This is a genomic window from Gemelliphila sp. 1F1 (assembly GCF_056897515.1).
On record NZ_JBXHBE010000004.1, the window covers coordinates 1 to 57,671 of the forward strand.

The 57,671-nt window shown below is 27.9% G+C and carries 54 protein-coding genes, 7 tRNA genes, 1 rRNA gene and 1 pseudogene (1 of these 63 running past the window's edge); 43 read left to right on the top strand and 20 right to left on the bottom strand.

Translation table 11 applies throughout. The features are described 5' to 3' along the window. The 9 genes from rrf (at nucleotide 1) to AC1XWJ_RS04740 (ending at nucleotide 2,316) form a co-directional block, all read left to right on the top strand. Nucleotides 1-114 (top strand): 5S ribosomal RNA (gene rrf / locus AC1XWJ_RS04700). A gap of 34 nt (nucleotides 115-148) precedes the next feature. Further along, nucleotides 149-225 (top strand) — tRNA-Asn (locus tag AC1XWJ_RS04705). Between the two features lie 6 nt (nucleotides 226-231). Then, nucleotides 232-303: transfer RNA gene (locus AC1XWJ_RS04710), tRNA-Glu, on the top strand. Nucleotides 304-312: 9 nt separating this feature from the next. After that, a tRNA-Val gene (locus AC1XWJ_RS04715) sits at nucleotides 313-388 on the top strand. A gap of 7 nt (nucleotides 389-395) precedes the next feature. Beyond that, nucleotides 396-479, top strand: a tRNA-Tyr gene (locus AC1XWJ_RS04720). Nucleotides 480-499: 20 nt separating this feature from the next. Beyond that, nucleotides 500-574 (top strand) — tRNA-Gln (locus tag AC1XWJ_RS04725). A 1-nt stretch (nucleotide 575) separates the two neighbouring features. After that, nucleotides 576-648 (top strand) — tRNA-Lys (locus AC1XWJ_RS04730). A 31-nt stretch (nucleotides 649-679) separates the two neighbouring features. After that, nucleotides 680-751: transfer RNA gene (locus AC1XWJ_RS04735), tRNA-Glu, on the top strand. A gap of 68 nt (nucleotides 752-819) precedes the next feature. Next, nucleotides 820-2,316, top strand: a complete 1,497-nt coding sequence (locus AC1XWJ_RS04740) for a glycosyltransferase family protein (RefSeq protein WP_483334738.1) — start codon at nucleotides 820-822, stop codon at nucleotides 2,314-2,316. Nucleotides 2,317-2,343: 27 nt separating this feature from the next. Here the strand turns inward: AC1XWJ_RS04740 and AC1XWJ_RS04745 are convergent, their stop codons facing one another. The 3 genes from AC1XWJ_RS04745 to recU all read right to left on the bottom strand — a co-directional run bounded on the left by AC1XWJ_RS04745 (nucleotide 2,344) and on the right by recU (nucleotide 7,580). Next, nucleotides 2,344-4,653: a transglycosylase domain-containing protein gene (locus tag AC1XWJ_RS04745; RefSeq protein ID WP_483334739.1), complete on the bottom strand. Its 2,310-nt coding sequence runs from the start codon at nucleotides 4,651-4,653 to the stop codon at nucleotides 2,344-2,346. 129 nt (nucleotides 4,654-4,782) lie between these two features. After that, nucleotides 4,783-6,996 carry a transglycosylase domain-containing protein gene (locus AC1XWJ_RS04750; protein ID WP_483334740.1) on the bottom strand — a complete coding sequence of 738 codons (2,214 nt, stop codon included), beginning with the start codon at nucleotides 6,994-6,996 and terminating at the stop codon, nucleotides 4,783-4,785. After that, entirely contained in the window at nucleotides 6,996-7,580 is a 585-nt protein-coding gene (gene recU, locus AC1XWJ_RS04755; RefSeq protein ID WP_483334741.1) for a Holliday junction resolvase RecU, read from the bottom strand. The genes AC1XWJ_RS04750 and recU overlap by 1 nt, the downstream gene beginning before the upstream one ends. Before the next feature lie 178 nt (nucleotides 7,581-7,758). On the opposite strand from recU, the gene prfB reads away from it, so the two are divergent. From prfB to yqeK, 11 genes are all read left to right on the top strand, one after another. Beyond that, the gene (prfB, locus tag AC1XWJ_RS04760) at nucleotides 7,759-8,886 is read left to right on the top strand and encodes a peptide chain release factor 2 (protein ID WP_483334742.1); all 1,128 of its coding nucleotides are present in this window, start codon (nucleotides 7,759-7,761) and stop codon (nucleotides 8,884-8,886) included. 215 nt (nucleotides 8,887-9,101) lie between these two features. After that, nucleotides 9,102-9,833, top strand: coding sequence for a VTC domain-containing protein (locus AC1XWJ_RS04765; RefSeq protein WP_483334743.1), 732 nt, complete (start codon nucleotides 9,102-9,104; stop codon nucleotides 9,831-9,833). Then, nucleotides 9,814-10,503 (top strand): DUF4956 domain-containing protein, encoded by a 690-nt coding sequence (locus AC1XWJ_RS04770; protein WP_483334744.1) that lies wholly within the window; start codon nucleotides 9,814-9,816, stop codon nucleotides 10,501-10,503. The genes AC1XWJ_RS04765 and AC1XWJ_RS04770 overlap by 20 nt, the downstream gene beginning before the upstream one ends. A gap of 15 nt (nucleotides 10,504-10,518) precedes the next feature. Continuing rightward, a complete protein-coding gene (locus AC1XWJ_RS04775; protein WP_483334745.1) occupies nucleotides 10,519-11,991 on the top strand; it encodes a carbohydrate-binding domain-containing protein in 1,473 nt (490 codons plus the stop codon). 179 nt (nucleotides 11,992-12,170) lie between these two features. Next, complete coding sequence (locus tag AC1XWJ_RS04780) at nucleotides 12,171-13,865, top strand: M3 family oligoendopeptidase (protein WP_483334746.1); 1,695 nt, start codon at nucleotides 12,171-12,173, stop codon at nucleotides 13,863-13,865. 142 nt (nucleotides 13,866-14,007) lie between these two features. Beyond that, nucleotides 14,008-14,787 carry a phosphatidylserine decarboxylase gene (locus AC1XWJ_RS04785; protein ID WP_483334747.1) on the top strand — a complete coding sequence of 260 codons (780 nt, stop codon included), beginning with the start codon at nucleotides 14,008-14,010 and terminating at the stop codon, nucleotides 14,785-14,787. A gap of 14 nt (nucleotides 14,788-14,801) precedes the next feature. After that, entirely contained in the window at nucleotides 14,802-15,350 is a 549-nt protein-coding gene (locus AC1XWJ_RS04790) for a YqeG family HAD IIIA-type phosphatase (RefSeq protein WP_483334748.1), read from the top strand. Nucleotides 15,351-15,359: 9 nt separating this feature from the next. Continuing rightward, the gene (gene yqeH / locus AC1XWJ_RS04795; RefSeq protein ID WP_483334749.1) at nucleotides 15,360-16,478 is read left to right on the top strand and encodes a ribosome biogenesis GTPase YqeH; all 1,119 of its coding nucleotides are present in this window, start codon (nucleotides 15,360-15,362) and stop codon (nucleotides 16,476-16,478) included. Nucleotides 16,479-16,487: 9 nt separating this feature from the next. Continuing rightward, complete coding sequence (gene yhbY / locus AC1XWJ_RS04800; RefSeq protein ID WP_483334750.1) at nucleotides 16,488-16,787, top strand: ribosome assembly RNA-binding protein YhbY; 300 nt, start codon at nucleotides 16,488-16,490, stop codon at nucleotides 16,785-16,787. Beyond that, nucleotides 16,787-17,383, top strand: a complete 597-nt coding sequence (gene nadD, locus AC1XWJ_RS04805; protein WP_483334751.1) for a nicotinate-nucleotide adenylyltransferase — start codon at nucleotides 16,787-16,789, stop codon at nucleotides 17,381-17,383. Before yhbY ends, nadD begins: the two co-directional genes overlap by 1 nt. Beyond that, nucleotides 17,373-18,242: a bis(5'-nucleosyl)-tetraphosphatase (symmetrical) YqeK gene (gene yqeK / locus AC1XWJ_RS04810; RefSeq protein WP_483334752.1), complete on the top strand. Its 870-nt coding sequence runs from the start codon at nucleotides 17,373-17,375 to the stop codon at nucleotides 18,240-18,242. Before nadD ends, yqeK begins: the two co-directional genes overlap by 11 nt. Nucleotides 18,243-18,285: 43 nt before the next feature. Here the strand turns inward: yqeK and AC1XWJ_RS04815 are convergent, their stop codons facing one another. Next, complete coding sequence (locus AC1XWJ_RS04815; protein WP_483334753.1) at nucleotides 18,286-19,533, bottom strand: peptidoglycan bridge formation glycyltransferase FemA/FemB family protein; 1,248 nt, start codon at nucleotides 19,531-19,533, stop codon at nucleotides 18,286-18,288. 180 nt (nucleotides 19,534-19,713) lie between these two features. Continuing rightward, nucleotides 19,714-20,235 carry a CDP-diacylglycerol--serine O-phosphatidyltransferase gene (gene pssA, locus AC1XWJ_RS04820; protein WP_483334754.1) on the bottom strand — a complete coding sequence of 174 codons (522 nt, stop codon included), beginning with the start codon at nucleotides 20,233-20,235 and terminating at the stop codon, nucleotides 19,714-19,716. Between the two features lie 139 nt (nucleotides 20,236-20,374). Here pssA and AC1XWJ_RS04825 point away from each other — a divergent pair, with 139 nt between their 5' ends. The 5 genes from AC1XWJ_RS04825 (at nucleotide 20,375) to AC1XWJ_RS04845 (ending at nucleotide 25,285) form a co-directional block, all read left to right on the top strand. Continuing rightward, nucleotides 20,375-21,244, top strand: coding sequence for a YitT family protein (locus AC1XWJ_RS04825; RefSeq protein WP_483334755.1), 870 nt, complete (start codon nucleotides 20,375-20,377; stop codon nucleotides 21,242-21,244). A gap of 41 nt (nucleotides 21,245-21,285) precedes the next feature. After that, nucleotides 21,286-22,413 (top strand): chloride channel protein, encoded by a 1,128-nt coding sequence (locus AC1XWJ_RS04830; protein ID WP_483334756.1) that lies wholly within the window; start codon nucleotides 21,286-21,288, stop codon nucleotides 22,411-22,413. 286 nt (nucleotides 22,414-22,699) lie between these two features. Further along, on the top strand, nucleotides 22,700-24,232 hold the full coding sequence (guaA, locus tag AC1XWJ_RS04835; RefSeq protein ID WP_483334757.1) for a glutamine-hydrolyzing GMP synthase: 1,533 nt from the start codon (nucleotides 22,700-22,702) through the stop codon (nucleotides 24,230-24,232). 148 nt (nucleotides 24,233-24,380) lie between these two features. Next, nucleotides 24,381-25,049: a Fic family protein gene (locus AC1XWJ_RS04840; protein ID WP_483334758.1), complete on the top strand. Its 669-nt coding sequence runs from the start codon at nucleotides 24,381-24,383 to the stop codon at nucleotides 25,047-25,049. A gap of 116 nt (nucleotides 25,050-25,165) precedes the next feature. Beyond that, nucleotides 25,166-25,285, top strand: a complete 120-nt coding sequence (locus tag AC1XWJ_RS04845) for a DUF1643 domain-containing protein (RefSeq protein WP_483334871.1) — start codon at nucleotides 25,166-25,168, stop codon at nucleotides 25,283-25,285. Between the two features lie 165 nt (nucleotides 25,286-25,450). Here the strand turns inward: AC1XWJ_RS04845 and AC1XWJ_RS04850 are convergent, their stop codons facing one another. Next, on the bottom strand, nucleotides 25,451-25,567 hold the full coding sequence (locus AC1XWJ_RS04850; RefSeq protein ID WP_483334759.1) for a putative holin-like toxin: 117 nt from the start codon (nucleotides 25,565-25,567) through the stop codon (nucleotides 25,451-25,453). A gap of 1,014 nt (nucleotides 25,568-26,581) precedes the next feature. On the opposite strand from AC1XWJ_RS04850, the gene AC1XWJ_RS04855 reads away from it, so the two are divergent. Together AC1XWJ_RS04855 and AC1XWJ_RS04860 are read left to right on the top strand one after the other, a co-directional pair. Then, entirely contained in the window at nucleotides 26,582-26,977 is a 396-nt protein-coding gene (locus AC1XWJ_RS04855) for a GNAT family N-acetyltransferase (protein ID WP_483334760.1), read from the top strand. 508 nt (nucleotides 26,978-27,485) lie between these two features. Continuing rightward, nucleotides 27,486-32,192, top strand: coding sequence for a ZmpA/ZmpB/ZmpC family metallo-endopeptidase (locus AC1XWJ_RS04860; RefSeq protein ID WP_483334761.1), 4,707 nt, complete (start codon nucleotides 27,486-27,488; stop codon nucleotides 32,190-32,192). 60 nt (nucleotides 32,193-32,252) lie between these two features. Here the strand turns inward: AC1XWJ_RS04860 and AC1XWJ_RS04865 are convergent, their stop codons facing one another. The 7 genes and pseudogenes from AC1XWJ_RS04865 to AC1XWJ_RS04895 form a co-directional block, all read right to left on the bottom strand. Beyond that, a complete protein-coding gene (locus AC1XWJ_RS04865; protein ID WP_483334872.1) occupies nucleotides 32,253-32,747 on the bottom strand; it encodes an SHIRT domain-containing protein in 495 nt (164 codons plus the stop codon). Between the two features lie 6 nt (nucleotides 32,748-32,753). Further along, nucleotides 32,754-33,209 (bottom strand): annotated as a pseudogene (locus AC1XWJ_RS04870) (SHIRT domain-containing protein); the annotation flags it as partial. 12 nt (nucleotides 33,210-33,221) lie between these two features. Beyond that, nucleotides 33,222-34,124 carry a TSUP family transporter gene (locus AC1XWJ_RS04875; RefSeq protein ID WP_483334762.1) on the bottom strand — a complete coding sequence of 301 codons (903 nt, stop codon included), beginning with the start codon at nucleotides 34,122-34,124 and terminating at the stop codon, nucleotides 33,222-33,224. Nucleotides 34,125-34,145: 21 nt separating this feature from the next. Beyond that, a complete protein-coding gene (locus AC1XWJ_RS04880; protein WP_483334763.1) occupies nucleotides 34,146-34,295 on the bottom strand; it encodes a hypothetical protein in 150 nt (49 codons plus the stop codon). A 450-nt stretch (nucleotides 34,296-34,745) separates the two neighbouring features. Beyond that, a complete protein-coding gene (locus AC1XWJ_RS04885) occupies nucleotides 34,746-35,468 on the bottom strand; it encodes an ATP-binding cassette domain-containing protein (RefSeq protein WP_483334764.1) in 723 nt (240 codons plus the stop codon). Continuing rightward, the gene (locus AC1XWJ_RS04890; RefSeq protein ID WP_483334765.1) at nucleotides 35,468-36,457 is read right to left on the bottom strand and encodes an ABC transporter substrate-binding protein; all 990 of its coding nucleotides are present in this window, start codon (nucleotides 36,455-36,457) and stop codon (nucleotides 35,468-35,470) included. The genes AC1XWJ_RS04885 and AC1XWJ_RS04890 overlap by 1 nt, the downstream gene beginning before the upstream one ends. After that, nucleotides 36,438-37,217, bottom strand: coding sequence for an ABC transporter permease (locus tag AC1XWJ_RS04895; protein WP_483334766.1), 780 nt, complete (start codon nucleotides 37,215-37,217; stop codon nucleotides 36,438-36,440). The genes AC1XWJ_RS04890 and AC1XWJ_RS04895 overlap by 20 nt, the downstream gene beginning before the upstream one ends. 375 nt (nucleotides 37,218-37,592) lie before the next feature. On the opposite strand from AC1XWJ_RS04895, the gene AC1XWJ_RS04900 reads away from it, so the two are divergent. Genes AC1XWJ_RS04900 through AC1XWJ_RS04910 form a run of 3 tightly spaced genes read left to right on the top strand, consistent with a single transcriptional unit; the run spans nucleotide 37,593 to nucleotide 38,977 of the window. After that, nucleotides 37,593-38,120 carry an NYN domain-containing protein gene (locus AC1XWJ_RS04900; RefSeq protein WP_483334767.1) on the top strand — a complete coding sequence of 176 codons (528 nt, stop codon included), beginning with the start codon at nucleotides 37,593-37,595 and terminating at the stop codon, nucleotides 38,118-38,120. Between the two features lie 13 nt (nucleotides 38,121-38,133). Next, entirely contained in the window at nucleotides 38,134-38,400 is a 267-nt protein-coding gene (locus tag AC1XWJ_RS04905) for a GNAT family N-acetyltransferase (protein WP_483334768.1), read from the top strand. Between the two features lies 1 nt (nucleotide 38,401). Next, nucleotides 38,402-38,977, top strand: coding sequence for a DJ-1 family glyoxalase III (locus AC1XWJ_RS04910; protein WP_483334769.1), 576 nt, complete (start codon nucleotides 38,402-38,404; stop codon nucleotides 38,975-38,977). Between the two features lie 263 nt (nucleotides 38,978-39,240). Here AC1XWJ_RS04910 and AC1XWJ_RS04915 read toward each other — a convergent pair whose 3' ends face one another. The 7 genes from AC1XWJ_RS04915 to AC1XWJ_RS04945 all read right to left on the bottom strand — a co-directional run bounded on the left by AC1XWJ_RS04915 (nucleotide 39,241) and on the right by AC1XWJ_RS04945 (nucleotide 45,127). Continuing rightward, nucleotides 39,241-40,086: an HD domain-containing protein gene (locus AC1XWJ_RS04915; RefSeq protein WP_483334770.1), complete on the bottom strand. Its 846-nt coding sequence runs from the start codon at nucleotides 40,084-40,086 to the stop codon at nucleotides 39,241-39,243. Between the two features lie 38 nt (nucleotides 40,087-40,124). Continuing rightward, nucleotides 40,125-40,466, bottom strand: coding sequence for an HD domain-containing protein (locus tag AC1XWJ_RS04920; protein ID WP_483334771.1), 342 nt, complete (start codon nucleotides 40,464-40,466; stop codon nucleotides 40,125-40,127). Nucleotides 40,467-40,636: 170 nt separating this feature from the next. Next, nucleotides 40,637-40,981, bottom strand: a complete 345-nt coding sequence (locus AC1XWJ_RS04925; protein WP_483334772.1) for a DUF6176 family protein — start codon at nucleotides 40,979-40,981, stop codon at nucleotides 40,637-40,639. Further along, on the bottom strand, nucleotides 40,981-42,237 hold the full coding sequence (locus tag AC1XWJ_RS04930; RefSeq protein WP_483334773.1) for a Glu/Leu/Phe/Val family dehydrogenase: 1,257 nt from the start codon (nucleotides 42,235-42,237) through the stop codon (nucleotides 40,981-40,983). The genes AC1XWJ_RS04925 and AC1XWJ_RS04930 overlap by 1 nt, the downstream gene beginning before the upstream one ends. 82 nt (nucleotides 42,238-42,319) lie before the next feature. Beyond that, a complete protein-coding gene (gene hpf, locus AC1XWJ_RS04935) occupies nucleotides 42,320-42,865 on the bottom strand; it encodes a ribosome hibernation-promoting factor, HPF/YfiA family (protein WP_483334774.1) in 546 nt (181 codons plus the stop codon). A gap of 130 nt (nucleotides 42,866-42,995) precedes the next feature. Further along, nucleotides 42,996-43,598, bottom strand: coding sequence for a ComF family protein (locus AC1XWJ_RS04940; RefSeq protein ID WP_483334775.1), 603 nt, complete (start codon nucleotides 43,596-43,598; stop codon nucleotides 42,996-42,998). Between the two features lie 5 nt (nucleotides 43,599-43,603). Then, complete coding sequence (locus tag AC1XWJ_RS04945) at nucleotides 43,604-45,127, bottom strand: DEAD/DEAH box helicase (RefSeq protein WP_483334776.1); 1,524 nt, start codon at nucleotides 45,125-45,127, stop codon at nucleotides 43,604-43,606. A 156-nt stretch (nucleotides 45,128-45,283) separates the two neighbouring features. Between AC1XWJ_RS04945 and AC1XWJ_RS04950 the strand changes: the two genes are divergently transcribed. The 13 genes from AC1XWJ_RS04950 to AC1XWJ_RS05010 all read left to right on the top strand — a co-directional run. Further along, nucleotides 45,284-46,558, top strand: coding sequence for an MFS transporter (locus AC1XWJ_RS04950; RefSeq protein ID WP_483334777.1), 1,275 nt, complete (start codon nucleotides 45,284-45,286; stop codon nucleotides 46,556-46,558). A gap of 158 nt (nucleotides 46,559-46,716) precedes the next feature. Continuing rightward, nucleotides 46,717-47,718 carry a YybS family protein gene (locus tag AC1XWJ_RS04955; protein ID WP_483334778.1) on the top strand — a complete coding sequence of 334 codons (1,002 nt, stop codon included), beginning with the start codon at nucleotides 46,717-46,719 and terminating at the stop codon, nucleotides 47,716-47,718. 1 nt (nucleotide 47,719) lies between these two features. Continuing rightward, on the top strand, nucleotides 47,720-49,669 hold the full coding sequence (locus tag AC1XWJ_RS04960) for a DHH family phosphoesterase (RefSeq protein ID WP_483334779.1): 1,950 nt from the start codon (nucleotides 47,720-47,722) through the stop codon (nucleotides 49,667-49,669). Between the two features lie 13 nt (nucleotides 49,670-49,682). Next, nucleotides 49,683-50,126 (top strand): 50S ribosomal protein L9, encoded by a 444-nt coding sequence (gene rplI / locus AC1XWJ_RS04965; protein ID WP_483334780.1) that lies wholly within the window; start codon nucleotides 49,683-49,685, stop codon nucleotides 50,124-50,126. 110 nt (nucleotides 50,127-50,236) lie between these two features. Further along, a complete protein-coding gene (gene dnaB, locus AC1XWJ_RS04970; protein ID WP_483334781.1) occupies nucleotides 50,237-51,586 on the top strand; it encodes a replicative DNA helicase in 1,350 nt (449 codons plus the stop codon). A gap of 2 nt (nucleotides 51,587-51,588) precedes the next feature. Beyond that, nucleotides 51,589-52,551 (top strand): signal peptide peptidase SppA, encoded by a 963-nt coding sequence (gene sppA, locus AC1XWJ_RS04975; protein ID WP_483334782.1) that lies wholly within the window; start codon nucleotides 51,589-51,591, stop codon nucleotides 52,549-52,551. 13 nt (nucleotides 52,552-52,564) lie between these two features. Next, nucleotides 52,565-53,161, top strand: a complete 597-nt coding sequence (locus tag AC1XWJ_RS04980) for an RDD family protein (protein ID WP_483334783.1) — start codon at nucleotides 52,565-52,567, stop codon at nucleotides 53,159-53,161. 104 nt (nucleotides 53,162-53,265) lie between these two features. After that, nucleotides 53,266-54,174: a class I SAM-dependent methyltransferase gene (locus AC1XWJ_RS04985; protein WP_483334784.1), complete on the top strand. Its 909-nt coding sequence runs from the start codon at nucleotides 53,266-53,268 to the stop codon at nucleotides 54,172-54,174. Nucleotides 54,175-54,310: 136 nt separating this feature from the next. Beyond that, complete coding sequence (gene rpsU, locus AC1XWJ_RS04990) at nucleotides 54,311-54,484, top strand: 30S ribosomal protein S21 (protein WP_135156913.1); 174 nt, start codon at nucleotides 54,311-54,313, stop codon at nucleotides 54,482-54,484. 167 nt (nucleotides 54,485-54,651) lie between these two features. Beyond that, the gene (locus AC1XWJ_RS04995; protein ID WP_483334785.1) at nucleotides 54,652-55,266 is read left to right on the top strand and encodes an exonuclease SbcC; all 615 of its coding nucleotides are present in this window, start codon (nucleotides 54,652-54,654) and stop codon (nucleotides 55,264-55,266) included. Between the two features lie 177 nt (nucleotides 55,267-55,443). Next, on the top strand, nucleotides 55,444-56,487 hold the full coding sequence (locus AC1XWJ_RS05000) for a sugar-binding transcriptional regulator (protein ID WP_483334786.1): 1,044 nt from the start codon (nucleotides 55,444-55,446) through the stop codon (nucleotides 56,485-56,487). Between the two features lie 25 nt (nucleotides 56,488-56,512). Then, nucleotides 56,513-57,520, top strand: a complete 1,008-nt coding sequence (gene gap, locus AC1XWJ_RS05005) for a type I glyceraldehyde-3-phosphate dehydrogenase (RefSeq protein ID WP_483334787.1) — start codon at nucleotides 56,513-56,515, stop codon at nucleotides 57,518-57,520. 106 nt (nucleotides 57,521-57,626) lie between these two features. Beyond that, nucleotides 57,627-57,671 carry the 5' portion of a phosphoglycerate kinase gene (locus tag AC1XWJ_RS05010; protein ID WP_483334788.1) on the top strand. The gene runs 1,152 nt beyond the window's last position, so the window shows 45 of its 1,197 coding nt (coding positions 1-45); it begins with the start codon at nucleotides 57,627-57,629; its stop codon lies off the right edge, out of view.

Sequence of the window (57,671 nt, forward strand, 5' to 3'; positions counted from 1 at the left end):
CTGGTGGCGATAGCAAAGAGGACACACCTGTATCCATACCGAACACAGAAGTTAAGCTCTTTAGCGTCGAAGGTAGTTGGGCTTACGCCCTGCGAGATTAGAACGTTGCCAGACTTTGAGTCTTTGGCTTTTGCTTTAGGCTTATTGATCCACAGTAGCTCAGTTGGTAGTAGCATCTGACTGTTAATCAGAGGGTCGCAGGTTCGAGTCCTGCCTGTGGAGCCATTTTTTGGCCCGTTGGTCAAGTGGTTAAGACACCGCCCTTTCACGGCGGTAACACGGGTTCGAATCCCGTACGGGTCATCACTTATAGGAGGTTTAGCTCAGCTGGGAGAGCACTTGCCTTACAAGCAAGGGGTCAGCGGTTCGATCCCGTTAACCTCCACCATTATATAGGGGAGGTAGCGAAGAGGCTAAACGCGACGGACTGTAAATCCGTTCCTTCGGGTTCAGTGGTTCGAATCCACTTCTCCCCACCACTTATATTTTTAATAATTATTGGGATATAGCCAAGCGGTAAGGCAACGGTCTTTGACTCCGTCATGCTCTGGTTCGAATCCAGATATCCCAGCCATGAGCCATTAGCTCAGTTGGTAGAGCATTTGACTTTTAATCAAAGGGTCGAAGGTTCGAGTCCTTCATGGCTCATTTTTTAATGCCTGTTATGGCATTTTATTTTGGCCCGTTGGTCAAGTGGTTAAGACACCGCCCTTTCACGGCGGTAACACGGGTTCGAATCCCGTACGGGTCATTTAAGGCGAGTATATTTATTACTCGCCTTTTTATTTTGCCAGAATAAGTAGAAGAAGGGAAAGTATCATGAAAAAAGTTTTCAGCAGTTTTATTGACATTATGTTTTTTGTAATAATGTTTCTGATAATGATAATATTATTGTTTTTTAACTACTTAGAATATAGTAAAAAAAATTATATATCAGAATATAACATTTATGCTTTATTATTAGGATTTTTTATATTAGTTATATTATTTATTTTTATTAAAAAATGTTTGATTAAATTTAACAAAATATATTTGGTAACTATATTATTATCTTTATTTCAAATATTACTTATCTATTCATATTATTTTATACCTGGATGGGACGCAGGTATTATTATAAACAATAGTTTCAATTTAGTTAACAATGGAGAATTAATTTCGAGTTATTATTTTTCTGTCTATCCTAATAATATTTTAATATTAAATATCTATTATTATATTATTTTATTTCTTAATTTTGTTAATTTAGTAGAATATGCACATTTTATTTTAGTAATATTGATGATATTAATATGTAATGTTTCAGGTTTGTTAATGTATAAGGTGTTAAATAAAATATTCCAAAACAATATAATATCTTGGTTAGGATATATTTATTTTGTTTTGTTGATTTATATATCACCGTGGATTTCGATACCTTATTCAGATTCTTTTTCGTTGATATTTCCAGTTTTATTATTATATATTTATATTTCAGTAGAAAAGATGTATATTAAATGGTTTTTATTAAGTCTTATTTTTGTTATTACTTTTCATATAAAGCCTCAAGCTTCTATTATTTTTATAGCTATAGTATTATTTGACTTTATTTTTAATAAAAATAATATAAAAATTACGTTAAGTAAATTTATTATAATATTTGTAACAATATATTTATCGTTTATATTTGTAAACTTGATAAATTATAATATTAAGAATACGTTAGATAAGGAATGGAATATTGGTTATTTGCATTATTTAAAAATGGGCTTAAATGAAAGTACAAATGGTGATTGGAATTATGATGATGTTATGTTTTCACAATCGTTTTATACAAAGGAAGATAGAGATGCAGCTAACTTAGTAGTCATAAAAGACAGATTAAAAAATTTTAATATTCATACTTCTGCAAAACATTACAGTAAAAAAACTTTGCTAAATTACAATGATGGAACATTTTCTTGGGAGAAAGAAGGTGAATTTTATTTAAAAATTCTTCCTAAAGATAATACGATTTCCAAAATTACAAGAAATATTTATTATTCAGAAGGGAAGTATTATAAATATTTTAATTTTTTCCAACAATCATCTTGGTTAGTAATATTGTTGTTATGCTTTATAAGTGTTAGAAATAAAAAGTATGATAATGATTATAGAAATAATTATAAACCTATAATTTATATGACATTAATAGGCTTATTTATATTTCTAACATTATTTGAAGCTAGAGCAAGATATTTATTTACAAATATACCTATATTTATAATTTGTGCAATGTATGGTTTAGAAAATATAATAAATAGAATAAAAATTTTAAAATTAAATGAAAAAAAATAGAACCGATACAATATCGGTTCTATTTTTCTATTCATTATCGTAACTAGAATCTTCTATATCATCTTCCAAGGCAGAATTATTTTCTTCTTTTCGTCTATCATTATTTAAATTATTGTTTTTATCTTCTTCTAAATCATCTTTATCTTCATCTTTTTCTTTATCTTCTTTTTTAGGTTGTAGTTTTTCTAGTACATTTTTGTCTATAACTGATCCAAATTTTCTCATAACTTTGTCATTAGAGAGTTGTTGGAATCCTTTTGGAATAATATCATTAACAGATCCTTTTGCATTATTAAAAGGGTTAATATTATCTTTTACTATTGATGAAGGAGATTCAAATTTTATATCAGCGCCTACTAGTTTAGAGTTGTAATCATGAATAACATTCATAAAATATGCCCATTGGCTATGAGCGTGATCAAAGCCAGGTAGTTCAGAAGGTTTATCGTAACCTGTCCAAAGTCCAAATGTTATATTTTTAGTTCCGCCGACAGTCCATAAGTCATGATTGTATTCTGATGTTCCAGTTTTTACAAATAAATTATCTGTACTAAATTTTAAAGTTGATTTCATATTTCCAGCAGTTCCACCAGTAATAACATCATTTAACATATTTACTGTCAAGTAACTAGTAGATTCTGAATAAACTTGTACAGGTTTGAAATTAGCAGTGTATACTGTCTTTCCACTATTATCTACTATAGATTCTATTATATACGCTTGTTGAAATTTTCCATTGTTTGCTAGAGCTGCAAATGCATTAGTATTTTCTAAAACAGTAACTCCATACGATAAACCACCTATTGATGCAGATAAGTTTGTATTATCGGCTGCTACTAAATTTTTGAAATTCATTTTTTCAAGATATTCTTTTACTGGATCTTCGTTATAAAATGCAGAATATAGTCTTATTGTTGATAAGTTTAATGATTTTGCTAATGCATTTCTTGCTGATATAGTTCCAAATTCTGTTTTTGAGAAGTTATCTGGAGACCATCCATTGTAATTAAATTTTCTATCAAGTAGTGTAGAATTTGGAGTTATATAGCCTTTATCAATTGCAGGAGCATATACTAATAAAGGTTTAATTGTAGATCCTGGAGATCTAGTTGTTCTAGTAGCGTGATTTAGCTGTTGTAAATTAAAATCACGTCCACCTATAAATGCAAGAACACGTCCCGTATTATTTTCGATCAAAGTAGCACCTATTTCCATAGGATAGTTTTGTCCATCAATATTTTTTGAAACAAATTTTGCATAATTATTTTTAGCTTCTTGTAAAGTATCGTATAAATCTTTATCTATAGTAGTATTTACTTTGTATCCACCAGTTAAGAATTTTACTTTACTTTTTTCTAATAAATCGTTTCTAAAATTGTTATCTGTTTGATATCTATTTAATTGATTATTTTTTTTTGCAGTTTCTTCTGCCAAAATTTCTGATGCAGCTGTAATTATTTCATTAGTAATGTATGGATATTTTTCTGCTTCATTAATTTTGTTATTAGTGAATGATGCTTTTAAATCAAAATTTAGAGCTTGATTATATTGTTCTTTTGTAATAAAATCTTCCGCTAACATTCTATTTAATACATATTTTTGTCTATCAAATCCAGCTTGTAGTTCTTCATCACTTCTAATATTTCCGGAGTTGTCAAATGGCGTATATTTATAAGGTAATTGGACGAAACCGGCCAAATAAGCTGCTTGTGCAATGTTTAATTCATTAGCATGTACATCGAATACTCCTAAAGCTGCAGTTTCTATACCACTAATGTTTTGTCCTAGTCTATTTTTTCCAAAAGGAGCTATATTTAAATAAGTTTCTAAAATTTCATTTTTTGATAATGTATTATTTAATCTTAATGCTAATAGAATTTCTTTAGCTTTTCTTTCGTAAGAGCGTGAATTATCTAACAACTGATTTTTTACTAATTGCTGTGTTATTGTACTTCCTCCTGTAGTAGACTTACCAAGTGTTTCATAAATAGAAGCTCTCACAATAGAGATTGGTTCTATTCCACTATTGCTGTAGAAATCATCATCTTCACTAGCTATAATAGCATTTTTTACATTATCTCCCATTTCTGATAAAGGTATTGCTTTTCTCATCATTTCAGAGTTGATAGTAGCTACTTTTTCTCCATTAGCAAAAAATATATCACTATTTTCACTTATATCATTTAATTGTTGAGTTAATTCTTCTTTTGATAACGCTGGTTGATCTTTTACTAAGTTAGCAACAAATCCAGTAATAATTGCAATTATTAAAGTGGAAAATAATAATGCTGCTAAGAAAAAATTTTTCCACGTTATATATTTTTTTTTATTTTTCACTTTATATAGCTCCTTTAATTATGAACATATTAACTATATTATATCATAAAATTACAAGTTAATGAAAATATATATTAATAATAAAAAACCTTATTTACGATTTTTATAGGTGTAAATAAGGTTTTTTATTTATCTATTATTTGAATTTGAATTATTTTGTGTATTATTTCTATTTCTGTTATTCGTGCTGTTATTTGTATTAGTATTACTATTACTATTAGTTGTTGTGCTGCTATTATTAGTATTATTATTGCTATTTGTATTATTATTATTATTATTATTTGTAGTAATTGCTATATTATTTCTTGTTTCTCTATTTCTTTCAGATATTTTTGATTGATATACAGAATCACGAGATGTTCCTACATACATATTATCAGTTTCTGTATTTCTATCTGTAGCGTAGTATGCATTACCAGATCTTGACACCGTGCTTGGAGCTTGGAAGTTAGCAGGGGCAATATTATTGTGGGCTTTTTTAATTATATCTGCCATTATTAGTTGAGTAGTTTGAGCCTGATTAGCATTTAATGCTTTACTAGCAGAGTCTACACTATCAGCTCCTTGCCAAACAGCAACAGTATGTTCGGTAGTGTATCCTATCATCCAACTATCTTTAGTAGAATTAACAACATCAATACCGTACATTCTAGCTGCACTTTCATCAAATGTACTTGAACCAGATTTTGCAGCTAAATCAAAGCCAGCTACTCTTCCGTTAGGAGAAGTACCATTAGATGTTACTACATCTTTTAAAATATCTGTCATAATAAATGCTGTAGAAGCATTCATAGCACGAGTAGGTTGTTCTTTAAAGTTGTTTATTTCATTGCCCTGTTTATCTAGTATTTTTATTATTCCAGAAGGCTTATTATACATTCCACCGTTACCAAATGCAGCAAATGCTCCTGCCATTTTTATTGGTGATACAGTATCGACATTTCCTCCTATTGCAGATGTAGGAGCTTCAGATGTTAATTCAATACCTAATTTACTAGCAAAAAGTTTGCTACGTTCATAACCTATACTTTCGAATGCCCTAACGGCAGGGACGTTATAAGACATAGCTAAAGCACGACGCATAGTTACATTTCCGTGATAAGCTCTATCCCAGTTTTGTATGTAGTGATTAGTTCCAGCAATTAAATATGGTGTGTCAGAGAAAGTTGTTAGTGAATCCCAACCATAGTATTCTATCCCTGGAGCATAATCTAGTATAGGTTTTATAGATGATCCTGCTTGCACTTTTGCATCTGTAGCATAGTTAAAATCTCCATAAGTATAATTTTTTCCGCCGCCCACAGCTTCTACAAGCCCATTTTTAGTATTTAAGACAGTAATTGCTGCTTGTGATGCGTGTTTAATCATTGGAGAACTTTGGTTATCAAGCATATTTTGAGTATATTCTTGTAATTCAGGATCCAAATTGGTATATATATGTAATCCTAAGGCAAATGGATCTTTTTCTTCGGCAAAAAGTTGTGAATTTTTTATTTCATTAACAACCATATCTACGTATGCACCATACTTAGGATTAGAAATATTTTGAAGTTGTCTGTCTTCCTTATTTTTTTGAACCAAACCATCTTCAATAGGTGTTTTAATGTATTCTTCATATTGTGCTCTAGTTATTTTGTCGTTATTGTACATAGCGTATAAAACTGTATTTCTTCTTTCTAAAGCATTAGAAGGATTATCGTAAGGGTTGTAACCTACAGGTTGTTGTGGCAATCCAGCTAATAGTGCTATTTGAGGAATAGTAAGTTCAGACAATTCTTTATTATAAAAATATTTAGCGGCTGATTTTATACCATATTGGTGATCAGAATAAAATATTTTATTTAGGTACATTTCTAATATATCATCTTTTGTGTATTTACTTTCTAATTTTAGAGATAAAAATGCTTCTTGTATTTTACGTTCATAAGTTTTTGAAGATGTAAGTAGAGATGTCTTAACTACTTGTTGAGTTATCGTACTACCACCTTCTAGTGATGATCCAGCAGAAACATTAACTATAAATGCCTTGGCTATACGCTTAGGATCTACACCGACATGAGAATAAAAACGAGAATCTTCAACAGATAAGACAGCATCTTTAACTTCTTCTGGAATTTCTTCAACTGATACATATTCTCTACGTTCATTACCTATAGTAGCAATTAAATTATTATTTTTGTCATAAATACGTGAACTAAGTGCATCAACAAGATTTTCTTTAGTTAGTTCTGGAGAATTTCTAAATTCATTTAACAAAAACATTGTAAAAATTATAGAAATAACAGTGATAATAAAGAAAAATGTAGCACTTACATATTTAACTACGTTTGTCCATTTATTCATTATTGTAAAAACTCACTTTCATGTTTTTTAATAATAGTTAGATAATCTAACCTTATTTTAAAATTAAAAGGTAATTCGAAACTATTGTTACAAAATTCTTCTAATTTAATTGATTTTCGCCCACCGTCTTTAGCACGATTATGGAATATTAGAAACTTTTTTAACGGCATAAGGAATGTTCGATCTAATTTTTTGAAACGTACTATAATAAATGTTATTCCTCCATGCTCCATAATTAATTGCATATGCTTTATTTGATGCTCGTGAATATTATTTAATGAAAATGAAGTTAAAGAAGTAGTTTCTTTAGCTTCAAAATCTATATGCTTACCATTAAAAATTCCATTATAATCCGTAGTAGATGGTGTTTGATAAAATGCTTTTTTTATCATTGCATTGTTTCTACTTGGATAGTCAACCTCTACTATTTGGATAGGAACAGGCTTTTTATGAATGATAGCTATATTGTTATTTAAATAATATTTATTAGCGAAATTTATATCATTTTCTAATTGCATACCCCTTTTAGAGTAGTTAATATTAGTTGTAAAATTGCTATTTTTTTTGTTTGGATAATTAATCATTTAAAACTCCACACATTTTTTTTATATTATACTATAATATGAACATAAAATAAACTTATTTTATTTTTGGTATCAAAAATTGCTTTATCAAATTATCAATTGACTAAAATTGTTTGTAATTTCGTATCCGTATCGTGTATAATAATGAAGCGATGATAAATAGTTTGGAGTAAGAAAATTGGAATTAGCAGAATTAAGAAAGAAATTAGAAGATATTGATAAAAAGATAAGTGATTTTAAAGTGTCATTGAATATAGAAGAAAAAAAAGAACGTTTAGCAGAGATAGAAGAGGATATGCTGGACCAAAATTTTTGGAATAATAGCGAGCAAGCAACAAAGGTAGTGTCAGAGGCAAAGTTTATCAAAAAAGAATTATATGAGTTTGAAGAATTAATTTTCTTATTAGAACAAGTCAAAGAATTAATAGATTTTCTTAAAGAGGAAAATGATGAAGACATTTATAATGAATTGTTAGAAATTTATACAGAATTAGAAACGAAAGTAGAGCAATTTACGTTTAGGTTGCTTTTGTCAGAACCTTATGATAATAATTCTGCAATATTTGAAATTCATGCAGGAGCTGGGGGAAGTGATGCTACGGATTGTGCAGAAATTTTATTTAAAATGTATGAGCGATTTTTTGCCAAACAGGGCTTGAAATATAGATATTTAAACTATCAAGCTGGAGATATATGTGGAATAAAATCTGTAACAATATTAGTAGAAGGAGACTACTCTTACGGACTATTAAAAGGGGAGAAAGGGGTTCATCGTTTCATACGTATTTCTCCTTTTGATCCTTCTGGTAAAAGACATACTTCATTTTGCTCGGTAGATGTAATACCAGAATTTTCTGATGAAGAAATTAATATTGATATAGCTACAGAGGATATTCAAATAGACACTTATCGTGCCCAAGGAGCCGGTGGACAACATATTAATACTACGGATTCGGCAGTTAGAATTACGCATATACCTACGGGTATTGTAGTTCAGTCTCAATCAGAGAGAAGTCAATTAGTAAATAAAGAAACTGTGATTCGCGAATTAAAATCACGATTATACAAAATGGAATTAGAAAAAAGAGAACAGGAGATTAATGAACTTCGAGGAGAACAAAAATCTATTTCTTGGGGATCGCAAATTAAATCATACGTCTTTACACCTTATACTATGGTAAAAGATCATAGAACTAATTATGAAGTAGGTAATGTAGATAAAGTAATGAACGGAGAAATAATTGACTTTATTGACAGTTATCTCCATTATAATATGACTTTAAAAAATAATATTGATAATCTATAGCAAAGCAATTTAGCTTTGCTTTTTTTGTTATAACGAGTTACAGAAATCAACTTTGAAATAAATATGAAAATATATTGAAATGAAAATATTTTCCAGATAATAATAAAAAAAGTCATTTTTTAATTTTATTTTAACTTAGAATTAAAGTTCGTTTTAAGTTTTATATATAGAATATAATTATTAAATAAAAAAGGAAAGGAACCGGAGAGATTATTATGGCAAAAAATACATTTAAATCAAAATTTAAACGTTACGAAAAGAAATATTTAATAACTTTAGAACAATTACAAAACTTAAAGAAATATTTTGATAAATATCTAGTAGCAGATGATTATGCACAATCAACTATTAGTAATTTATATTTTGATACAGATAATTTTTATATGATACGCAGTTCGAAAGATAAAGCAGAATATAAAGAAAAATTAAGAATGAGAAGTTACGATAAAAACCCTAATGATGACAGTAAAGTGTTTTTGGAAATAAAAAAGAAATTTGAGAAAGTTATATACAAACGAAGAATTTCAACATCATTGAAAAAAGGAAATGAGTATTTATTAGATAGACAAGATGTTCTAGAAAAAAGTCAAATAAAAAACGAAATAGATTGGATTTTTAAAACTAATAAAAATTTAAAACCTATGATGTACATTTACTACGATAGATACTCATATAAAGGAATAGAAGATGGTGATTTGAGAATTACAATAGATTCTAATATTAAATATCGAAATTATGATTTAGATATTAAAAAAGGAATTTACGGTAATAACATTATAGATAATAATTTAGTAATAATGGAAATAAAGGTTTCTGGTGCATATCCTTTATGGTTAAGTGAAGCTTTAAACAAATATGAGATGTATCCACGTCCATTTTCAAAATATGGAACGGCTTATCAAAAATTAAAGGAAAGAGGTTTAGAAAATGCAAAATATGCTGTTTAATAATTTATTTAGTTCAAGTTCAGAAAGTTCTATTAGTACTACAACTTTTTTAGTATCAATAGCAGTATCATTAGTTTTAGGGATAGTTTTAGCTTTAGCTTATAGTTATAAAACTATACATACAAAAGAATTTATGACGACGATAGCAGTTTTACCAGCAATAGTTCATATAGTTATCTTCTTAGTTAATGGTAATGCTGGAGCAGGCATAGCTGTTATGGGAGCATTTAGTTTAATTAGATTCCGTTCAGCAGCCGGAGGAGCCAAAGAGTTGTTAGCAATATTTATGTCTATGGCAGTAGGTCTTGCAACAGGAATGGGATATATAGCCATAGCAGTATTCTTCACTTTAGTTATGACTTTAGTAGTCATAGTTTACGAAAAAATAAATTTTGGGGAAATGACTGAAGGGATACGTCAACTTACAGTAACTATTCCAGAAAATTTAGATTACGAAGAAATATTCGATGATTTATTTAAAGAACAACTTAGTTATGTAGAATTACTATCTGTAAAAACATCAGATATGGGAAGCTTATTTAAATTAAGATATAACATCAAGTTGAAAGAAGGATTTAGTGAAAAACATTTTGTAGATGCAATTAGAACGAGAAATGGAAATTTAGAGGTTGCTATAAATAGACATATAGTAAAAGAGAGTGGCTTATAAAAGGAGAAACATAATATGACAAATAATACAAAGAAATTAAAAAATAAATTAGGATTAATGATTTTGACAGCGACATTATCACTATCATTAGCGGCTTGCTCAACCCCAACTAATAGTACTAACAATAGTACAACAGTAACTCAAACATCATCTAATAGTACTAGTAACAAAGATTACTTCTCTACTAAAGATTTGGCAGGAAATTATGATGAGAGTAGTGCTACAAAAATTGATCTAAGTAATAATAATATTTCTGGTGATGGAGCGGTAATAGAATCAAACACAGTTAAAATTACGTCAGAAGGAACATACATTTTATCTGGACAAAGTAACAATATTCAAGTGGTTGTAGAAGCATCTGATACAGCAAAAGTACAAATAGTGCTAGATAATGTTACTATTTCAAATACTGATTCAGCAATCTATGTAAAACAAGCTGATAAAGTGTTCCTAACACTAAAAGAAGGATCATCAAACACTATAAAGGATAGCTCAAGTAATTCAACAGAAAATGGAAGTGCAGCAATTTATAGTAAAGCAGATTTAACTATAAATGGAAAAGGAACATTGAATGTTGAAGGAAATTATGGTAATGCAATAAAATCAAATGATGATCTAAAAATAGCGTACGCTACTTTGAATATAAATGCCAAAAAACATGCTTTATCTGCTAATGATGCACTAAATATTACAAACGCTACATTAACATTAACTAGCACAGAAGATGCTCTTCATTCAGATAATACAGACAATACAGAATTAGGAAATATCTATTTAAAAGATAACAGTATAACTATTAATGCAGGAGATGATGGAATCCACGCTTCTAATAAAGTATTAATTGATGGCGGAGAAATTAATATAAATCAAAGTAATGAGGGAATAGAAGGTAAAGTTATAACTATAGAGTCAGGTGAAATTAATGTTACAGCGAAAGATGATGCTATAAATGCCGCTGATGGAACTACAACTACGACAGCAAGACCAGGGTCGGCTACTAGTGGAGTAGAGTTAGTAATAAATGGTGGTAAAATTACTGTAAATTCAGGAGGAGATGGACTTGACTCGAATGGTAATATTACTATAAATGGTGGGGAAGTTTATGTAAATGGACCTACTGATAATGGGAATGCCGCATTAGATTATGACGGTACTGCTACAATAAATGGAGGTACTACTGTAATTGTAGGGGCTAATGGTATGGCACAAGGATTTGGTAATTCTTCAAAACAAGCATCTATTATGACTAATGTTCAAGGAGCTGCTAATGCGAAAATTGTAGTTAAAGATTCTACTGGAAAAGAAATAATAAATTGTACAGCTACAAAATCTTTCAGCAATGTATTAATAAGTAGCCCAGATATAAAAGAAGGCGAGAGTTATACAATCTCTATCAATGGCAGTGAAACTACTGTAACAGCTTCGCTAACTACGCAAATGCAAGGTGGTGGAATGATGAGAAACCAAGGTAATCCTCCTAGAAGATAATATAGGAAGCTCCAATATTAATTAATATTGTAGCTTTCTTATAAATATAATTATTAAAAATTGATATATATTTAACTACAATTGATATAGATAAAATGAAATATTGAAAAAAATTTTGTAATTTTTTAATAAATATGCTATTATAAATTATGCGTAAAAACTTAGAAAGGGTGTTTATTATGACATTTGAAAATTATAAATATGAAAGACCTGATGTTAGTGTTATAAAGAATAATTTAGAAGACTTTATTTCAAGTTTAGAGTCAGCACAATCCTTTGGAGAATTTTATGAATATTTTAAAGAGTACAATAAATTTCGAAATACGATAGATACACAAATGACATTGGTATCTATACGCAATAGTATAAATACAGAAGATGAATTTTACGATAAAGAACAAGAATTCTGGGACAATTTTTTACCAGAATTAGGAGAATACTTTTCTAAAATAGGAAACTTAGTTTACAATTCAAAATATAAAGATGAGTTAGCTAAAGAAATAGGAGAACAATACTTTAAACTAATAGAGTGTGAATTGAAAACTTTTAGTGATGAGATTATAGAAGATTTAAAAGAAGAAAATAAACTTGTTACAGAATATGTCAAACTTACTTCAAGTGCGAAAATTTATTTTGATGGTGAAGATAGAAACCTTAGTGGTATGGCAAAATATATTCAATCAGAAGATAGAGATGTTCGTACAAAAGCATCACAAGCAGTAGCAAAATTTTTCATTGATAATTTGTCAAAATATGATGATATCTATGATAGAATGGTAAAAGTTCGTCATAAAATTGCTAAAAAGTTAGGATTCAAAAATTTTGTTGAATTAGGTTATTTGAGAATGCGTAGAACAGATTATGTAGCTTCTGATGTGGCTAATTACAGAAAACAAATATTAGATGATATTGTTCCTTTAGTAGAAAAATTAAAAGAAGCACAAAAAGAACGCTTAGGATTATCTAAATTACAATTTCAAGATGAATCTGTATATTTTAAAACAGGAAACCCTACACCGAAAGGTGATAGAGAATTCTTGGTTCAAAATGCCAAAACGATGTATAGAGAGTTGTCGGAAGAAACATCGGAATTTTTCGATTTTATGGTGGAACATAATCTTCTAGATTTAGATACGAAAAAAGGAAAAGCTGGAGGAGGGTATTGTACTTACATACCTGATTATAGATCTCCATTTATTTTTGCTAATTTCAACGGAACTCCGCATGATGTCGAAGTATTAACTCACGAAGCGGGGCATGCATTCCAAGTGTATAGAAGTAGGGATGTAGCAGTTCCAGAATATACTTGGCCTACTTATGAAGCTTGTGAAATACATTCTATGAGTATGGAGTTTTTAACTTGGCCTTGGATGGATTTATTCTTTGAGGAAGAAACAGATAAATTTAAGTACTATCATATTACAAATTCTTTGAAGTTCTTACCTTATGGAGTAACTGTTGATGAATTCCAACATATAGTTTATGAAAATCCGGAATTAACACCAGAAGAAAGAAGAGCAGTTTGGCGTGAAGTAGAGAAAAAATATTTACCGTCACGTTCTTATGATGATATTCCAGAATTAGAAAATGGAATGTTTTTCTATAGACAAGGACATATTTTCTCTTTACCATTTTATTATATTGATTATACACTTGCACAAGTTTGTGCTTTCCAATTTTGGAAAAAATCTCAAGAAAATCCAAAAAATGCTTGGGAGGAATATTTACACTTGTGTGATTTAGGAGGAACAAAGCCATTCCTAGAGTTAGTTAAAGAAGCTAATTTAGCAAATCCATTTGTTAATGGTACGATTTCTCATATAGTTCCAGAATTAGAAAAATACATTAATTCTGTAGATGCTACAAAATTTTAAGAAATAAAAAAGGCAAATAAGGTAATTTTCTTATTTGTCTTTTTTTATTTTTATATATTTGTAATAAAAAATTTTCTAATAATTGTATTATAATGCTTATTATAGTAAAATTATATATGATATTTAAGAAGTGAGGTATAAAATGCTAAAAAAAAGATTATTTCAAATATGTGTTGAACTTACGAATGGAAAATACTCGTCAAAAATGCTTCAAAAATTAACAAAATCAAATGCTAGTAGATTGTTAATTCAACCTTTTATTTCGGTATATAAAATAAATACTTATGAAATTTTGAAAGATGTTTCAGAATTTAAAAATTTAAATGAATTTTTTATACGAGAAGTACATCCATCTTTAAGACCAATTTCAGCTGGGGATGATATAGTAAGTCCTACTGACGGAGTTATCTCGGAGATAGGAAGTATAGATGATGATTCAACTTTCATTGTAAAAGGGCAAGAATACAGTGTTAAGACTTTATTAGGAGATAAAGAAAGAGCAAGAGAATTAGCTGGTGGTGTGTATATGGTAATTTATTTAAGTCCAAAAAATTATCATAGAATACACTTTCCAACGAATGCTAAAGTATTAGATTCATACACTATAGGTAAATATTCTTATCCTGTTAATAAAGCAGGATTAGAATTAGGGGATAATGTACTTAGTTACAACTATCGTCAAATATTTACTTTAGAGAATAAAGGATTGAAGTATAATTTAATACCGGTCGGAGCACAGAATGTTAATTCTATAATTACAACATACAATAGCAACGATGTAGAAAAAGGTTCAGAATTAGGATATTTTGAATTTGGCTCAACAGTGGTTTTATTATTTGAAAAGGATGCTATTAATTTTGTTGATTTAGAGCTGCCTAAGGAAATAAAAATGGGCAAAAAAATTGCAGAAATAAATAATTAAAAGGATAAAAAAGAATGATTTTAAAAAGATTTTTCTCTCCAGATGATTTCATTGAAGACTATGATTTTATAGACGTTGAGTATATGAATATGCACAACAAAAAAGTAATCATCTCAGATTTAGATAATACTTTAATATCTTGGGATAGTAAAAAAGATACTAAGCAATTAACACGTTGGTTGAATAAGATGAAAAAAGCAGGATTTGAAATAATAGTGGTTTCTAATAATACAGAAGATAGAGTTAGAGAGTTTTGTAATAGTCTTAACTTGCAATATGTAGCAGAGGCAAAAAAACCTTTGACTACAGGATTTAGAAAAGCTTTGAATAAGTTAAACAAGAAACCAGAAGAAGCTATTATTTTGGGGGATCAAGTATTAACTGATATACTAGGAGCAAAAAATCTAGGAGCTATGAGTGTTTTAGTAAAACCTATTTCTAAAACAGATGCTTTTAAAACACGTATTAATAGATTTTTTGAAGGACATATAATAAATATATTAAAACATAAAAAACAATTTCCTAAAATGAAATTCAAAAGAAAAAAGTTAAAACATAATTAGGAGGGAAATTTGTTGGAGAAGATACAATGTATAGGTTGTGGAATAGAAATACAAACAGAAGAAAGTAAAAAACAGGGATATTTACCTAAGAGTGTAGTAGATAAAAATATAGGTGAAAATTTAATTTGTAAACGATGCTTTAGATTAAAACATCATAATGAAGTTAGTGATATTGAATTAGGTGCAGAAGATTTTTATAAATTAATAAAAAGTCTATCAACAAAAAATGCTTTAATAGTTAAAGTAGTTGATATATTTGATTTTTCTGGTAGTTGGATAGAAGATGTTACCGACATAGTTGGAAAAAATAAAGATATAGTATTAGTAGCTAATAAAATGGATTTATTGCCAAAGTCCGTAAAAGAAAACAAAATCAAACAATGGTTATTTAAAATGATGAAACAAAAAGGTATAAAGGTTAAGGATATCATTTTAATAAGTGCTATAAAAAATCATGGTATAGATGAGTTAGCTAATAAACTTGATTATTTAAGAGAAGGAAAAGATATTTATATAGTTGGAGCAACTAATGTAGGAAAATCTACATTAATTAATAAACTTATCGAACTTTCAAGTGGCGATAAAAATGTTATAACTACTTCACATTTTCCGGGAACTACATTAGGAATGATAGAAATTCCTCTTGATAATAAAACAAGTATTTTTGATACTCCTGGAATAATTTTAGATTATGATATATCGCATTATTTAAATGCTAAAACATTAAAACTAGTATTACCTAAAAAAGAAGTTAAAGCTAGAGTTTTTCAACTTAATTCAGAGCAAACCATATTCTTTGGTGGAATGTGTCGTATGGATTTCGTAGAAGGAGATCGACAAAGTTTTACAATTTATGCATCCAATCAGATAGAATTGCATAGAACTAAGTTAGAAAATGCGGATAATTTATTTAAGAAGCATTTAGGAGAAATGTTGTCTCCGCCATTTAAAGATGATTTATCTATTTTTGATAAACCAGAGAAGAAGAGCTTTAATATAAGTAATAAAAAAACTGATATAGTAATTTCAGGTTTAGGCTGGATTACTGTTAATAGTGATTTAGGGTGTAGTATCGATATTATTACACCAAAGGAAATAGAAGTGTTCACGCGAGAATCTATAATATAAGGAGAACAGATGTTAAGAGGAAAACAAAAAAGACAATTAAGAGCATTAGCTCACCATTTAACTCCTATTTTTCAAATAGGAAAATCAGGAATTACTCCTGATATGATAAAAGGGATATCTGATGCACTAGAAAAAAGAGAACTACTGAAAGTTAGTATTTTACAAAATTGTGAAGAAAATAAAGATGAATTAGCAGAAACATTATCAAATAGGACTAATTCAGAGCTAGTACAATTAATAGGACATACTATTGTACTATATAGACAAAGTTCACAAGCGAAATATAGAAAAATTGAGTTGGTCAAATAATGGAAAAAATAATACTTTATGGTGGAACGTTCGATCCTATCCATATAGGACATTTAGTTGCAGCTACTAATGTATTGGAAAGTTTAGAGGCTAATAAAGTAATATTTATTCCTTCAAATATAACTCCACTAAAAAATAATAAAGTAATAGCTAGTAATATGGATAGATATAATATGATAAAAGAAAGTATTAAGTCTAACAATAATTTTGAAGTAAGTGATTATGAAATAACTAACGATGGTACTAGCTATACCTATAATACTGTAAATTATTTTAGAAATCAGTATCCAAATAGTAAAATTTATTTTATAATAGGAACAGATAGGGTTATAGATTTACAATATTGGTACAAAATTGAAAAATTATCAAAACTAGTAACTTTTGTTTTTGTAGCAAGGGATAATCAAAGAATAGAAAACATTGTAAAAAGTAATCATTTTTATAATAATATTGATTATATTATTGTAAAATCACCTGTTATAGATATAAGTTCAACAGTAGTTAGAGATAAAATAAAAAATAAAATGAGTATTGATTATATAGTTGAGAAAAATTGTGCAACTTATATAAAGGAGATGAATTTGTATGAATTATAATGAAATTCAAGAGAGAGTAAAAAAAATATTACCGAAAAAAAGATACGAACATACTTTAAGAGTTGTTGATACAGCAGTAAAACTTGCTGAAAAATATAATGCTAATGTAGAAAAAGCAAAATTAGCGGCATTGTTACATGATGTGTGTAAAACTATGGATGAAGTAGATATGAAAAAATATGTTATTAAATATAATTTAGACATAAAATTGCTTAATTATCCAACAGAAGTTTTACACGGTCCAGTAGCAAGTGTTTATATAGAAAAAGAATTTGGTATTGCTGATGAGGAGATAAAATTGGCAGTTGCTAATCATACATTTGGAAGAACTAATATGTCTTTATTAGAAAAGATAATATTTCTTGCAGATTATATAGAGCCAGCAAGAAAACATCCTCATTTAAAAGAAGTTACAGAAGTTTCAGATTATGATTTAGATGAAGCAATTAGACTAGCTGTTAAATATACTTTAGTTTATTTAATTGATAATGATGAAAGAATTTATCCATCATTATTAAAGTGCTATAATTACTACAATATAAAGAATTATCAAGTAGGATTTAAAGAAAAAAATAAAGAAAAAATACTTTCTGGTGAAAAAATTATAACTATAAGAAATAAAAGTGAAGCTCATTTTAAAAAGGGTGATATATTAGAAGCTGTTACTTATGATGACAATACAAAAACTATTTTTGCAACTTTAGAAGTTGATTTAGTAAAACCAGTTACAAAAGATAATTTGACAGAACGTTATGCTAAATATTACGGAGTTACATTAGAAGAATTAGTAGCTAAATTAGAAGAAAGATATCCAGAAGACAAAGAACTTTATGTTATAATGTTCCATCTTAAAGAATAGTAAAAAAGAAGGCAGATTTTAATCTGTCTTCTTTTTTGTCAAATTATACATTCCAAATTTTTCCTATTTTGTTGCGTAACTCATAATTATCCATAAACCATTCAACATTTCCATTAAAATTACGTTTGAACTGTAAAACTTTGTAATCAGTCGCATCTTCATTAGAAAAGTTTTGTGATGTTCCAAAGAAGTTGTAATATTTAAAATTGTTTTTTATAGCATACTTCATCATATTATAAGTTATAGCATATGGACCTTCAAATCTATTGAATTTTTGGCGTGCTCCACTAGTGAAGTATATAAAGTCTTGTTTAACTTCTAGAAAACTTGCACAAGATATATTAATGATATTTCCTTCTTGTTCTTTTAAATCAGTAATTTTTTTTATTTTATTTTGCCAAATTGTAATATTTTCATCTAATTCTTTTAGTTTATTGATTGTTTTTTTCTGGTTTACTTTTCCTGCATTTAATTTTTCCGTTAAGTCAATTTTTTCTTGTACAAGATTATTAATAGTTTCGTTAGTTTTATTGATAAATAAATCACAATCTATATAAGAAATCATAAATTTTAATTTATCACCCAATATTTTTTTTGCGTTTCTAAAGTAATTATTATCACGTATTTCAAAATTAATTCTTGCGGCTGTTTCAAGATTTATTTCTTCGAATATTTTTGCATCTTCTTCGTTAAATATGTCTATTTCTCGAACTAGAACCCCTTCTTTAATAGTCTTGTTAATAGTATATCTAGCTATTTGGCTAATATTTTTTAGTAGATTGTCTTCTGTTATATTAGATATTTCTTTTGAATAGACACATCTACTTGCTAATGTAGGATTATTAAATAAATCTTCATTCATAGGATTAAATCCTAAGGACTTTAGTTTTTTGTGGACATTACCAGCTACGCTATTTTCTCCAACTTCTTCTGTATCGTTAAAGATTTTCTCGTTTATAAATGGATTCACTCTAATAGATAGTATACGAAAATCTTTTGAGAAATATTTTTTTAATTCAGAAAAATAAAAATTTGATAATTTTTCATTGTTAAAATCCATTACTGGACCATATTGAGTTGTAACTTTATAGAAAAGCTTTTTGTATGGATAGTACAAAAATATAGCATATGCAAGAATAGTATCATTTTCTTTAGCGGCTAAAATAACAGATTTTAAACTGTTTGAGTCTGACAATCTTTTGTAATCAGCGTCTTGTGAGAAAAAATATCTATTATCACTATTTTTTTGATGATTAGCTAATTCTTCAGAAGTTATTTCAGTAAAAATCATTTTTATCTCCTTTAGTTTTTATCTTAAATTAATTCATAGTGTTAAACATACATTTAAAAATTATATAACAAATAAAAAAAAAAGGAAAGCAATAAAGAATTTTAATATATTAAATTTAAAATAACTTAAGTCTAGTATAAAAATAAAAGTAAACCTATTACTAGATTTACTTTTAAAATATTATATTTTCTTTATCTTTATGTTGCTTACCATTAAGTATGAGAAAATAGCTGTTAATATTAATAACGCTATGCTAGGAAGACTTAAAAAGTTAAATGATAAAATAGCTAATATAAGTCCGCAAGTAGTTATAGGAACTCCTTGATAGAAACCACCAGTAAGTGTAGAAATATTAAATCTAGCCAAGCGGTACACACCACAACATGCATAAAATCCACATATAATTAATGCTAATGCCTTAACTATAAATAAGTCTGTTTCTATAATAGTTTTTGTGTAGACTAGAAAAGCAGGTGCCACACCAAAACTTATGGCATCACATAAAGAGTCTAATTGTTTTCCTATTGGCGATTTTACCCCTAATTTTCTCGCTACTATTCCGTCATATCTATCAGCTAACATAGCCAAAATAATAAAGACACTAGCATAAATAAATTTTCCGTTAGCCGTAGTAATAATTGATAAAAATCCAAATATACAATTAGACAACGTCAAACAATTTGGAATCAATTCTTTATTCATAAAATCACTCCTCAATTAAGTAATACCTATATTATATTACAAAATTAAAATAAAGTCTAAGAAATTTTTTGTAACTTTGTTGTTTTTAGTGTGTTATATTGCTATAATATCTTTATAGTAAGCTATTTTGGAGGTGTGTATGAAAAGTATTGATTTTAAAAAAATATTAAAAGAAGTATTAATGATATGTTTAGGTTGTGGTCTTTATGCTTTTGCTTTTACGCATTTAATAATGCAAAGTAAAATGGCAGAAGGAGGAGGAACGGGTATAGCATTACTTATTTATTATATTACGAGTATTCCTACTTCTGTTGGTAACTTAATAGTGAATATTCCATTGTTGATATTAGGGTACAAAGTATTATCTAAAAAAACAATGGTGTATACTCTTTACGGAATAGGAATGATTACTGCTTGGTTATATTTCTTTGAACATTATCAAATCACGTTAGACCTTGGTGGAGATAGATTGTTGTCTGCATTATTTGGAGGAGGAATCGCTGGTTTAGGATTAGCTTTAGTTTTCTTATTTGGAGGTAGTACGGGCGGTGTTGATATAATAGCTATGATATTTAATAAATATTATAAAATACCGATAGGAAGATCAATACAAGTAATTGACGCAATAATAATTTTAGCTACATTAGTAGTATTAAAAGATATTCCTGCTATTTTGTACACATTAATATATATTTATATTCTTACTAGGATGATTGACTTTATTCTTGAGGGGGGATTACCTGCGAAGGCAGTAATGATAATATCTCCAAAAATAGAAGAAATTGCAGAGCATATTAGCGCCAAGTTAGAAAGAGGTATGACTTTTTTAAAAGGCGAGGGTGTATTCTCTAGAAAGGATATGAATGTCGGATATTGTGTAGTATCATTAAGGGAAATTAAAGAATTAAAAGAAATTATTTATTCAATAGATGAAACGGCATTTGTTACTATTAATAATGTTCATGATGTTATGGGTGAAGGTTTTAGCTTTAAACAAAAAGGTAGATAATCTATTATTATATTAAATATTTTACTTGAGTGGAGGATTTTATGAATATTAGATTACTGGCTTATAGCTTTTGTCAAGTTACCCTAATAGCTGTAATATGTTCTTACTTCGGGCAAATTTTATTAAAAATTGTTGATTTTAACCAGAACAATTATCTGATATTACTACTTTTTTTAATACCTATATTTTTATTTACAAAGTTTAGTAATAAATTAGTAAAAGCAAATATTAGCATACCTTATTTTATAGGTAATGAATATAAAAAGGTTTCTAAAATTTTTATTCCGACAATAATTATAAATACTTTGTTAGCTCATCTTTGTGGTATGAGTGTTGGTAGAGAGGGTGTTGCCGTTCAAATTGGTGGAGCATTTGGGAGCAACTTTGGGAATAATAAATTTTTTAACTTTGAAGAAAAGAATTTTTTGATAAGATTAGGTATGATGTGCGGATTTGCTGCTTTATTTCATAGTTATTTGATTGCAGTAGTTTTTGTTTTAGAATTATTATGGCAGAAAAAGAAAATTAAAGAAACAATTTTTAATGTTTTTTGGTATATTATTTTCTCTTATTATGCTAGTTGGGTATCTTTATCTTTAGGTCTTGAAAAATTTTATACTTTTATTAACGTTGATAAATCTTTTTTTCTTAGTTTAAATTATTTGAAAGTATTTATTTTTGAAATTATTTTGATTGTTTTAGCGATTTTATTTACATTATTTAGGAAGCAAGTAAAAAATTTTAAATATACATATCTTATTCTATTTAGTATATTTACGATAATTATTGTTACAGAGGGAAGATATAACTCATTAGGAACAACTTTTATTAATGATATATTTAATGGTAGTTATTATTTTATGTATGAAGATTTTATTTTAAAATTTTTGCTAACGATACTTTGTACGGGTATAGGATTTAGTGGAGGAGAAGTTACTAATTTATTTGCCATAGGATCATTAGTAGGTTATTGTTATGCTACTATGTTAGACTTACCTGTCATTATTTTTGCTGCGTTAGGATATGTATTAATGTTTGCTACAAGTGCTAGGTTAACAATAGTTCCTGTTTTTCTGGCTTACGAAGTATTTGGATGGGAGCTATCATTATTAATTTTATTTCCTAGTATTTTAATAGCTTTATTCAATAAAAAATATAGTATATACTAATAATAATTTTAATTAAATATGAAGTTTTATATAAAGGTACTTTACTATGCGAAAGTATCTTTTTAAATTTTATATGTTAAAATTAAAATGTTCGGTTTAAGGAGCAAATTAATATATTTTAATTTGTCAAGTTGTTGTTTTTATATTACATTATTGATATAATTATAAGGTAATAATTATAGATTTCAAAATCTTATATGACTTTTACATTTAATAACTGTGTTAATTTATCTAATTAGACGTTATTTAATACAATAATATCAAATGAAATTTTAGGAGGATCTACGTGAAACGTGAATTTATTTTAGTTCTTGACTTTGGTAGTCAGTATAATCAACTTATAACGAGGCGTGTTAGAGAATTAGGTGTTTATTCTGAATTGCATGATAATGATATATCTATTGAGAAGATTAAAGAAATGAATCCAAAAGGGATAATTTTGTCTGGTGGACCTAACTCTGTTTATGAAGAAAATTCAATGACAGTAGATGATGAAATATTTGAATTAGGGATACCTGTATTAGGTATTTGTTATGGGATGCAACTTATGCAACACAAATTAGGTGGTAAAGTAGAATCTGCAACTAGTAGAGAATATGGAACACAGCCTATCAATGTGGAAGAAGGTGCTACTCTATTTAAAAGAACACCTTTAACTCAAGATGTACTTATGAGTCATTCAGATAAAGTTGTTGAATTAGCAGAAGGATTTAGGAATGTAGCTAATAGTGAAAACTGTCCTATAGCTGCTGCAGAAAATGTTTCACGAAATTTTTATTGTTTCCAATTCCATCCAGAAGTAAACCACTCTGTCTATGGTAATAATTTACTAGAAAACTTTGTAAGAAATGTTTGTGGATGTGTTGATTCATGGACTATGCAAAGCTTTATTGATGAAAATATAACAAAAATTCGTAAACAAGTAGGAAATGATAAAGTTTTATGTGCTTTATCAGGTGGTGTAGATTCTTCTGTAGTAGCAGCATTATTACATAAAGCTATTGGAAATCAATTGATTTGTATGTTCGTAGATCACGGATTGCTTAGAAAAGGTGAAGCTGAAGGAGTAATGGAAACTTTCGGAGAAAAATTTGATATGAATCTTATTAAGGTTGATGCAAAAGAAAGATTTATGTCAAAATTAAAAGGAGTTTCTGATCCAGAGAAAAAACGTAAGATTATTGGTAACGAATTTGTTTATGTTTTTGATGAAGAATGTGCAAAATTAGATGATGTACCTTGGCTAGCTCAAGGAACTCTTTATACAGATGTTATTGAATCAGGAACAAAAAATGCTCAAACAATTAAATCTCACCATAACGTAGGTGGATTACCTGAAGATATGAAATTTGAGTTAATTGAGCCTCTAAACACATTATTTAAAGACGAAGTTCGTGCATTAGGAGAAGCATTGGGACTACCACGCGAAATAGTTTGGCGCCAGCCTTTCCCAGGTCCTGGACTAGGTATTCGAGTGCTAGGTGAAGTTACAGAAGAAAAACTACAAATAGTTAGAGATAGTGATTTTATATTAAGAGAAGTTATAGCCAAGAGAGGTCTACAAAGTGAAGTTTGGCAATACTTTACAGCAGTTCCAGATATTCGTTCTGTAGGCGTTATGGGCGACGTTCGTACTTATGATTATACAGTAGTTGTTCGTGCTGTAACTAGTATAGATGGAATGACTGCTAGTTGGGCAAAAATTCCGTTTGATGTACTAGAAGAAATATCAGCTAGAATAGTAAACGAAGTTGCTCACGTTAATAGAGTAGTCTACGATATAACATCTAAGCCACCAAGCACGATAGAATGGGAATAAAATAACAAACTAACAAAAAATTTAAAATAATGAAATAAAAGGAATTATGAAAAACTAAAGAGAATAAAAATAAACTTTAGAGAAGATAGTTCCCTGCCAAAAACCCTGCTGATAAGAAAAATTTACAATGTAAGAAGGTGAGCAGTTTTTGAAATATACACAAGATTATCTAAACGACATACTCATTAGAATAGCTTATAACTCTAGTGCAATTGAAGGAAATACAATAACATTACCAGAAACAGTATCTATTATCCTAGAAAATACTTTGCCGAGTTCACGCAAAGGGATAAGAGAATTTTACGAAATAGAAAATCACAAACAAGCCTTTGAATATCTATTTAACAATATAGAGAATAACAAAGAACTAAATATAGATTTAATACTAGATATGCATAAATATTTAGTAGATAGGCTTCAACACGATGCAGGTAGTTTTAAATCAAGTCAAAATGCAATAGTCGGTGCAGAATTTCAAACTGCAGCACCAAGTGAAACACCTTACTTGGTACATCAATGGATAGATAATACTAATTATAGACTTGATAACGCTAAAGGAGAAAAAAAAATACTAGAAATTATTGCGGATACACATATTCAATTTGAAAGAATACACCCTTTCAGTGATGGTAACGGTAGATGTGGACGTCTTATTATACTCTATTTAGGTATAAAATATTTAAACTCTCCGCTTATCATCTCTAAGGAAAACAGAGCTGAATATATGGAATATCTAGCAGAACAAAATGTAGGAGACTTAGCAAAATTACTAGAAAACTCATTAGTGTTTGAAAAAGAACGTATTACGCAATTTTAATTAATTAGATTTATGGTCGTAACCTTAACATTAAGGTTACGACTATTTTTTGCACAAAAGACTACTATGGGTATACCTAAAAAAGACAAATAGGAGAATCAAAAGACAAAAAAGATATATACTATTTAAAGAAAGTTTGGGATAATAGTCAGAAAATAGTTACTGTAATAACCTTATATCCTAGTACTAACAAAATGTACGAAGAAGATTTAACAATAAACTTAATAGGTAGGTAACAAAAAGAGATATTTCGTTTAAAGAAATATCTCTAAAATAATTGCTAAATAGAAACTAATATGTTAAAATGAAGATATAAAAAGAGAGCCGTTTTAAAGACGGTGACTTTAATAAAATAATTAGAAAATAATCATCTTACTACCTGTCAAAGTAACTAAAGATGGTTATTTTTTATTGTTCATAGCAAGGATTACTAAAGTAATTAAAGCAATAATAAACATATTAAAGCTAATGATTACTTGAATAATCTCAAATGCAGACACAATCGCTACTCCTTTCATAGATTTTAGTGAATAAGCCCATAGGCATCACCTCCATAAAAATAAAAGTAGCCACCAATCTTTAGCGTTAGACAAAGTCTAACAAACTTCTCTCTGGTTAGATTATATCATAATGTAAATTTTAAATAAACTGTTATTGTCAAGTGTATTAAATATTAAATAGTTAGCAAAAAGAGATATTTAATTTAAAGAAATATCTCTAAAATAATTTCTAAATAAAAATAAATATGTTAGAATAGAATATAAAAGGAGAGCCGTTTTAAAGATGATTATTTTTGTTATCTATAATGAAAAATTTATGAAAAATCTCCCTGCCAAAAACCCTGCTAAAATCAGTATTGTAGGCAATAAGCTATATTATTTGTAAGGAAATACTAATATGCGTTAGCAATCGAATGGTAATAAAATAACAAATATATTTTGTTGAAAAAAATTTAAAAAACTTTATCTACATCTATTGACCAAAAGCCAATTAATAATAGTTTGAATTATCTTAAATAAAGACAAATATTGCTACTCCTTTCATATAATAGGGAACCTACAAACATAAGCACCACCTCTTGTGGAAACTTAAATAAATATTTTAAAATATAAAAAATGATATTTTAAAGGTAGTTATTTTGAAAATTTTATATTGATTTTCCTTGCATAATTTCTTGATGTATTTAGAAATAAAATATATAGTATTCGGTATTTAATGAAGTTTATATGAAGCTATGACAAGGAAGTTAGGTATACATATAATCACAGGTAAAGACTGTGTAGATGGGGAACTACAAAGAATATTATATGTCCTATAATTTTTATTTAGCTATGGGATATAAATAATTGGGATGTTTTTCAATTTTGTGGAACAAATGGAATCTATGTAAAATATATATTAAATATCTTGGATCTTAATAAATCAGAGTTTGAAGCATTGGTAACAAAGAATTTTTAAAAGAAGGTTGTTTAGAGACGTTAGAATATAAATAAAAAATAGAATTAGAACAAATCTATAAAGAAAGGAAAAATATGATAACTTACAAGATTGCAAGAAGTTTTGATATAGAAAAAATAATTGAAGTATTTGAAAGTTCAGGTATAATAAGACCTACAAAAGAAAAAGAACGCATAAAATTTATGTTTGAAAATGCAAATCTTATCTATTTTGCTTATGATAATGGAGAACTGATAGGACTGGCAAGATGTGTTACAGACTTTAGTTACTGCTGTTATCTTTCAGATTTAGCAGTAAAAAAAGATTATCAAAAACAAGGTATTGGAAAAATACTCATAGAAAAAGTGAGAGAGCATATAGGAGAAAAAGTATCGTTAATACTACTTTCATCAAATTCTGCCATGAATTATTATCCTAAACTAAACTTTGAAAAAGCAGACAATGCATTTATTATTAAAAGAAAATCGTAACAAGAACAAGTATAGGCTTGTTAAATTATAATTTGTCGGGCTTAGCAAGTTTTAATTCTTTATGTGATGCAACTTATTTAAAGCTAGGATTGTTTGAAAAATCTCAAAATCAGACACAATTACCATTCTTTTCATAGAATTGTAAATTTTAAATAAACTGTTATTATTAATTTTTATTTAAATTAACCCTACCAAAACCTCTGCTGAGAAATTTTTTGAAAAAACGGGTAGATGTAAATACAATGATAAAGATTAAAAGTTATTAAACTAAGTAAACAAAAATATCCTCAACCTAAAAAATAGGTTGGGGATATTTTAATATATCTATTAAATTTAATTATACATTTATAAAAATTCTATACAAAAAACATAACTTTATAAGTAATATATAAAATATTAATAATAAACTATTTATAAAAAGGTTTAATGGTAATTAATAATTAATTTTATTTACTAATTATGATATAATTAAGTTGTAATATTGAAATATAAATAAGGAGATTATTTTATGGAAAAAGATAGAATTCAACTTTTCTCTTTAAGGAAGTTATCGGTAGGTTTGGTATCGACATCAATAGCTAGTATATTTTTACTATCTGCTAATCCTAATGTATCTCTAGCTAAAGATAGTAGTTCAGTAGATTATAAGTATGTTAGTGAAGACGAACTTACAGATGAAGAAAAGAAGGTTATTATTAAAGAATTACCAAAAGTAAGTGAAAATGATAAAGAAACTTATTATTTAGTTTATCGTCCAGAAAATATTGGAAAAACTTTGCCTAATACAGGAATAACTAATGGTTTAAATGCTATTATAGCTTCTGCAAGTATTTTATTTTTAGTTGTTGCTGTAGCTGCTATTAAAAAAGGTAGAAGAAAAATAACATCAATAGTTTTAATAACTACTTTAGGAAGTACAATATTGTCTCCTGAGTCAATGGCTATTTATAGTCAATTATTATCTCAATATAATCAATTTTATGATGTAGAAAAAGGTAACACATTACCAGCACCTGCTAATATACCTAATTATAAATATATAGGGTATATTAAAGTTGCAAATGATAATATTTTGGAAAATAATAAAGAAATAATAAATGATTCAGAAGAATCAAAAGTAATAAATAAAGAAGATAGTAAGCCAGCACCAGTTCTACCAGAAGAGACAGATAATACAGAAATAGTAAGAGAAGAAATTCCTTATTATACAGAATATCAAAGAGATGATAATTTAGCGTACGGAACAAGGACAACAGTTCAAGCAGGAATTAACGGAGAAAAAGAAATAGTTAAAGATGCAAGAACAAATGAAATTAAAAAAGAAATAGAAACAAAACAAGTAACAAATGAAATAATAAAAGTAGGAACAGAGCCGACAGTAACGACAAAAGAAATACCGTACACAACAGAAGAAAGAGTAGACAATAATTTATATGTAGATGAAAGAAAAGTAGATGTTGCTGGAGTAAACGGAGTAGAGAAAACAACAATTACATACGAACTTAATACAAAAACAGGAGAAGTGACAGCTAACCAGCCCACGACAGAAAGAACAGAGCCAACAACAGAAATAGTAAGAGTAGGAACGAAAGCAACAGAAGTAATAACAAAAGAGCCAGTGGTGTATGACACAGAATACCAAAGAGATGATAATTTAGCGTACGGAACAAGTACAACAGTTCAAGCAGGAATTAACGGAGAAAAAGAGATAGTTAAAGATGCAAGAACAAACGAAATTAAAAAAGAAACAGAAACAAAACAAGTAACAACTGAAATAATAAAAGTAGGAACAGAACCGACAGTAACAACAAAAGAAATACCGTATACAACAGAAGAAAGAGTAGACAATAATTTATATGTAGATGAAAGAGAAGTAGCTGTTGCTGGAGTAAATGGAGTAGAGAAAACAACGATTACATACGAACTTAATACAAAAACAGGAGAAGTAACAGCGAATCAACCTACGATAGAAAGAACAGAACCAACAACAGAAATAGTAAGAGTAGGAACGAAAGAGAGGTTGAAAACTGTACCTACATTAAATATTGATTCTGTTATAAAAGATGAAAATAATAAATCAATAATTGTTAATTATAAATTAAATGATAATGACAAGGCCTATGTGTCAGCTAAAGCATTAGTTTATAGAGAAAATGAATTGATAAAAGAAGTAGACATTACTGATATTACTAATCCGTTAACTATTGATGAATTAAAATATTTTACAAATTACACATTAAAAACACAATTAACTTATAATATAGGAAATGGAAATGAAACAAAATTACAAACAAGTACTAAAGATATACTTTTAGAATATAAAAAAATAGAATTTAAGGATATAAATACTGTTGAACTTTACGAGGAAAATAGCAGCGGTTTACAACGAAAAGATTATTTAGACTCTATTCCTACAAATCTTGATAATTATTTTATTAAAATAAAATCACTAGAAAATAAAGATATTAATCTACCTATTGAGTCTATAACTGAAACAGAGAAAGATGGAGTTTCATTATATAAAGTTACAGTTTCGGTAGCAGAACTTGTTCAGGATTCTCAAGGTAAATATAAATCAAATGCAGAATTTTATATTCCTAAAAATCAAAATTCTAATGTTACATTACTAAATTCTTATAAAGTAAATTATCAAAATGTAGATGGAGCAGAAGAAAATCGCAATATTGCGTATAAAAATATAGAGAAATTATTACCGTTTTATAACAAAGAATATATAGTAGAGTTAGGTAATAAACTTTCTGCTGAACATAAATTATCTAAAGTAGAATTAGTGGATGCTGTTCCTATGGTAGATAATAAAGTTATAATCGATGTAAACACAAATAAAGTATCTATAAATAAACTAATGCTTCATTATGCAGACAATACAATTGACTATGTTGACTTAAGTTATAAAGAAGACTTTAAAAATAATAAAATTGCTGAATATTATATACAAGGTACTAATTTGCTATATACACCTGAAATGTTCCTAAACTCTTATAAAGAAATTGTTGATGAAGTTGTTCCGATATTATCAGCAATAGAGTTTAATTCTGAAGACGTACGTAGAACTTTGAAAATAGAAAATGATACTACAAAATCATTAAATGATTTATATTTAGAAAAAACATTTGATATTGTTAAAAATAATATAACAGAAGAGTTGCGTAAAGTTTTGTCGGCTGACTCAACAATCAATACACCTGATAGAGCTGTTAAAGATTCAATTATCTCTAAAATTAAAGATAATGCAACACCGCTAATGCTCGGTCTATCATATTTAAATAGATGGTATAATATCAATTATAATAATATTAATATTAAAGATTTATCGTCTTATAAATTAGACTTTTTCGGTAAAAATAGTAGTTCTACATTAGATCATATTATTAATTTAGGTAATTCTGGATTTGATATTCTAAAAGCTAGTGCTAATGTATCTACTTTTGGTAATATTATTGGAAGTTCGAAAGGATTTAATAATTTATTTGATTATGTAGAAACATATAGAGAACTATTTTTGCCAAATAAAAATAATAATGAATGGTTAAAAGAAAATAGTAAAGCATACATAGTAGAAACATTATCATCAGTTCCAGAAACTAGGCAAAAACAAGAAGAGGCTTATGGTAAAAAAAATAATAAGTATTCTATTGGTGTTTATGATAGAATAGCGAGTAATAGTTGGAAATATAAACAAATGTTACTTCCTTTATTAACAGCAGAAGATGAGAATGTTTATGTAATCTCAAATATATCTACATTGAATTTTGGTGGTTATGAAAGATATAAAAATTCTGTTCCTAAAGATAGCAATCTTATATCATATGTTAGAGGAAAAGTTGATCAAGCGTCAATTTGGCAAAGAGATCATTTAGATTTTTGGTATAAGATATTAAGTACAGAATCAAAAGATAAACTATTTTCAAATATTTTAGTGTATGATGGATTCCAATATGCAAATGATGGAAAAGGTGGAAGTTGGAGAACATTACATGATAAAGATGCGTCTATTCAGCAATTCTTTGGTCCTGTAGGTAGGTATTACAAAAACAATGGACTAGCCGCTTATGCTAATGGAGAGGTAGTTAATTTTGTTGCTTATAGAATGTTAGATTCATCAGGGGCTGCAACATTTACACATGAAATGACACATAACTTTGACGGTAAAATTTATTTTGAAGGAAAAGGTAGACGAGAAGGGCTAGGAGCAGAATTATTTGCTATGGGACTTTTTGAGACAACAGATAGTAGAAACCATGCTGTTTTGGGTCTTAATACTATGTTCAATTATGATGAATATAAAGACGCAAGAGATAGGTATCATACAGCAAATCCTTCTGAACGATATCAAAGTATGGAAGATCTTAATGAATATGTCCATAGAATGTTTGATGTAATGTATACATTAGAATATGCTGAAGCGCAAGCAACATTAAAACAAAATTCAGAAGTTAAAAAGAAATGGCTAAGAAAAATAGAAAATAAATATGTTAAAGATAGAGATGGAAAGCTAACGCACGCTAGTAACATTATTCGTCCTTTAACAGATGATGAAGTAAATTCGTTGACAACAATAGATGATTTAGTGGATAAAGATATAATAAATCGTCGAGGTAGTGCTGATAACACGGAACTTAAAAGAAATGGATACTACACTGCTTCATTATTCTCCCCGATTTATTCAGCACTTGCCAACAGTAATGGAGCTCCAGGGGACTTAATGTTCAAACGTATGGCATTTGAATTGATTGGAGCTAAAGGATACAATGAAGGATTTTTACCTTATGCATCTAATATGCTTGCAAAAGAAGCTTTTGATTCAGGAGAAAGAACATGGTCTGGGTGGTTTAGACGCTACGTAGGATTAGTTACAGATGATTTAGTATTTGAAAAAGTATTTGGTAATGAATATACTTCGTGGGCAGATTTCAAAAAAGATATGTATAAAGAACGTATTAATAAAATAGATCGCTTAAAACCGATAACTATTGAATATGAATTAGGAGTATCAAATTCTACTAAACAAATTACTATAAATTCATTTGAGCAACTTCAACGTTTAGTTGATGAAGCTATGGCTAAAGATATTGAGAATATAGACCGTACAACTAGTCATTCTCCTGCTAGCTGGGTTCAGTTACTTAATTCTAGAATTTATAGTGCATATCTTCGCCAAACAAATGATTTTAGAACATCGATATATAATTAATATACAAAAATTTTAATAATAAAAATACACCTCGCAGAGGTGTATTTTTTAATATTTAGTTTATTTATTTTTCTTTTTTCTAAATCCTAAAATAGCCGAAAGTAATAATGTTAGTAATCCTACAGTCGTAGCAGAACTAGAAGTTTCCCCTGTATTTACTAATTTTTTAGAATCCTTTTTAGGTTGTGAATTAGATTTCTGTTCTTCTGAATCAGGTTTTGGTTCAGGTTTTGGTTCAGGTTTTGGCTCAGGTTTCGGTTCAGGTTTTGGCTCAGGTTTCGGTTTATCAGAATTTTTTATAAATTCCCAATAACCAGTGAATGTAATATCTTTGTTTATGATAGTATCAGAGTTTTTATCCCAAGAAATGAATACCCATTTTCCGTCTTCAACTACAACATCATTAAATTTATCTTGTTTTGTTGTAACAACATTATTTTTTTTGTATGTGTTGTTATCTTGTGGTAAAAGTGATTTAACTGTATCTGGAAGTTCTTCTCCTTCAGTTTTACTAACAAATTGATAATTTACTTTATATTCGTTTGCATTAAATATCCAAGTACCAACAAAAGTTTCATTTTGTTTATTGATAGTAACTGAATCTTTATCCCATTTAACGAAAGACCAAACACCATCGTTGATATTATCTATGTAATTAGAATTATCAAAGTTGCTAGGCTTAACAACATCACCATTAACTTTATCAGTTATATTGTTAGGAGTACGGTTAACTAATTCTTGAGGTAAATCTTTTCCATTAGTTCCACTAACAAATTCGTGAGTTACATTGTATTTATTCGCAGTAAATACCCAAGTACCAACAAAAGTTTCATTTTGTTTATTGATAGTAACTGAATCTTTGTCCCATTTAACAAAAGACCAAACGCCATCGTTGACATTATCTATGTAATTAGAATTATCAAAGTTACTAGGCTTAACAACATCACCATTGACTTTATCAGTTATATTGTTAGGAGTACGATCAACTAACTCTTGAGGTAAATCTTTTCCATTAGTTCCACTAACAAATTAGTGAGTTACATTATATTTATTCACTGGTAAAGGTTTTCTACCTTTTATAATCATAGAAATACCAGTATAGATTACTACAACAATAACTAGCCACATAATATAATCTAAAGGCATATTTTTTACTATATTAAATGCTACGTAGACTCCTGCTAAACCTCCAATTATAATAGTAATTGTAGCTATTCTAGAATACATATTAGCTTTAATAAATGGTCTTGATGATATAGCTTGAAGTAAGGCGCAAGAAGCCATCATAATAGGGAATGCAGCTTTAGGATTCATACCTAATATAGATACCATAGCTAAGCAAGGAGCATAAAGACCAACGCCAGCCATCATTAAAGCGCCAAATATAAAGTTACCAACAATACCAATAGCTAGGGATATACCTACAAGTCCTATGGCTGTATTTCCTGTACTTAATAGTGATAACCATCCCATTTGTTTAGCTGCCATAAGTAGCGAAGTTACTAATAAACAATAACCCATAGTAGTTTGAATTTTTTTCTCAGAAAATTTTGTAATAATTCGTGCACCTAAGATAGAACCTAAAACAGCTGCAGCAATTAGTGAGAACATTGTAACAGGTTCTACTTCTACTGCCTGAATAAAAAGGAATGCTTCAAATATTGTAGGAATAGTATGAGCAACGTTAAGTGTTCCAGGTAATTGTCTATCGTTATCCAAGTAATTTGTTGCTTTAAATAGTAATGTAGTTAATGCAAAACTACTAACTCCTAAAGTATCAAAGAAATCTGTAACGAAACCGATTATAATACCTACGATAGGATTGCCTTTTCCTAAGTTATCTCTGTTCTTGATAACATCTGTTACTATATTGAATAAACAATAAACTCCTCCTAGAGCTACTAAAATTAATAATATATTTACTGCGTTCATGTTTTCACCTCAAAAAATTTTTTAAATATTATAAATAATGTTATATATATCTTTTGAGGTGAGTTCAGATGCGTTATAAATAGTAATATAGTTTGCATTGTTTATATTTCTAAATAAAGTTGCACGAAAATATTTAATATAATGCAACGTTTTTTTTATTATTAATAACACAATACTTCCTCCTTAACTATCAAACGCTTTCTTTCTTTAATTTTAGCATATTGTTAAATGAAAATCTATACTTTTTTGATAATATAACAGAAAAATTTTAAAATATAATTCCAGTAATTTTTAAAATATTATAATATGCAATTATTGCTGATAAAAACAATATTTTAAGGTTATAAGCATAGATTAATAACCAATTTATTTTATTATAAAATTTAGTTGTAAGGTTAATATATTTCTAATTGTTAATTTAAAAGTTAAGAAATATTGTTATAAATAATATAGTGGGAATAGTTAATCACATAAAAGAAAAGTTAATTATATAGTGATGTACTTTGTATAAAAAATTTTAATGTAACATCACATTGCAAAATAATTAATAAAAGACAGCTTCAAAATATACTTAATTTATTTTGAAGATGCCTTTATTTTAATATTAGTAGCTTTCTTGAATCACATTTTTAATTTTTCTATAATTAATTTTTTATATAGAACTTTTTGATAATCTATATCTTTATTTTCGTCAAATTTTATTATTATTTCATCGGTTATTTGACCAGGCTTGTCTCTTAGAATATATATTCTATCGCTAAGTTTTATTGCTTCATCAACATCGTGAGTAATTAATAATGATGATAATTTTAATTGTCTGTGGATGTTTAAATACCAATTATGAATATCTTCTTTAGTTATTACATCCAGAGCACTAAATGCCTCATCTAGCAAAAATATCTCTTTTTTCAACATCATAGTTCTAAGTAAGGCTACACGTTGTCTCATTCCTCCGCTTAGTTGTTTAGGAAATTTATCTTTATAATCATCAAGCTTGAATTTTTCTAATTGTATAGTAGCTTTCGCTAATGCTAATTTTTTATTTTCTCCATTGATTATAAGTGGCAAAGCAATATTTTCTACGACTGTTTTATGTTCTATTAACAAATCTTTTTGTAGCATATAGCTAACTTTACCTACAAAATCTTTATCGTTATTGATTTCTATGTTACCTTCTTGTATAGGAATTATTCCCGCTATAATATTAAATATTGTTGATTTTCCAGCGCCACTAGTTCCTACAATTGAGATAAATTCCCCTTTATTTATATGAATGTTTATATCTTTTATAATATTATTGTTATCGTAACTATAAGTAAGATTAGTTATATTTAGTATGTTCATTAGTTTAAGTATTCGTTAGTAAATCCGCTACTTTCTTGTAACTTTGTTTCTGTTATATTATTTTCGTTAACCCATTTATAGAAGTTACTCCATCTAGCTGGATCTATTTCCCCCCATTTTTCTTTATTAGTAGCATATTGTTGTGATAAATATTTTTGAGATTCTATAATAAACTCTTTTTTATTACTTAGTTCAGGTGAATGTTTTATAAGAATTTCTGCCGCTTCTTCTGGATGATCTATTGCATATTGATAGCCTTTTTTTATAGCTTGTATAATTTTTTTCGCTTCTTCACTATTGTTTTTTAAATAATCATTATTTGCTATTATTATAAGGGAATAATAGTTAAGATTTTGGTTATAGTCTTTTAGATAGAAGAAGTTTGTATTAATATTTTGATGCTTAGCCATAATTCCGTCCCAACCGTAATATATCCAAGATGCATCAAATACATTGTTTTCTATAGCAGTTATAGAATTGCTATCGCTATTAGGAACTAATTTGATATTATCGTAGTTTCCACCATTATTTTCTACTATATTTTTTATCATTGCTAACTCTATTGGATCGTTCCAAGTTCCGTATTTTTTGTTTTCTAAATCTTTTGGAGAAGTAATATTTTCGCTAGATTTTGATATTATTCCTGATGTGTTGTTTTCGACAATTGCAGCAACTGCTGTTATATTTGCTCCTTTTGATAACTTGCTAGCCATACTATCTTGGAAGTAGATAGTAAATGGTGCTTTATTATTAATTACAAGGTCTGAAGAGCTATCTTCAGGAGGCATTTTTATATCTAAGTCAATACCGACTTCTTTAAAATATCCTTTTTCTTTAGCTACGTATAGTCCAGTATGATTAGTGTTAGGAGCCCAATCTAGTATGAAATCAACTTTTTTGAGTTGATTAGAAGATTGTTCTTTGTTTTGACATGCAACTAAAGTACACATTAATATAATTGTTACTATGCTATAAATTATTTTTTTCATTGTTTTCTCCTATATATTTCCATTTAATAAATTTTTTCTCACTTATTTTAACTAAATACATACTAAAAATACTTATAAACGATATTAATATAATAATGGCAAACATTGTATCGTATTGAAATAATTTTTTGGAACGAATCATATAAACTCCTAATCCTTCAAACCCTCCTAACCATTCAGCTACAACGGCAGCTATAAAAGAATAAGAAACACTTACTCTAAGTCCTGCATAAAAGTAGGGTAGACTAGATGGAAGTTTTAGATGTAATAATATTTGCCACTTATTAGCTCCCATAATTTGAAGAAGATTAGTAGTATCTTTGTCGACGTTTCTAAAGCCGTCTAACATGCTAATAACGATAGGAAATGTTGTAGTTAATGTAATTAACACTATTTTAGGTGTCATATCATAACCTAACCAAAGAACAAGAATAGGAGCTAGTGCAACAGTTGGAATGGTCTGGCTTATTACTAATATTGGATAGATAGCCCTGTTCAAGATTTTGAATAAATCCATAATAATAGCGAGCATAGTTGCTATTACGATTCCGGACATTAATCCCAAAATTGCTTCGATGATAGTTATTTTACTATGAAAGATTAATTCTTTGTAATCTCGAAAAAAAGCATTTAATATTTCTATTGGAGTTGGAATTATAAATTTAGGTAATAGTTCCAAATAACCGGTAATTTGCCAAAGTAATAATAGAAAAATTATAGTGAAAAATTCTATATATTTATAAATAAAATGTTTTATCAATAAACTCCTCCTAATATTAAAATTATTTATCTGTACGATAGATAATTTTTTAGTAAATAAAAAAACTTCCTAAAGTAAGATACTTGATGGAAGTGTTGTAATGTCTTATGATTCCTTAATACCTACGCTAGCATTACCTAGATCAGGTTCGGTCGAAACAAAAAAAGTTTCCTCTCAGACTGTTCACAGACTCCCGTACTGCTAATATATCATATTTTGAAAATGAATACAAAAAAGTAGCTTATATTTAATAAAAAATATTTCATTTGTATGAATTAAGTAGAAATACATTTATAATTTTGTGATATTATCTTTATAGATAAAATTTTTTTAGTATGATATAATGATAAAAAATATTAGAGAGAATGTGATGTTTTGAAGAAGCAATATTTAATAATAGATGGTTATAATTTATTATTTAAAATGAAAGAATATAATAAAATAAAAAGTTCTACATTTTCTACAGAAAGAGATATATTAGTAGATATTTTAAAAGAGTATGCCTCGGGAAACAATTATGAAGTATATTGTGTTTTTGATGCATATCAAAGTAGAAATAAAGAATATATTAAAGAGGATTATCCTATCTTTATAGTTTATACAAAGACAGGAGAGAAAGCAGATCAATGGATAGAGAGTAAAACTAGGGAACTTTATGTAAATCATTTTGTGGATGTTATTGTAGTAAGTGATGATAGAGCAGAAAGAGATAGTGCATTAGGGTACGGTGCTATACTTAGGGATTGTCATAGATTTATAAAAGATTTGTATGATAGGAAGAGTCAAGTGTCAAATGATGCAAAAAAACACAATAGAAATAAATTACAAAATCGTCATATAAGAATGTCTGACAAAGACAGAAAAAAATTAGAACAATTTTTGTTATATGGTAAAAAATTTTAAGGAGAACAATTTTATGGAATTTAAAGTAAACAAAACTCAAGATAAGTTATATTTTGGAAATAGTGAAGACGGTGCAAAAATATTTTTATTATTTCCTAAGAAATATGATAATATACACGTCATAACAAAAGTTTATGTAGATGAAGAGTATCGTGGTCAAGGTATAGCAGGAAAATTAATGAACGCAGTAGTAGAATATGCTAACGAAAATAATATAAAACTTGAAGCAACTTGTCCGTATGCTATATCTTGGTTTGAAAAAAATAACAAGGAGAAATAATATGACTAAAAAATTAGCTTTTTTTGTAGAAAATGGTAGTGAAGAATTAGAAATAATAGCTCCGCTAGATGTTTTGAGAAGAGGTGGAGTAGAAGTTGATTTAATAAGTGCAAACGATCAGGAGAAAATAGTTACCTCTCACAATGTAAGTATAATAATAGATAAAAAAATTAGTGATATCGTTAATATATTAGATTATGATGCTATTGTAGTTCCAGGAGGTATGCCAGGTAGTGAGCATTTAAAAAATAATTCTAAAATTATAGAATTTTTCCAAACAATGCATAATGAAAAACGTTTAGTTGCTGCTATGTGTGCTGCTCCTATAGTTCTTAATCAAGCAGGTATTACAAAAGATAAGAAAGTAACTTGCTATCCAGGATTTGATAGTAAAATTGATTATAAAGAGTATTCAGATAAAGAAGCGGTTGTAGTCGATGATAATGTAATAACTGCTCAAGGTCCGGCAGTGGCTCTATTATTTGGATATGCAATATTAGAGTATTTGCTAGGAGAAGATACGAAAAATTCTGTAGCAAATCCTATGTTAATAGAAGTTTTAAAAAGTAACCTATAAAAAATAAATATGAGGAACGAATTTTCGCTTCCCATATTTATTTTTTATTATGTAGTTGAAATTAAAATTAATGATTAAAAATGTATATTATACATATTATTTCTATAAATAAAAATATACGATAATAATTTTCTTTATAATTATTTATAATAAAAATATAAAAATTAATGTTATAATAATGTTGATAAAAAATTATGAGAGGAACTTTTTATCTTCCTCGCATTTATTGTAGAGTCAATTTATATTAATATTATATTAGAAATCTATACTATTTTTGGATAGAATATAGTTCCTTCCTTTTTTATTTCTCCTTTAGTTATAGATTCTACAATCGTACTAGCTTTTTCTAATTCAACTATTTCGTTATTATTTTTTGCTATTAATATTTTTTGTCCTTGATAAGGAGAGTAGGGGCTAGTTTCTATATTTTCTATTTTTAAGTAATATTTTTCTGAATATCCTTTTTCAGCCAGCATCTTTTTAATTTTGTTTAAGTTGTTTTCGGAATAATCTACATATTCAAATAAATCTCTATTCAAAAGCCGTCTAGCTAAGTCGCTAGCAATTTTATCTTTTTTCTCTATAATTAAGTTACAATAATAAAAAATTGTACATTCATCTAGTTTATAATATTCTTCTTCTGTTACTTCGTTTTTTTCTAAAAATGGAATTATAAAATTTAAATCACTAAAATACGATTTATCTATTATATAGATATCTTTTAGGCGTGTAAATAGCTGAACGAATATAGCTTCATAACTACGTGCTACTGGGTGAAAATATACTTGCCAATACATTTGATATCGAGCCATAATGTAATCTTCGACGCTATGAATACCTGATTCTTTGGTAACTATATATTTTTTACCGTTAGAATGTTCGCGAACACGTAAGGTTCTAAGTATTCTTTCGAGATCAAACTGTCCGTAACTAGTTGCTGAGAAATATGAATCTCTAAGTAGGTAATCCATTCTGTCTGCATCAAGTTGTGCAGAAACAATTTGATTTAACAAATCATTTTCATGCCTGTGCTGTATTATAGCTACCACATTATGTGCTAAATCTTGTGATGCTTTATTTAAAACTTTATTAATTTCAGTATTTCCCAAAATTATTTTTGCAGTATAATCCTCGTGGCTATGTTTAGTTACTTGTTTTCGAAAGCATGAGAAAATGGACCATGTCCGATATCGTGGAGTAGTGCTGCTAGCATAACGGATATTTTATCTTGTTCACTAATTTCTGATTGTAAAGATTTTATTTCATTTACTATTCTTCTAACTATTTCATAGACGCCTAATGAATGAGTAAAACGAGAATGTTCAGCACTAGGATATACTTGAAAATCTCCTCCTAGTTGTCTGATTCTTCTTAATCTTTGAAATTCTTTTGTATCTATTGCTTCCCAAATAACTTTATACTCTATATTTATATATCCGTGTATTGGATCACGAATTACTTTTCGTTCTGATAATTTTTCTAGTTCCATATTTTACCTCCATAAATTTTTTGAGAATATTAATAATCATAGTATAATTATACAAGTAACATAAAACATTTTCAATGTTAAGGAGGTATAGGATATACATTGATTACTTTTTCCTTGAATTGTATAAAAGTAAATAGAACTGCTAACGTAAGTAACAGTTCTATCTCTACTTATTTCATATTATTTTTTATTCTTTCAGGAATCATAACGACTTCGGTAGTTAAGTCCTTAGGAGTAAATGTAGGGTCTATACATTCTTTCCAATATTCTAAATGTTTTTTGTCTATCCAATGTTCTGATGTTTCTACATCTGCGCCATCTTTCCCTTGTATACTATACCAATAAAGATATTCTTCACCATTTAAAGTTTCTCTAAAAATATTTTCAACATACATTTTTTCACGGTCTAATGTTAACAGAACATCCTCCATATTTTCATTCAAAAATGCTAACCATTCATCAACTTTTTGTGATTTATTGGGAAGAACTCTAAATCTAGTTATTTCTACTATCATTATATTTTTCCTTTCAATTTCATATTATTAACAATTTTTTCTATTGAATAAATATAAGCAGCTTCTCTAAATGAAACGTTGAATCGTTCTTTTACTTCCCAAATATCTTCGAACGCTGTTTTCATAATTTTGTCTTGACGAGTAACTACTTCTTCTTCACTCCAATAGAATCCTTGTAGATTTTGTACCCATTCGAAATAAGAAACAGTAACACCACCACTATTAGCAAGAATATCAGGAATAGTAATTATACCTTTATCATTTAATACTTTATCACCTTCTAGAGTTACTGGACCGTTAGCACCTTCTGATATAATTTTTGCTTTAATGATTTTTGCTTCTTTTGAATCTATAGAATTTTCTAAAGCAGACGGACATAGAACATCAACATCTAAAGCCCAAAACTCTTCTAGAGTTAATCGTTGAGTGTTAGGTAATGAGTGGAAACGAATTTTGTTATTTTTACAATTTTTCAATTCTTCATAGGTTAATCCTTCTTCACGATAAACTGCATATTGAATGCCATTATCATCACGCTCTGTAACAGCTACTACTTTAGCACCGTATTCTATTAAAGTTTTTACTGCATGACTACCTACGTTACCAAAACCTTGAACTGCTGCAGTAGTATTTGCTATATCTTTATTTAGTTTTGTTAATGCTAGTTTTGCACTAAATGCAACTCCGTGCCCAGTAGCAGCTGTTCTTCCTAATGATCCTCCTAACTCTATAGGTTTTCCTGTAAATGTTCCTAGTGCTTGTTCACCTGTTAGTATGCTGTACTCATCAATCATCCAAGACATAATTTTTCCGTTAGTATTTACGTCAGGAGCGGGAATGTCCTGTTTTTCTCCAATATACTTATATATACCGCGTACAAAACTACGAGATAAATTTTCTAATTCTGTTTCTGATAGATCACTAGGTTCAACTATTATTCCTCCTTTTCCTCCACCATAAGGAAGATTAGCAACAGCACATTTAAAAGTCATCCAAATAGATAGTGCTTTTACTTCATCTCTTGTAACTAGTGGATGAAATCTTAGACCGCCTTTAGTAGGGCCAAGTGAGTCGTTATGCTGTGAACGATATGCAGTAAAATATTTTGTGCTACCATCATCCGTTTTTACGGGAAGATTTAATTCTATAAATCTTTGCGGCTCTTTTAACGCTTGATACACATCTTCATTATATCCCAAAATATTACAAGCTTTTTTTATTTGTTCTCTGGCATTTGCTAATGGATTGTTATTCATATATTTTCTCCTTTTTTAAAAAAGGACCTAAGCAAATATTGTACTATAAAGAAAATTATTTTGCTTAGATCCTATATTTATATTACTTTTCTAATTCTAAAACTCCGTAATTATTATCTTTACGACGATAAACAACAGCGAATTGATCAGTAGCTTCATCTACAAAGACAAAGAAATCATGACCTAAAAGCTCCATTTGTAATATAGCTTCTTCTTTGCTCATAACATTAGCAGGAACTTTTTTTGTTTTAACAAATTCTAAAGTTTCTTCAGGAGTTTCTTCAAGTTCAGTAGTTAAAATTTCCTCAACTACTGATCCTTTTTCACGGCTCTTTCTATTGATTTTAGTTTTATATTTTCTCATTTGACGCTCTAATTTATCTACAACTAAATCAACAGCTGCATATAAATCAGCGTGGTTTTCTTCTGCACGAAGTGTAACTCCTTTTAGAGGAACAGTAACTTCAATTTTTTTGTTACCATTTTTATAAACTTTTGCATTTGCATATACGTTAGCATCAATTTCATTAGAGAAGTATTTTTCTAATTTTGAAACTTTAGTTTCTACATACTCTCTAATAGCCTGAGTAATTTCTAAATTTTCTCCTCTTACTTGATATCTTAACATAGTAAGCACTCCTTCCGTATTGAGTAGTAAATCTACTCTGAGATAAGTATCTCTATTAATTTTATATTTACATTATAACATTTTTTGAAAACAATATCAATATATTTTGAAAATAGCAATAATTCTAGTTTCATTGAGAAGATTTAGCTAATGTAAGAAATGATATTTTTGCACAGGAATTTATTTTTTTAATTTCTTTAGCTAAAGAAATTAATGTGTTACCACTAGTAAAAATATCATCTATTATTAAAATATTATTTTTTGTTTTTACTAACTCTATTTTATTATCTAATATAGAGAAATTATGTTCAGTACGCCTTGTTAGTAGTTTTGATTGTTTTGGACGATAATTAGAAAAAAATATTTTCTCGTAGGAAATATTGCACATATTACAAATTATTTCTATTTGGTTAAATCCTCGTATTGATTCTCTAATTATGTTAGATGGTACGATAGTAATCAAATCAAAATTTTTATATTTACTAAAAAATAATTGGAAAAAACTTCGGAATTTTTTAGAGTATTCGATATTTTTGTAATATTTTATATTATAAATATCGTTCTTAATATTATCGTATGTAGTGAAATAAAAGAGAGTATATTCGTTTAATTTTAATGAAAAAATATTGAATTTATCGTTACAATCTTTGCATAAAATAATATTTCTTTTTTTGAATAATGTTGCAAATGAAATTTTATCTTCTATATTTTTGGAACAGTATTTACATATCATAATAATCACCTACATAATTTTTTTTGTTTTGCTAATAAATTCATAGCTTTAATTTCTTTTATTGCTAATTTTATATTCTTATTTTTTTTCTCGACACAAAACAGCACGTTACCACTAGGATCATAATCCTTTCTACCAACACGACCTGCTATTTGAATAAGAGCTTCTTTTGTGAAATGTTTATGATTAGCCTGTAAAACTATAACATCTAAAAAATCAAAAGTAACACCACGTTCTAAAATAGTAGTGGTTACTAATATGTCTAATTGTTTATTGTACATTTTGTCTATTTTCTCTGTTCTGTGTGGATCTATACTACTAACATAATCAATGTTTTTGAAATGTTTTTTGAGATAATCCACTATTTCTTTAAGCATATTTATTTTAGGCACAAAAATTAAAACACGTCTATTGTTTTTTATAGAATTATTTATGAAGTCTAAAATTACCTTATCTTTTAAGGTGCTTTTTGATATTTTAGGAATAGGAAGAAGGTTTTTATGGTATCTAATAGGAAGTTTGAAAATATTATCAACCGATTTTTTTATCTTTTTAGAAGGGGTAGCAGATAAAAAAATCAAAGAACAATTTTCTTTTAAAGATTTTAGAGGGGAATATTCTAAGACTTGGTTGCCACTATATGGAAAAGCATCAATCTCATCAACGATAATTAAATCAAAAAATTTATAATAATGCACTAATTGATGTGTAGTCATTATATATAAATTGGAACCGTCAAAATGCTTAGTATCTCCAGTTACGATATTTATATTTATTTGGAAATCAGTTTTTATACGTTTTGTTAGCTCATTTACTATGTCTTTTCTCGGAATAGCTATACAAATAATTTTATTTTGTTTTAAAAAATGAAGAAGAGTTTCATAGATTATTTCTGTTTTTCCTGCACCGCAGACAGCCCAAACTAGTGAATGTTTATTATCTATTGTAGCTTCTAACAATTGTTTAGAAATTTTTTGTTGTTCTTCACTTAATGCTTTAGAGGGGAAAGTTAAATTCTTTAAAGAGTTTTTTATGGGAAAGTTAATAGAGAAATGGTAAGTTAAATTATCATGGACTATGTTGTCAGCACATTTTTTACAATACGTAACATCTTTTTTAAAACTATTATCATATGAAAAAAATAAGTTTTGATTATTATTTCCACAATATTTACAAAAAAATTTTTTATTTTCTTTTGAGATTAAAATAATTAAATTTACATAGGGAGAATTGGCTAATATATCTATCCTTACTTTTTCATTTAGTAAATACTTAATACTTAATAATTTTCCATTATTTCTTAAAATAAATTTGTTATCAATAAATATATTATCATCTTTTGGATCTTTATTTAATAGATAGTTTTTTAAATTTAAAAATATTGTTTCGAAGTCTTTTATATATTCGTTGTAAGCTAAATATTCATCAAAAATATTGTCTAGTAAATTAATTTTTTGAAATGATTCGTATTTGCTAAAATAAATGTTATAAAGAGCAGAAATAAATTCTGATTTTTGTTTGTAGTACATATTATCCCTCCTTAACTCAATTATACAAAAATTTTTATTAACTAGCTAATTAAAAGAGAAATATACGAAATAATTTCTAACCAATAATCTTTATGCTAGAGAAAGTTTATAAATATGATATAATTGTTAAGTGCAAAATATATATTAAAGAAAGGATTGATAGCAATTAAAATTTTAATTTCGTTTTTTATGATATTTTTTATACTAGGAGTAGTTATTTATTTAACGAAAAGATATAAACTTTCAAAAGATCAAATTTTAATATTCAGTGTTTTAGTTTTGTTTTGGTCTATATTAAGTATAATAAGAGCATATAGAAAGCTGTACGCTATAACTCCTATAGAGCAAGGGGGATTATCTTTAAGTGCTGAATTAGCCGCACAAATAGCAGCAGCTTATGGTTTAATGAGTTTACTATTTCGTTTACCTATGTTTTTTATGAGTGACATATTTAAAAAGAGAAGAATTTTTGTTCAAATAGCGTTATTATTTTTAGCAATTTCTTCTATAGCTGTCTTTTATAATGCTAGTTATAATACCTTGTATTTTTCTTCTTTATCTCTAGGTTTAGGAGCTACAATGTTAGCTATGTTTAATGTTATTTTTTCGGAAACATTTTCTAAAGATAAAGCAGTTGTGTCTGTATCTATTTTGTCATCAGCGCCTTTGTTAGCTGAGTTTATAGCGGCACCTATCCAATATTTATTTACTTTTGGAGAATATAAATATTATAATTATATGTGGTTATTAGCTGGTATTTTAGCAGTAGTAACATTAATTTTAAGTTTTCAAATGAAAGATTATGTAGAGAAAAATAAATCATTTTCTTTAGAAAAAGTAAAGGTAGTGTTAACACATAGAAGTTTTATATATATGTGTTTGTTAGCTTTGTTGTTATCTTTTATTAAATTTTCAACAAGTGGGGCTAATATGCTTACTTATGGTAAAACAGAATTAAATATGAGTGCAGGTATGTTAGCTTATATGGATACTGTCTTTGCAGTTCCGCAGTTAATATCAGGTATTCTAGTAGGTACATATTTCGCTAGAAAATTAGGAATCCAAAAAACATTATTGTTATTATTCTCTTGTGCAATATTATTTTTCATCATTGTACTTTATGTTAATAATCCTTATATAATTTATTTTAGTTATTTACTAAACGGATTCTTTTATGGTGGTGTTTATAATATACTTATTTCTATGGCTATGCAATATTTTGATAGAGAATACCGTAGTGTTAGTATGGGTATTTATCAAGCGTTTTTTGCGCTAGGCATTTATTATGGAGATTATGTGTATGTTTGGATAGCTCGTCATATTAAAAATGGTTTAATGGGCTTTGAACAAAGTAAATCAATATTTTTGATAACTTTAATATTAACTATTGTTAGTATGGTATTAGTTAAGCTTAGAGTTAAAGATAATTAATAATAAAAGATATTTTTGAGATTATATTCAAAAATATCTTTTTTGTTATGTTATTCTGCTCTTAACTAGAAAAATAATTTAAAATTGTGTATAATAACTAATAAAAATATAATTAATTTGTAATTTATACAAATACAAATGTTAAGGAGGCAGACGTATTGTCAAAAAAAGTTTCCGATTTTGAGTCACAATTAAGAGATATAGTTTTAAGCAAAACATTTTTCTTCAAGAAACCCCAAAATGATAAAATACTAATATATACAATGTTTTATATATTGTTTGTTATTGTAGGGTCATTTCTTGATTTGTGGTTATTGTCGTCAATAATTGTTACGCCTATGCTAACATATTTGTTTGGTGCAAAAGGTTTAAAAATATTTATTCCATTATCAGCTACAGGTATAGTTTTCTCTTGGCTAGTTGGTGGTGTTTATAGCTCTTTTTGGCTATTTCTTCATGTATTTATTTCTTTAATAGTATATTTATCACTTATAAATAGAGTAGCCAAATTAACGATGGTAGCATATATATCTAGTTTTTTGTTCACCTCTATAACTATATTTGTATTGATCTTAATAAAATCAGGATATATAAATTTTAATCCAAATTCTATACAAAACTTTATTAATTCTTATGTAGATAGTGTAGTTGCTTTGCAGCCAGAAGTTGATAAAAACATATTATTACAAAATTTTGAAGAAATTAAATTGTATTTTCCTACTGTTGTAGCAATAAGTGTAGTTGTTCATAGCTTAATTTTAGCGCAGTACACTTTGAAATTTCTAGGTAGAAATGGAGTTGTAATACCTGTTTTTCCAAGATTAGGAACGCTAGCAATCTCAAAAAAAATTACTATTGCATACATTATATTGTTATTTTTATCATTTATAGCCACTATTTACTATCCAAATAATGAATATAATATGATAGTTATACTTTTAAGTAATTTAGTAGCTATAACACGTTGGATTTTTGTTTTAAATGGATTAAATACCGTAGCTTTCTTTATAAGTGTTATAGGAAAGAAATTAACTACATTTTTTAAAATATTGCTGTTTTTAGCAATGTATCTTTTTATCCCTATTTTTGAAATGATAGGATTAGTTGATAGTATGTTTAATTTACGTGAACGTTATATAAAGATGCAAGGAGGTAAGTAGTATGAAAAAAGGAATTATTTATTTAATATTTGTTGTTGCTATACTATGCATAGGATCTATATTAATATTTATAAAAGATTTTTCTAGCTTTCTTATTTACCTTGTTGTAATAGTAGGGGTAGCTATACCTATTTATTTGTATGGAAAGAAAATAGAAGAAAATAATAATTCTTACATTAATGAGATAACAGATAGAATAAAGGATTCTTCTGAGCAAGGATTAAATAAATTTCCAGTAGGTATAGTTATAGTAGATGGTGATAATAAAATAGAATGGGTTAATAATTATATATATAAACATTTGAGCTTAGAAAATATTGTAGGTAAAGATATATTAGAAGTTATTCCAGAAATAGAGTCTTTATTTGGATTAGAAGCAGCTACAGATAATCAATTCATTATTGGGGATAAATATTATAAAGTAAACTATCAAAAAGATAGTGGTTATATTTACTTTTTTGATATAACAGATATTAAAGTTATAATGCAAAAATTTAAAAACACTAGACCTGCAATTATGACTATCAATTTAGACAATTATGAAGAAATAAAAGATGATTTGGATGACTATGTTGCTAGTAGACTAGATTCTAAAATAACTAGTTTGTTAACAGACTGGTCTAGAAAATACGGAATATACTTAAAAAGAATTGATGAAGATAGATTTTTAGGTTTAGTTAATGTTAAAGATTTAAAAGAAATAGAAAAAGAAAAATTCACTATTCTTGATGAAGTTAGAAATTTAAAAGAAGACTTTGATGCTCAAATAACTCTTAGTATAGGGGTAGGTATAGGAACAGATTTTTTACCAGAATTGGGAGAACTTTCTAAAACAGCATTAGATTTATCTTTAGGACGTGGAGGGGATCAAGTTGCTATAAAAGAAGTCGATGGAACTATAAGACTTTTCGGTGGAAAAACAAATCCTCAAGAAAAGAGAACTAGAATAAAAGCTAGAGTAATTTCTAACGCATTATCTGATATAATTAAGGAAAGTGATAGAATTATCGTCATGGGTCATAAAAATCCAGATTTTGACGCAATTGGAGCATGTATAGGTATTTATGAATTTGCAAAAATAAATAATAGAGAATGTTATATAGTGCTTAACGAAAGCGATATAGATGAAACTATATCTAAAGTAATGCTAGAAATAGATAATGAACCTACATTAAAACAATCGTTTATTACAAATGATGAAGCTTGGGATTTAATGACAATGCAAACTACGTTAGTAATAGTGGATACTTCAGACCCAGATAGAGTAATAGATATAGGATTGTTAACAAAAGCTAATAAGAAAGTAGTGATAGACCATCATAGGCGAGGAGAAGATATAATAGCTAAGCCGCTTCTTACTTATATAGAACCTTATGCTTCTTCGGCTTCGGAACTAATTGCCGAAATGATCGAGTATCAATCAAAGAATATAAAAATTATGCCTATTTCTGCAACTATAATGCTTGGAGGAATAGTAGTAGATTCACAGAATTTTTCAATCAGAACAGGATCAAGAACCTTTGATGCAGCAGCATATTTGAGAAGTAGTGGAGCAGATCCTATAAAAGTAAAAACTATCTTAAAAGAACCTATAGAAAATTTTAGAAATAGAGCAGAGATTATTAGCAATTCTTATTCTGTATCAGATAATATTGTAATATCTGTAGCACCATATGATAAAATATATACTAATGTAATGCTCGCTCAAAGTGCAGATGCATTGCTCACTATCAAAGATATTGAAGCTAGTTTTGTTATTGGAAAATTAAGTGATCAGAAGATAGGTATATCGGCAAGATCTTTAGGTAATATGAACGTGCAGTTGGTTATGGAGCAATTAGGAGGGGGAGGTCATCTTTCTAATGCGGCTACACAAATAGAAGGAAATAATTTAGAAGATATTAAAAATAATTTAATAGAAGTAATAAATCAAATTTTATTAGAAAATTAGAGAGGTAACAATTATGAAAGTTATATTTATAGAAGATGTAAAAGGAAAAGGAAAAAAAGGTGAAGTTAAAGAAATAGCAGATGGGTATGCAAAATTTCTTTTGTCTAACAAAAAAGTATTAGAAGCAAATAAAGCTAATATGGCAGCATTAAAAGGTCAACAAAAGAGAAAAGAAAAAGATAGACAAGAAGAATTAGAGCAAGCTAAACAATTAGAGAAAAAGTTAGCAAATATAGAGATAAAAATACTTGTAAAAGCAGGAGAAGGTGGTAGATTATTTGGCTCAGTGTCTTCTAAGCAAATAGCAGAAGAATTGAGAAAACAGCACGATATAAAAGTAGATAAGAAAAAAATAGATCTTCCTCAAGGAATTCAATCTCTAGGATATACAAATGTTAAGATAAAACTGCATAACGAAGTTCAAGGAACAATTAAAGTCCATGTAGTTGAAAAATAACATAATGTACTAAAATTTATTTTGATTATAAAATATTATGAGTAGACTATAATCTTGTAGTTTACTCATATTTATAAATAATATAAATTTAATGTAAAGGAGGGTGAATTATGCAATATGAACATATTATAGCTGCAGAACAATCTGTTTTGGGTGCTCTTATGATTGATCCCGAAAAATTAGTAGAGATTAGAGGGATATTAGATGAAGAAGATTTTTTGGATGAAAAGAATAAAGAGATATACAAGGCAATTATTAACTTAAATGATAATAATATAGAGGCAGATGCAACTACTATATTTAATGAAATATACTCAAAAGGAGCTTTTAAAAATGTAGATGCTTCGCTATATATAGTAGAAGTTTATGAAACGACACCTACTTCCAGAAATATTAATCATTATGCGAATATAGTAAAACGTAATTCAATATATAGAGAAGTAAAATCTGTATTAGTTGATAATATGCAGAAAATGAACGATGGTGATGCAGATTTAGATTATGTAGTATCTACTGTTGTTGATCAAATAGAAAGAGCTACTGAGAGAGCAAAAACGTCAAAATTTAAAGAAATAAAAGATGTTACAAAAGAAGTTTTTGATGAAATTATAGCTAAAATGCAAGGTGAAGGAAATAATATTGCAATACCTACAGGATTTGCTTCTTTAGATGGTGTTCTGCATGGTTTTTCAAAGGGAGATTTAGTAATATTGGCAGCAAGACCATCTATGGGGAAAACAGCATTTGCTCTAAACATTGCATTAAATGTTGCAGGAAGAACTAAAAATATAGAAGAGAAAAAAACAGTAGCTTTATTTTCTTTAGAAATGGGAGCTGATCAATTAGTTTCACGTATGTTGTGTAGTGAGGGAATGATTGATTCAGAGAAAATTCGTTCTGGTAAGATGGATCAAGATGACTTACAAGCATTAGAATATGGTATTAGGTTTTTAAATGAAAAGCAAATATATATTGATGATAGTCCTTTTATTAAAGTTAATGAGATAAAAGCTAAATGCAAAGCGCTAAAAAATGATGTAGGATTAGATATAGTTATAATAGACTATCTTCAACTTCTACAAGCTTCCAGAAAATCTGATAATAGACAACAAGAAGTGTCGGAGATATCTCGAAGTTTAAAACAGATGGCAAGGGAGTTAGAATGTCCAGTAATAGCTCTATCTCAATTATCAAGGAGTGTAGAATCTAGGCAAGATAAAAGACCTATGATGAGTGATTTACGAGAGTCAGGAAGTATAGAGCAAGATGCTGATATCGTTTCTTTTTTGTATAGAGATGATTACTATAATAGAGATAAAGGTGAAGAAGAATCTGATAATAAAGATGTAACAACTATAGAAGTAATAGTAGCAAAACATAGAAATGGTTCTACGGGAACAGCAGAATTAGCGTTTTTAAAGAAATATAATAAATTTGTTGGTAAACAACAAGGAGGATAAAAATGAATAAAAAAGCAAAAAGATTAGTAGCTTTAGGAGTATCAGCAGTAGTTTTAATTCTGTCAGCTTTATTAGGTACTGCGTCTTCATCTAATAATCAGGAGCAAGGAGTAGTTTCTTCATTAATAAATTCTTCGGATGAAGAAAAGATAACATTAGTTAATGGAGATAGTTCTAATGTTATTCAAAAAATAACTGTTGAAGGAACTATAGATGAGCAAATGATAGATAAAAATAAAAAGTACTCTATTGTAAATCAAATTAATATAGCCAAAGAAGATTCATCGGTTAAAGCTATTCTACTTTCTGTAAATTCACCTGGTGGTGGAGTGTATGAAAGTAGTGAAATATATAATGCACTTTTAAATAGTGGTAAGGATGTATATGTTTCTATGAAACAAAGGGCAGCATCTGGAGGATATTATATTTCTATGGCATCTAAAAAGATATTTGCCAGCGAAGAGACTATTACAGGATCTTTAGGAGTAATTATGAGTAGCTTATCAGCTCAGAAATTTTTAGAAGATAATGGTATTAAAAATCAAGTAATTCGCTCTGGAGAACAGAAAGCTGTAGGGGGATTAACAGAAGATTTGCCAGAATCTACATTAGAAATATATCGACAACTAAACAAGGAATCATATGATAGGTTTATCGATGTAATAGTAAAAGGTCGCAATATGGACAGAGAATCAGTTTTAAAACTAGCAGATGGAAGAGTATATAGCGGTAGACAAGCTAAAGAAAATGGACTTATAGATCAAATAGGTACGGAAGAGGATTTAATAAGAGAAATATCAAAAGAAAAAGGTATTACAAATCCTCAGGTTGTAGAGTATAGATATACAGAGGTTAATGGTTTATTTAGAAATTTTATTACAAGCTTATCGAAAGATGTTGTATCTGAGTTGCAAAAAGCAGCTACTAATAACGCAGAAATCCCAACGAGAAGTTATTTAGGTTAAGGAGTTGATAAACATGACACATGATGTAGATAACAGCTTTTCATCTGAAGATATAGAAACTAATATCGAAGAAAAGGTGATTGATAAAAATACAGAAATAAAATCTTCTGGAGTAATTACAACTAATATATCTGATTATGTAGCAATATCAAAAAATTTCTATGCTGGTTTTTGGATTAGGATGATTGGTTTTACAATTGATTTAATAATTGTATCTTGCTTGGGAAGATTGGCAAATACATTGACTTTCGGGTTTTTAGATGTACAATTACCATACAACATCTCTGATAAAACATTAATTTTTCTATTGACATACTATTTATACTTTTTTGTAATGACTTATGTTTTTTCTCAAACACTAGGAAAAATGATAATAGGTGTAAAAGTAGAAAAAAATACAGGAGAGAAATTATCTCTTACAGATACCTTTTTTAGAGAAATTGTAGGACGTTTCTTAAATGTTGCTTTACTTACATTGCCTTTTTTATTAGTAGCATTTACTCCTAAAAAAAAGGGGCTACATGATTATATCGCAGATAGCGTAGTTGTAAAAGAATATTTTTCTGATCTTAGAATGAAGTTAAATAAAGCTATAAAAGAAAGTAGATAATATAATTTTAGTGGGAATTTACGAAAAAAATTATTTATAGAATAATTAATTATCGGTACGATATTTCGTGAATTTCCTTTATTTTTAATATAATAGGAGGAAAAATGTCTAATATAGAGAATTTATTTAATAAAATAGACGCAAAAGTAGTATCTAATAGCATTAATAAAAATATTAATTACTTACAATCATTGGTAGAATATTTAGAGCTACAAGATGATTATGAATATTTTGATATAGTTGATAATTATACTAAGGAAGAAATAAAAAAGGTTTATCAATTTTTGGTGTTAAAGGCATTACAAGAATTAAAAGATATTAATTATACTATTACTCCAGAAATAATAGGTATGTACATATCACATATAGTAGAGATAATTTTTGAGGGGAAAGACATAAGTATTTTAGACTTAGCAAGCGGTAGTGGAAATATCCTTATTTCTCTTAGTGAAAAAATCTCTAATACAAGTAAACTTAATTCAGTAGATGTAGATTATAACTATGCAAAACTGCAACAAAATATTTTTAATTTGTTAGAGAAAGAAATCAATATTATAAACCAAGATGCTTTAAAAGAAATTAATATATCGAAACAAGACCTAGTAGTTAGTGATGTACCATATGGTTATTACGCAGATGAAGATAATAGTTTGAATTTTAAACTTTGTAGTAAAGAAGGCCATAGTTTAAACTCACTATTATTTTTAGAACAAGCAACTAATTATATCAAAGATAATGGTATTGCTATCTTAGTTATGCCAAAAGAAATAATGAGTATTAATAAGGAAATAAAGAAATTTTTAGAAGAAGATATTAACTTAAATGCCTTTATTATGCTTCCAGAAAATATGTTTAAAAATAAAGATAATCAAAAAGTAATAGTTTTGGCTACTAAAAAGAAACAATCTATCTTACCAAGTCAGATACTATTAGCGGAAATACCTTCTTATCAAGATAAATCTGCATATTTTAGATTTTTAGATGAAATAAAAAGTTGGTTTGAGTCTAAATAAATTTAGTAAATTAGAGTTGACACATTATGTAAAATATAATATAATCTTAGAGTGAATTACATAGTAAATTCAACAATATAGTATTAATTTATTATACTTAATTTTAGATTTTAAAGTTCGGAGGGAGGGAAATCCAATGTCAAAAACTGTAGTTCGTAAAAATGAAACTTTAGAAGATGCACTACGTCGTTTTAAACGTGCTGTTTCTAAAAATGGTACTATTCAAGAAGTACGTAAACGTGAATTCTACGAAAAACCAAGTGTACGCCGTAAGAAAAAATCAGAAGCGGCTAGAAAACGTAAATTCTAATTATTAATTTTAATAATAAAACTCAAATCTAAAGATTTCCCTCTTTTAGATTATAGCTCTGTAATTTTTACAGAGCTTATTTTATTTGTATCTACTTTTTCCAAGTATTGTAAAAATTTTTTAGTTATGATAGTATATAGTGAGTAGTTTTGAAGGAGAGATTAACAGTGAAATTCAAATTTCATAAAGGATACAGAGGGTATTATCTTTTAAAAGACAATAAATTTAAAAAACCTTTTAGCAAACTAGATCAATTATTGACAGAAGAGAATCTTAAACTTGCTAATAAAGCTGTTGTTTTCAGTAAAGAGAAGGCAATAGAAATTGAAGATGAATTTGTTGTTTTTGTTGATAATAAAAATATTAAAGAAAAAATAAATAGATCAAATGATGATAAGGAAATATTAACTGTTTATGCAAAATTAGGAAATTCTGTTCCAGTAAAACTTATAGAAAGTATAAAATATTTAATTGATAATGATAATAAATACAGTTATCTTTTTTATTCTGTTTTTGATATAATAGAAAATATCTTATATTCTGATAGTATTTTAAGAATAAAAGTAAAAAAAATATTATCTTATAATAATTTAGAATTAGAAAGATTATTAGAGCGTTACGCTCCTAAAAAATCAGTACTAATATCTTTAGAAAAAGAAATAGAACAAAATTATCCAACTCAGTACGTGTATGAACATCTGCCATTAAATTACAAAGAGAAAGAAATGATATATGTTCTTTACTTTATAATTATGGTGGAATTATTATCCATTTTGAAGTGATTTAATTTGTCATAAAGATAATTTCCTCTAAATTATATCTTGATTTTCGAAATGCGGGATGATATAATATAGATGGAAATTTAATTTTGACAAATTTTTTTAGCTTTAAATGGACTTTAAATGTCCACGAGGGGCGAAAGGCGACCAAGATTAATTTCGATTTATAGGAGCGAAGAGATGGATATTTTACATTTGTTACATATACAGAGTAGACTTATTCCAGATTTGTTCGAAAAATTTAATAAGAGATATGATTTGTTGTTATCCATAAAGATTAATCAACCAATAGGAAGAAAATCTCTTATAGATATTACAGGTATGACAGAGCGTCAACTTAGAACAGAAAGTGAAGTTCTTTATAAACTTGGATTAATATCGAAAAATACCACGGGAATGACAGTTACTTCGGAAGGGGAGAATTTTTTAGAAGATGTTAAGGAGTTGTTCTTAGAAGATCCATTTTTACGTGATAGAAAAACAATTCGAGAACATTTTGGAATAAAGGAAGTATATGTTGTTAAAGGAGATTTTTCTAAAAGTGATGTTACTAGAAATGAGATGGTAAGAGTACTTTTTGAAAAAATCAATGGTATATTGACAGATGAGTGTGTTATAGGTGTTAGTGGTGGTAGTACAATGCAGTATGTAGCGAGTAAGGTGGATAAAACCTTTGGATATGATAAGGATATAGTAATAACACCTATTAGAGGTGCATTAACTATTTCTAATACAGGATATCAATCCAATGATATAGCTACAAAACTTGCAGAAAATTCTAATCACAATTATCAATTATTACATGCTCCAGATAATATAGGAAGTAGTACTTTAGATGAACTTATGAAAGAACCTATAGTAAAGCATACTTTAGATATTATCGACAAAACGTCTATAATTATTCATAGTGTAGGAAATGCTTTTGAAATGGCTAGTAGAAGAAAACTCCCTGATAATCTAATAAATAAATTAAAAGAAAGCGGAGCGAAAAGTGAAGCTTTTGGAAGTTATTTTGATAATAAGGGAAATCTTATATATTCTACAAAAACTATAGGAATGAATAATGAAGATGTATTAAGAGTGGCAAATATTTTCACAATAGTAGGTGGAGAACAAAAAGCAGATGCGGTTTATAGTTATTTAAATAGCAATCCAGCTAATACAACTCTTATTATTGATGAATCAATTTGTAAAAAAATTATAAATAAGGTCATAAAAAATTAAACAATATTTAGGAGGATTTACTAATATGACAGTAAAAGTTGCAATTAATGGTTTTGGACGTATCGGAAGATTGGCATTCAGAAGAATTCAAGAAGTAGAAGGAATTGAAGTTGTTGCTATTAACGACTTAACTCCAGTTAAACAATTAGTACATTTATTAAAATATGATACAACTCAAGGTCGTTTCAAAGGTGAAGCATCAGAAGGTGAAGGAGTTATCGTAGTTAATGGTAAAGAAGTAAAAGCATTTGCTAATGCTAATCCAGCTGAACTTCCATGGGGAGAATTAGGAGTAGATGTAGTATTAGAATGTACAGGATTCTTCACTTCTAAAGAAAAAGCAGAAGCACATATTCAAGCAGGAGCTAAAAAAGTAGTTATTTCTGCACCAGGTGGTAATGATATTAAAACTATCGTATATAATGTAAACCATGAAACTTTAGATGGAACTGAAACAGTAATTTCTGGAGCTTCTTGTACAACTAACTGTTTAGCACCAATGGCTAAGGCATTAAATGATAACTTTGGAGTTGTTGAAGGATTGATGACAACAATTCATGCCTACACAGGTGATCAAAATACACTAGATGCACCTCACCGTGGTGGAGATTTACGTCGTGCTCGTGCAGCGGCAGAAAATATTATTCCTAATACAACTGGAGCAGCTAAAGCGATTGGTTTAGTAATTCCAGAATTAAATGGTAAATTAGATGGAGCAGCACAACGTGTTCCTGTAGCTACTGGATCAATCACTGAATTAGTAGCAGTATTAGAAAAAAATGTAACAGCTGAAGAAGTAAACGAAGCAATGAAAGCTGCAGCTACTGAATCATTCGGATACAATACTGATGAAATAGTATCTTCTGATATTATAGGAATTGAGTATGGATCACTATTTGATGCAACTCAAACAAAAGTACTTACAGTAGGAGACAAACAATTAGTAAAAGTTGTATCATGGTATGACAATGAAATGTCTTATACTGCACAATTAGTAAGAACATTAAAATATTTTGCAGGATTAATTAAATAATCTAAGTTTGAGTAAAGTATACATTGGAGGTTAGAGAAATTTTTTATTTTTCTCTACCCCCTTTGTATTATAAATATTTATATTTTAAAATTAAAAGGAGCTTTCTATGAAAAAATCTATAAAAGATTTAGGAAACTTACAAGGAAAAACA

What these genes read in the sequence shown, in the direction of transcription:
- AC1XWJ_RS04770 (WP_483334744.1), top strand. Translation starts at nt 9,814, where the DNA reads ATGCAAAATATGCTGTTTAATAATTTATTTAGTTCAAGTTCAGAAAGT.
- AC1XWJ_RS04875 (WP_483334762.1), bottom strand. Translation starts at nt 34,124, where the DNA reads ATGAACGCAGTAAATATATTATTAATTTTAGTAGCTCTAGGAGGAGTT.
- AC1XWJ_RS04790 (WP_483334748.1), top strand. Translation starts at nt 14,802, where the DNA reads ATGATTTTAAAAAGATTTTTCTCTCCAGATGATTTCATTGAAGACTAT.
- pssA (WP_483334754.1), bottom strand. Translation starts at nt 20,235, where the DNA reads ATGAATAAAGAATTGATTCCAAATTGTTTGACGTTGTCTAATTGTATA.
- AC1XWJ_RS04930 (WP_483334773.1), bottom strand. Translation starts at nt 42,237, where the DNA reads ATGAATAACAATCCATTAGCAAATGCCAGAGAACAAATAAAAAAAGCT.
- AC1XWJ_RS04925 (WP_483334772.1), bottom strand. Translation starts at nt 40,981, where the DNA reads ATGATAGTAGAAATAACTAGATTTAGAGTTCTTCCCAATAAATCACAA.
- rpsU (WP_135156913.1), top strand. Translation starts at nt 54,311, where the DNA reads ATGTCAAAAACTGTAGTTCGTAAAAATGAAACTTTAGAAGATGCACTA.
- AC1XWJ_RS04765 (WP_483334743.1), top strand. Translation starts at nt 9,102, where the DNA reads ATGGCAAAAAATACATTTAAATCAAAATTTAAACGTTACGAAAAGAAA.
- AC1XWJ_RS04830 (WP_483334756.1), top strand. Translation starts at nt 21,286, where the DNA reads ATGAATATTAGATTACTGGCTTATAGCTTTTGTCAAGTTACCCTAATA.
- AC1XWJ_RS04785 (WP_483334747.1), top strand. Translation starts at nt 14,008, where the DNA reads ATGCTAAAAAAAAGATTATTTCAAATATGTGTTGAACTTACGAATGGA.
- AC1XWJ_RS04960 (WP_483334779.1), top strand. Translation starts at nt 47,720, where the DNA reads ATGAAAAAAGGAATTATTTATTTAATATTTGTTGTTGCTATACTATGC.
- recU (WP_483334741.1), bottom strand. Translation starts at nt 7,580, where the DNA reads ATGATTAATTATCCAAACAAAAAAAATAGCAATTTTACAACTAATATT.
- AC1XWJ_RS04815 (WP_483334753.1), bottom strand. Translation starts at nt 19,533, where the DNA reads ATGATTTTTACTGAAATAACTTCTGAAGAATTAGCTAATCATCAAAAA.
- AC1XWJ_RS04920 (WP_483334771.1), bottom strand. Translation starts at nt 40,466, where the DNA reads ATGGAACTAGAAAAATTATCAGAACGAAAAGTAATTCGTGATCCAATA.
- AC1XWJ_RS04985 (WP_483334784.1), top strand. Translation starts at nt 53,266, where the DNA reads ATGTCTAATATAGAGAATTTATTTAATAAAATAGACGCAAAAGTAGTA.
- AC1XWJ_RS04890 (WP_483334765.1), bottom strand. Translation starts at nt 36,457, where the DNA reads ATGAAAAAAATAATTTATAGCATAGTAACAATTATATTAATGTGTACT.
- AC1XWJ_RS04910 (WP_483334769.1), top strand. Translation starts at nt 38,402, where the DNA reads ATGACTAAAAAATTAGCTTTTTTTGTAGAAAATGGTAGTGAAGAATTA.
- AC1XWJ_RS05000 (WP_483334786.1), top strand. Translation starts at nt 55,444, where the DNA reads ATGGATATTTTACATTTGTTACATATACAGAGTAGACTTATTCCAGAT.
- yqeK (WP_483334752.1), top strand. Translation starts at nt 17,373, where the DNA reads ATGAATTATAATGAAATTCAAGAGAGAGTAAAAAAAATATTACCGAAA.
- hpf (WP_483334774.1), bottom strand. Translation starts at nt 42,865, where the DNA reads ATGTTAAGATATCAAGTAAGAGGAGAAAATTTAGAAATTACTCAGGCT.
- AC1XWJ_RS04750 (WP_483334740.1), bottom strand. Translation starts at nt 6,996, where the DNA reads ATGAATAAATGGACAAACGTAGTTAAATATGTAAGTGCTACATTTTTC.
- AC1XWJ_RS04945 (WP_483334776.1), bottom strand. Translation starts at nt 45,127, where the DNA reads ATGTACTACAAACAAAAATCAGAATTTATTTCTGCTCTTTATAACATT.
- sppA (WP_483334782.1), top strand. Translation starts at nt 51,589, where the DNA reads ATGAATAAAAAAGCAAAAAGATTAGTAGCTTTAGGAGTATCAGCAGTA.
- AC1XWJ_RS04780 (WP_483334746.1), top strand. Translation starts at nt 12,171, where the DNA reads ATGACATTTGAAAATTATAAATATGAAAGACCTGATGTTAGTGTTATA.
- AC1XWJ_RS04940 (WP_483334775.1), bottom strand. Translation starts at nt 43,598, where the DNA reads ATGATATGTAAATACTGTTCCAAAAATATAGAAGATAAAATTTCATTT.
- AC1XWJ_RS04885 (WP_483334764.1), bottom strand. Translation starts at nt 35,468, where the DNA reads ATGAACATACTAAATATAACTAATCTTACTTATAGTTACGATAACAAT.
- AC1XWJ_RS04980 (WP_483334783.1), top strand. Translation starts at nt 52,565, where the DNA reads ATGACACATGATGTAGATAACAGCTTTTCATCTGAAGATATAGAAACT.
- AC1XWJ_RS04775 (WP_483334745.1), top strand. Translation starts at nt 10,519, where the DNA reads ATGACAAATAATACAAAGAAATTAAAAAATAAATTAGGATTAATGATT.
- yhbY (WP_483334750.1), top strand. Translation starts at nt 16,488, where the DNA reads ATGTTAAGAGGAAAACAAAAAAGACAATTAAGAGCATTAGCTCACCAT.
- rplI (WP_483334780.1), top strand. Translation starts at nt 49,683, where the DNA reads ATGAAAGTTATATTTATAGAAGATGTAAAAGGAAAAGGAAAAAAAGGT.
- AC1XWJ_RS04740 (WP_483334738.1), top strand. Translation starts at nt 820, where the DNA reads ATGAAAAAAGTTTTCAGCAGTTTTATTGACATTATGTTTTTTGTAATA.
- AC1XWJ_RS04855 (WP_483334760.1), top strand. Translation starts at nt 26,582, where the DNA reads ATGATAACTTACAAGATTGCAAGAAGTTTTGATATAGAAAAAATAATT.
- AC1XWJ_RS04905 (WP_483334768.1), top strand. Translation starts at nt 38,134, where the DNA reads ATGGAATTTAAAGTAAACAAAACTCAAGATAAGTTATATTTTGGAAAT.
- dnaB (WP_483334781.1), top strand. Translation starts at nt 50,237, where the DNA reads ATGCAATATGAACATATTATAGCTGCAGAACAATCTGTTTTGGGTGCT.
- gap (WP_483334787.1), top strand. Translation starts at nt 56,513, where the DNA reads ATGACAGTAAAAGTTGCAATTAATGGTTTTGGACGTATCGGAAGATTG.
- AC1XWJ_RS04825 (WP_483334755.1), top strand. Translation starts at nt 20,375, where the DNA reads ATGAAAAGTATTGATTTTAAAAAAATATTAAAAGAAGTATTAATGATA.
- AC1XWJ_RS04860 (WP_483334761.1), top strand. Translation starts at nt 27,486, where the DNA reads ATGGAAAAAGATAGAATTCAACTTTTCTCTTTAAGGAAGTTATCGGTA.
- AC1XWJ_RS04850 (WP_483334759.1), bottom strand. Translation starts at nt 25,567, where the DNA reads ATGAAAGGAGTAGCGATTGTGTCTGCATTTGAGATTATTCAAGTAATC.
- nadD (WP_483334751.1), top strand. Translation starts at nt 16,787, where the DNA reads ATGGAAAAAATAATACTTTATGGTGGAACGTTCGATCCTATCCATATA.